General features: G+C 59.9%; 51 protein-coding genes and 1 tRNA gene (2 of these 52 cut by a window edge). 37 read left to right on the top strand and 15 right to left on the bottom strand.

The genetic code is table 11. The features are described 5' to 3' along the window. From smc to CS903_RS06355, 6 genes are all read left to right on the top strand, one after another. Positions 1-2,013, top strand: the 3' portion of a protein-coding gene (smc, locus tag CS903_RS06330) for a chromosome segregation protein SMC (RefSeq protein ID WP_099332713.1). The gene continues 1,767 nt to the left of window position 1, outside the view; only the last 2,013 of its 3,780 coding nucleotides appear in the window; the start codon falls outside the window, past its left edge; it ends in the stop codon at positions 2,011-2,013. A gap of 79 nt (positions 2,014-2,092) precedes the next feature. Further along, positions 2,093-2,980, top strand: a complete 888-nt coding sequence (locus CS903_RS06335; protein WP_099332714.1) for a hypothetical protein — start codon at positions 2,093-2,095, stop codon at positions 2,978-2,980. Positions 2,981-2,989: 9 nt separating this feature from the next. After that, on the top strand, positions 2,990-4,168 hold the full coding sequence (gene ftsY / locus CS903_RS06340) for a signal recognition particle-docking protein FtsY (protein ID WP_099332715.1): 1,179 nt from the start codon (positions 2,990-2,992) through the stop codon (positions 4,166-4,168). Positions 4,169-4,259: 91 nt separating this feature from the next. Next, the gene (gene ffh, locus CS903_RS06345) at positions 4,260-5,870 is read left to right on the top strand and encodes a signal recognition particle protein (protein WP_099332716.1); all 1,611 of its coding nucleotides are present in this window, start codon (positions 4,260-4,262) and stop codon (positions 5,868-5,870) included. 35 nt (positions 5,871-5,905) lie between these two features. Continuing rightward, positions 5,906-7,057: an amidohydrolase family protein gene (locus CS903_RS06350; RefSeq protein WP_099332717.1), complete on the top strand. Its 1,152-nt coding sequence runs from the start codon at positions 5,906-5,908 to the stop codon at positions 7,055-7,057. Next, a complete protein-coding gene (locus CS903_RS06355; RefSeq protein WP_207203773.1) occupies positions 7,044-8,714 on the top strand; it encodes an MFS transporter in 1,671 nt (556 codons plus the stop codon). Before CS903_RS06350 ends, CS903_RS06355 begins: the two co-directional genes overlap by 14 nt. 68 nt (positions 8,715-8,782) lie before the next feature. On the opposite strand, the gene CS903_RS06360 is transcribed toward CS903_RS06355, so the two are convergent. Beyond that, positions 8,783-9,739, bottom strand: a complete 957-nt coding sequence (locus tag CS903_RS06360; protein WP_164996701.1) for an inositol monophosphatase family protein — start codon at positions 9,737-9,739, stop codon at positions 8,783-8,785. A 267-nt stretch (positions 9,740-10,006) separates the two neighbouring features. Between CS903_RS06360 and rpsP the strand changes: the two genes are divergently transcribed. From rpsP to CS903_RS06420, 12 genes are all read left to right on the top strand, one after another. Next, positions 10,007-10,459: a 30S ribosomal protein S16 gene (gene rpsP / locus CS903_RS06365; protein ID WP_099332719.1), complete on the top strand. Its 453-nt coding sequence runs from the start codon at positions 10,007-10,009 to the stop codon at positions 10,457-10,459. Beyond that, positions 10,459-10,704 (top strand): RNA-binding protein, encoded by a 246-nt coding sequence (locus tag CS903_RS06370; protein ID WP_099332720.1) that lies wholly within the window; start codon positions 10,459-10,461, stop codon positions 10,702-10,704. Before rpsP ends, CS903_RS06370 begins: the two co-directional genes overlap by 1 nt. A 95-nt stretch (positions 10,705-10,799) precedes the next feature. Continuing rightward, positions 10,800-11,342, top strand: coding sequence for a ribosome maturation factor RimM (gene rimM / locus CS903_RS06375; RefSeq protein ID WP_099332721.1), 543 nt, complete (start codon positions 10,800-10,802; stop codon positions 11,340-11,342). Positions 11,343-11,355: 13 nt separating this feature from the next. Beyond that, on the top strand, positions 11,356-12,663 hold the full coding sequence (gene trmD / locus CS903_RS06380) for a tRNA (guanosine(37)-N1)-methyltransferase TrmD (RefSeq protein ID WP_099332722.1): 1,308 nt from the start codon (positions 11,356-11,358) through the stop codon (positions 12,661-12,663). A gap of 168 nt (positions 12,664-12,831) precedes the next feature. Beyond that, complete coding sequence (rplS, locus tag CS903_RS06385) at positions 12,832-13,188, top strand: 50S ribosomal protein L19 (protein WP_099332723.1); 357 nt, start codon at positions 12,832-12,834, stop codon at positions 13,186-13,188. 71 nt (positions 13,189-13,259) lie between these two features. Continuing rightward, entirely contained in the window at positions 13,260-14,183 is a 924-nt protein-coding gene (gene lepB, locus CS903_RS06390; protein ID WP_099332724.1) for a signal peptidase I, read from the top strand. Next, positions 14,180-14,878, top strand: a complete 699-nt coding sequence (locus CS903_RS06395; RefSeq protein WP_242491780.1) for a ribonuclease HII — start codon at positions 14,180-14,182, stop codon at positions 14,876-14,878. The genes lepB and CS903_RS06395 overlap by 4 nt, the downstream gene beginning before the upstream one ends. A gap of 32 nt (positions 14,879-14,910) precedes the next feature. Next, positions 14,911-15,216, top strand: coding sequence for a DUF2469 domain-containing protein (locus CS903_RS06400; protein WP_099332725.1), 306 nt, complete (start codon positions 14,911-14,913; stop codon positions 15,214-15,216). A 98-nt stretch (positions 15,217-15,314) separates the two neighbouring features. Further along, positions 15,315-15,686: a YraN family protein gene (locus CS903_RS06405; RefSeq protein ID WP_207203774.1), complete on the top strand. Its 372-nt coding sequence runs from the start codon at positions 15,315-15,317 to the stop codon at positions 15,684-15,686. Continuing rightward, positions 15,683-17,290 (top strand): YifB family Mg chelatase-like AAA ATPase, encoded by a 1,608-nt coding sequence (locus CS903_RS06410; protein WP_164996702.1) that lies wholly within the window; start codon positions 15,683-15,685, stop codon positions 17,288-17,290. Before CS903_RS06405 ends, CS903_RS06410 begins: the two co-directional genes overlap by 4 nt. Then, positions 17,287-18,543, top strand: a complete 1,257-nt coding sequence (dprA, locus tag CS903_RS06415) for a DNA-processing protein DprA (RefSeq protein WP_099332727.1) — start codon at positions 17,287-17,289, stop codon at positions 18,541-18,543. The genes CS903_RS06410 and dprA overlap by 4 nt, the downstream gene beginning before the upstream one ends. A gap of 45 nt (positions 18,544-18,588) precedes the next feature. Then, positions 18,589-19,518 carry a tyrosine-type recombinase/integrase gene (locus CS903_RS06420; protein WP_099332728.1) on the top strand — a complete coding sequence of 310 codons (930 nt, stop codon included), beginning with the start codon at positions 18,589-18,591 and terminating at the stop codon, positions 19,516-19,518. Positions 19,519-19,530: 12 nt separating this feature from the next. Here CS903_RS06420 and CS903_RS06425 read toward each other — a convergent pair whose 3' ends face one another. Continuing rightward, entirely contained in the window at positions 19,531-20,031 is a 501-nt protein-coding gene (locus tag CS903_RS06425; RefSeq protein WP_164996703.1) for a M23 family metallopeptidase, read from the bottom strand. A 389-nt stretch (positions 20,032-20,420) separates the two neighbouring features. Between CS903_RS06425 and rpsB the strand changes: the two genes are divergently transcribed. From rpsB to def, 13 genes are all read left to right on the top strand, one after another. Next, positions 20,421-21,266, top strand: a complete 846-nt coding sequence (gene rpsB / locus CS903_RS06430; RefSeq protein ID WP_099332730.1) for a 30S ribosomal protein S2 — start codon at positions 20,421-20,423, stop codon at positions 21,264-21,266. A 30-nt stretch (positions 21,267-21,296) separates the two neighbouring features. Further along, entirely contained in the window at positions 21,297-22,130 is an 834-nt protein-coding gene (gene tsf / locus CS903_RS06435; protein ID WP_099332731.1) for a translation elongation factor Ts, read from the top strand. 174 nt (positions 22,131-22,304) lie between these two features. Next, complete coding sequence (gene pyrH / locus CS903_RS06440; RefSeq protein ID WP_207203775.1) at positions 22,305-23,039, top strand: UMP kinase; 735 nt, start codon at positions 22,305-22,307, stop codon at positions 23,037-23,039. A gap of 4 nt (positions 23,040-23,043) precedes the next feature. Then, positions 23,044-23,601: a ribosome recycling factor gene (frr, locus tag CS903_RS06445; RefSeq protein ID WP_099332733.1), complete on the top strand. Its 558-nt coding sequence runs from the start codon at positions 23,044-23,046 to the stop codon at positions 23,599-23,601. 51 nt (positions 23,602-23,652) lie between these two features. Then, the gene (locus tag CS903_RS06450) at positions 23,653-24,543 is read left to right on the top strand and encodes a phosphatidate cytidylyltransferase (protein ID WP_099332734.1); all 891 of its coding nucleotides are present in this window, start codon (positions 23,653-23,655) and stop codon (positions 24,541-24,543) included. Positions 24,544-24,548: 5 nt separating this feature from the next. After that, positions 24,549-25,772: a dual-specificity RNA methyltransferase RlmN gene (gene rlmN / locus CS903_RS06455; protein WP_207203776.1), complete on the top strand. Its 1,224-nt coding sequence runs from the start codon at positions 24,549-24,551 to the stop codon at positions 25,770-25,772. Beyond that, positions 25,772-26,326 (top strand): DivIVA domain-containing protein, encoded by a 555-nt coding sequence (locus tag CS903_RS06460; protein ID WP_099332736.1) that lies wholly within the window; start codon positions 25,772-25,774, stop codon positions 26,324-26,326. The genes rlmN and CS903_RS06460 overlap by 1 nt, the downstream gene beginning before the upstream one ends. Continuing rightward, positions 26,323-27,579 (top strand): 1-deoxy-D-xylulose-5-phosphate reductoisomerase, encoded by a 1,257-nt coding sequence (gene dxr / locus CS903_RS06465; protein ID WP_099332737.1) that lies wholly within the window; start codon positions 26,323-26,325, stop codon positions 27,577-27,579. The genes CS903_RS06460 and dxr overlap by 4 nt, the downstream gene beginning before the upstream one ends. A gap of 3 nt (positions 27,580-27,582) precedes the next feature. After that, positions 27,583-28,833, top strand: a complete 1,251-nt coding sequence (locus tag CS903_RS06470; RefSeq protein ID WP_242491781.1) for a M50 family metallopeptidase — start codon at positions 27,583-27,585, stop codon at positions 28,831-28,833. 52 nt (positions 28,834-28,885) lie between these two features. After that, complete coding sequence (ispG, locus tag CS903_RS06475) at positions 28,886-30,013, top strand: flavodoxin-dependent (E)-4-hydroxy-3-methylbut-2-enyl-diphosphate synthase (RefSeq protein ID WP_099332738.1); 1,128 nt, start codon at positions 28,886-28,888, stop codon at positions 30,011-30,013. Then, positions 30,006-30,542 carry a hypothetical protein gene (locus CS903_RS06480; RefSeq protein WP_129587614.1) on the top strand — a complete coding sequence of 179 codons (537 nt, stop codon included), beginning with the start codon at positions 30,006-30,008 and terminating at the stop codon, positions 30,540-30,542. Before ispG ends, CS903_RS06480 begins: the two co-directional genes overlap by 8 nt. 7 nt (positions 30,543-30,549) lie before the next feature. Continuing rightward, positions 30,550-32,388, top strand: coding sequence for a proline--tRNA ligase (locus CS903_RS06485; RefSeq protein WP_099332740.1), 1,839 nt, complete (start codon positions 30,550-30,552; stop codon positions 32,386-32,388). A gap of 5 nt (positions 32,389-32,393) precedes the next feature. Then, positions 32,394-32,885: a peptide deformylase gene (gene def / locus CS903_RS06490; RefSeq protein WP_099332741.1), complete on the top strand. Its 492-nt coding sequence runs from the start codon at positions 32,394-32,396 to the stop codon at positions 32,883-32,885. Positions 32,886-32,961: 76 nt separating this feature from the next. Here def and wecB read toward each other — a convergent pair whose 3' ends face one another. Further along, positions 32,962-34,083 (bottom strand): non-hydrolyzing UDP-N-acetylglucosamine 2-epimerase, encoded by a 1,122-nt coding sequence (wecB, locus tag CS903_RS06495; RefSeq protein WP_099332742.1) that lies wholly within the window; start codon positions 34,081-34,083, stop codon positions 32,962-32,964. Positions 34,084-34,344: 261 nt separating this feature from the next. Here wecB and CS903_RS06500 point away from each other — a divergent pair, with 261 nt between their 5' ends. Both CS903_RS06500 and CS903_RS06505 read left to right on the top strand, forming a co-directional pair. Further along, positions 34,345-34,845 (top strand): DUF3145 domain-containing protein, encoded by a 501-nt coding sequence (locus tag CS903_RS06500; protein ID WP_099332743.1) that lies wholly within the window; start codon positions 34,345-34,347, stop codon positions 34,843-34,845. A gap of 2 nt (positions 34,846-34,847) precedes the next feature. Then, a complete protein-coding gene (locus CS903_RS06505; RefSeq protein ID WP_099332744.1) occupies positions 34,848-35,222 on the top strand; it encodes an acyl carrier protein in 375 nt (124 codons plus the stop codon). Between the two features lie 11 nt (positions 35,223-35,233). Here CS903_RS06505 and CS903_RS06510 read toward each other — a convergent pair whose 3' ends face one another. The 6 genes from CS903_RS06510 to CS903_RS06535 form a co-directional block, all read right to left on the bottom strand. Beyond that, complete coding sequence (locus CS903_RS06510; protein WP_099332745.1) at positions 35,234-36,052, bottom strand: aldolase/citrate lyase family protein; 819 nt, start codon at positions 36,050-36,052, stop codon at positions 35,234-35,236. Then, positions 36,037-36,822: a 2-oxo-hept-4-ene-1,7-dioate hydratase gene (gene hpaH, locus CS903_RS06515; RefSeq protein ID WP_099332746.1), complete on the bottom strand. Its 786-nt coding sequence runs from the start codon at positions 36,820-36,822 to the stop codon at positions 36,037-36,039. The genes CS903_RS06510 and hpaH overlap by 16 nt, the downstream gene beginning before the upstream one ends. A 70-nt stretch (positions 36,823-36,892) precedes the next feature. Further along, positions 36,893-38,041, bottom strand: coding sequence for a 3,4-dihydroxyphenylacetate 2,3-dioxygenase (hpaD, locus tag CS903_RS06520; protein WP_099332747.1), 1,149 nt, complete (start codon positions 38,039-38,041; stop codon positions 36,893-36,895). A 97-nt stretch (positions 38,042-38,138) separates the two neighbouring features. Then, positions 38,139-39,653, bottom strand: a complete 1,515-nt coding sequence (gene hpaE, locus CS903_RS06525; RefSeq protein WP_242491782.1) for a 5-carboxymethyl-2-hydroxymuconate semialdehyde dehydrogenase — start codon at positions 39,651-39,653, stop codon at positions 38,139-38,141. Between the two features lie 11 nt (positions 39,654-39,664). Next, positions 39,665-40,432, bottom strand: coding sequence for a GntR family transcriptional regulator (locus CS903_RS06530; RefSeq protein ID WP_099332748.1), 768 nt, complete (start codon positions 40,430-40,432; stop codon positions 39,665-39,667). Beyond that, on the bottom strand, positions 40,417-41,871 hold the full coding sequence (locus tag CS903_RS06535; RefSeq protein ID WP_099332749.1) for a fumarylacetoacetate hydrolase family protein: 1,455 nt from the start codon (positions 41,869-41,871) through the stop codon (positions 40,417-40,419). The genes CS903_RS06530 and CS903_RS06535 overlap by 16 nt, the downstream gene beginning before the upstream one ends. A 186-nt stretch (positions 41,872-42,057) precedes the next feature. On the opposite strand from CS903_RS06535, the gene CS903_RS06540 reads away from it, so the two are divergent. After that, a complete protein-coding gene (locus CS903_RS06540; RefSeq protein ID WP_099332750.1) occupies positions 42,058-43,464 on the top strand; it encodes an MFS transporter in 1,407 nt (468 codons plus the stop codon). A gap of 71 nt (positions 43,465-43,535) precedes the next feature. On the opposite strand, the gene CS903_RS06545 is transcribed toward CS903_RS06540, so the two are convergent. Continuing rightward, entirely contained in the window at positions 43,536-45,005 is a 1,470-nt protein-coding gene (locus tag CS903_RS06545; protein WP_099332751.1) for an NAD-dependent succinate-semialdehyde dehydrogenase, read from the bottom strand. A gap of 320 nt (positions 45,006-45,325) precedes the next feature. Here CS903_RS06545 and CS903_RS06550 point away from each other — a divergent pair, with 320 nt between their 5' ends. Further along, entirely contained in the window at positions 45,326-47,218 is a 1,893-nt protein-coding gene (locus CS903_RS06550; RefSeq protein WP_099332752.1) for an FAD-dependent monooxygenase, read from the top strand. A 104-nt stretch (positions 47,219-47,322) separates the two neighbouring features. Here the strand turns inward: CS903_RS06550 and aceE are convergent, their stop codons facing one another. Next, the gene (gene aceE / locus CS903_RS06555; RefSeq protein WP_503089911.1) at positions 47,323-50,067 is read right to left on the bottom strand and encodes a pyruvate dehydrogenase (acetyl-transferring), homodimeric type; all 2,745 of its coding nucleotides are present in this window, start codon (positions 50,065-50,067) and stop codon (positions 47,323-47,325) included. 332 nt (positions 50,068-50,399) lie between these two features. Here aceE and CS903_RS06560 point away from each other — a divergent pair, with 332 nt between their 5' ends. Next, positions 50,400-50,801 carry a DUF3052 domain-containing protein gene (locus CS903_RS06560; protein WP_099332753.1) on the top strand — a complete coding sequence of 134 codons (402 nt, stop codon included), beginning with the start codon at positions 50,400-50,402 and terminating at the stop codon, positions 50,799-50,801. Between the two features lie 125 nt (positions 50,802-50,926). Further along, positions 50,927-51,003: transfer RNA gene (locus CS903_RS06565), tRNA-Val, on the top strand. Positions 51,004-51,286: 283 nt separating this feature from the next. Here the strand turns inward: CS903_RS06565 and CS903_RS06570 are convergent. The 4 genes from CS903_RS06570 to CS903_RS06585 form a co-directional block, all read right to left on the bottom strand. Continuing rightward, the gene (locus CS903_RS06570; RefSeq protein ID WP_099332754.1) at positions 51,287-52,096 is read right to left on the bottom strand and encodes an abortive infection family protein; all 810 of its coding nucleotides are present in this window, start codon (positions 52,094-52,096) and stop codon (positions 51,287-51,289) included. 384 nt (positions 52,097-52,480) lie between these two features. Next, the gene (locus tag CS903_RS06575) at positions 52,481-56,578 is read right to left on the bottom strand and encodes an Eco57I restriction-modification methylase domain-containing protein (protein WP_099332755.1); all 4,098 of its coding nucleotides are present in this window, start codon (positions 56,576-56,578) and stop codon (positions 52,481-52,483) included. A 5-nt stretch (positions 56,579-56,583) separates the two neighbouring features. Next, positions 56,584-57,513, bottom strand: a complete 930-nt coding sequence (locus tag CS903_RS06580) for a restriction endonuclease subunit M (RefSeq protein ID WP_099332756.1) — start codon at positions 57,511-57,513, stop codon at positions 56,584-56,586. Continuing rightward, positions 57,497-57,671: the 3' portion of a helix-turn-helix domain-containing protein gene (locus CS903_RS06585; protein ID WP_099332757.1), read on the bottom strand. Its footprint extends 53 nt past the window's final position; 175 of the gene's 228 nt are visible here — the last part of the coding sequence; the start codon falls outside the window, past its right edge; the stop codon is at positions 57,497-57,499. Before CS903_RS06585 ends, CS903_RS06580 begins: the two co-directional genes overlap by 17 nt.

A 57,671-nucleotide genomic window follows, 5' to 3' on the forward strand; every position in this document is an offset into this window, starting at 1 on the left:
AACCTGTCATCGACTCCTGAGGGATGGATCGAAATCGGCGCAGAGTTGGGAGTCGTTCCCGCCTACTCGGTGGTGGCTGCCGAGGGGCCCGGGAACACTCTCGGTCCACTTCTGGTGGATACCTGGGTTGCTCCAAGCATTGGTGCGGCCCAGGAGTTCCACCGGCTGCTAGGGCCTTGGTCGGCAACTGAACAGGCTGACCGGGTGGAGCGCATTATCGTCGCCACCAGCTCCGGAACCGTGGTCGGGTCAAACTTCCTCAGGCTGCGAGGACAGCAGGTTACCTCCCGTCTTTCACTTCGAGCGGACCTTGAAGAAACCAGGGTCGCCGAGGACTCTGCACGGGAGCGACTCCAGGCTAGCGCCGCCAAGGTTCGGGTGGCTCGTGAGGCGATGCAGGCGGCGATAAAGTCCAAGAATGCGGCTCTGACTGAGCTACGGGCCGCAGATGCGGAACGTGCCAAGGTAGCCCAGGAGCAGGCGCGTCTCAATGCCCTCGCCCATGCCGCAGAGGTTGATGTAGAGCGGGTGCGCCGACAGGTCGGAGAGGCTGAGGCCCGAATGGAGGCTGCGAAGGCTGCTGAAGCCAAGGCCGCCGCCCTCGTTCCAGAGCAGGCTCCCTCGGAGGACGAGGTTGATCTTGAGGCGGTTGCACGGGCCATTGATGAGGCTCGCGAGGCACTGCAGCAGGCCTGGGAGGTAGAGAACCAGGCGCGACTGGATGCCCACATCGCACGGGAACGTTCCGCAGCGTCGGACCGTCAGTCCAGGGCATTTGCAACCCAGGCGCAAACCCTTCGGGAAGATCGTGAGCGTCAGGTGGCTCGGGAGATGGCAGCCAAGGGGGCTGTTGCAGGGTTCCAAGTCATCATGTCTCGGGCCCGGGCAGGAGCAGCACGCGCAGAAGAGGCGGCCGGAACTGCACTCAGCCTGCGTACCGCCGCCCGTGATCGCCACCATGAGCTAACCGAGGAACTCGGAGGGATTGCCGAGCAGATTCGGCAGTTAGAACGCGATCAGGTAGCGGCGAATGAAACCCTGCTGCAGACGGAAGTGGCCGTTGCGGGACAACGATCCCTGGTCAATCAACTTGAAGAAAAGGCCAGGGTTCTGACTGAAGACTACGGGCAGATCCTCAAGCTTCGCGTGCCGATGTTGCTCGAAAAGTACGGGAGTGCGCATGCTGGAACTGAAGCGACCGCTGACGCCGAGGACGGTGAAGGGAACCTTCTGTCGAGCGAGCCGACCTCTTCCAGTTCGCTCGCTGCCGATGAGGTTATCTCCCACTACGGTCCCCACCTACCGTGGAATCCTCAGCCTCCCTCGGAGGCATCCGATGTGGATGAGGGAGAAACGGCACCGTTTACCCGGGAGCATGCAGAAGCTGAGAGGTCGCGAGCAGAACGCAGTCTTGCCCGTCTGGGGATCGTCAACCCGCTCGCTATCGAAGAGTATGAGGCCGCCTCGGCGCGCTACACATTCCTGGAGAACCAGGTTGAAGACCTGAACCGCTCAAAGTCTGACCTCCTCGCCCTCGTTCGTGAGATCGACACCCAGGTACGAGAGTCATTTGCTTCGGCGTTTGCTGACACCGCGAAAATGTTTGAGCGGACCTTCTCGAAGCTTTTTCCGGGTGGCACCGGACGTTTGGAGCTGACTGAACCTGATGATCCGCTAACCACGGGAGTTGAAATCTACGCCCGTCCCTCCGGAAAAAGAGTCACCCGACTCTCCCTCCTGAGCGGCGGGGAACGTTCACTGGCTGCGCTGGCCTACCTGATAGCCATCTTTGAAGCCCGTCCCTCCCCGTTTTACGTCCTCGACGAGATTGAGGCCGCCCTCGATGACATCAACCTGTCGCGGGTGCTCTCCCTGCTCGAGGATCTCCGAAAGGAAAGCCAACTACTGATCATCACCCACCAGAAGCGAACCATGGAGTTCGCCGACGCCCTCTACGGGGTGACCATGAAAGACGGAGTTACTGCGGTAATGTCACACCGGATGGCCAGCTGAAAACCACCGGCAACAAGATAGGCTGGCCCCTAGCCGAAACTGTCGGACAGGAGGGCGCAGCCTTGAAGGAACTGACATCGTGAGCGCAAAACTAGCTCTCTACCTGGCCATTGGTGTGCTGATTCTTCTGGCCGTGACGGTCATTGCTGTAGCGGCATTGGTTCGCCGCCCCCGTCGAGAGTGGCAGGTAGCAGTTCGGGGCCAAGCCCAGGACGTTCGCGCAGTCGGTATCTCCTCTTGGCACGGCAAACCTGTCAAGCCCCGCAGGGTCTCCCTGGATGAGATGTGGGCGACCACCTCGGTGCCCCAAAGTGCCTATGTTGGCGCGCCAAAGATCCCTGACCGGCAAGCCGTCCTGGATGCACTTTCACCGGCTCCGTCCCACGTGATTGCCCAGTACACCGACTCATTTGCCCGCAGCTCTGTTTTGACGCCCCGCCCGGCTCCTGCACCGCAACCGATGGTGGGAGAGGGCGATCCCTTCTATGAACCCGCCGTGATCACCGGGGAAATTTCGCTGTTTAACGCTGCGCTACCCCAGGAAACATACGACGATCAGGGCGACTGGGAAGCTAGGGCGGAGGCCAGCAGGATTCCGTTCAAAGAGGTGGCTCAAGGCTGGCTAGCAAATGCGAGAACCGCATCCGCAGGTGCCGGAGCCTGGCTTGCAGCAGCAGCCGCGCAACTCAGGGAAAAGTTCGCCACGACTGAGGACGAGGCCTCCGAGAACCAGGGAGAGGACGTAATCGTCGAGGTGTCCGAGGACGAGGTGCTCCCTGAAGCCGATGTTCCCGTCGGGGACGAGGCGCCGCTGGACGATCACCCTGTGCCCCCTCCGCCACCCCCGAGCGTTGATGACCTGGAACGGTGGGTCAACCACCTGGGTGAGTCAAACGAAACTTCAGAACACGAAGAAGGCCAGCCCCACTGGCGCAGCCCTTCAGATCCCGCCGAAACCGGCCTTTAGGAAAAATTGATGGAAGCCCTAGCTCAGTTCTTCTCCACCCCCGTTGGGCTGCTCGTTGCAGCTGTCATTCTCATCGCCATCGTGGCGGTCATCGCCCTCGCTGTTAGGTCCAAGCCAAAGCGGCCGAAGGAAACAGTCGAACAGGTTGAGCAGGCCCCCACCTCTCCTCCACCTGAACCTGTCGAGACGGAAACCGTTGTCGAAGAGGTCGAAGAGGTCGAAGAGGTCGTCCCCGAGCTCGAAAAGCCCGAGGCGGTGCGAAGCCGGATGCAGCGCCTTCGCGCCCGCATGGCTTCATCCGGAGGGATCGGAGCCGCGCTGCTCGCTGTCTTTGCACGGGGTGAACTCAGCGCATCTGACTGGGAAGAGATTGAGGACACCCTTCTCATGGCCGATGTGGGCCTGGGTCCGACGGATGAGATCATGGAGCGCCTGCGCCAGGAAGCTCGTATCCGAGGGGGTTTGGATAGCGGATCAGCCCGTGAGGTTCTGCACGATGAACTTCTCAACCTTGTCGGCCCCGATATGGATCGATCGCTCAACCTCAACCCGATGACAACCACCCGGGGCGAAATCGGTCCCGCTGCCGTCCTCGTCGTGGGTGTGAATGGTACCGGGAAGACAACAACCGTGGGCAAGATGGCCCGCCTGCTTCGGGCCGAGGATAAAAAGGTTGTCCTGGGTGCAGCAGATACCTTCCGTGCAGCAGCCAGTGAACAGCTTGAGACCTGGGGTGCACGTGTCGGGGTCCCGGTTGTCTCCACCGATCGTGACGGGGGAGATCCGGCTTCGGTTGCCTTCGACGCGGTGAAGGTTGCCATTGAGACCGAATCGGACGTGGTGATTGTCGATACTGCTGGCCGCCTGCAGACCAAGTCCGCCCTCATGGATGAACTGGGCAAGATTCGTCGGGTGATGGAGAAGCAGGTTCCGGTAGCCGAGGTCCTTCTGGTTCTCGATGCAACAACGGGACAGAACGGAATGAAGCAGGCCCAGGTCTTTGCTGAAGCCGTGGGAATCACCGGCATCGTCCTCACCAAGCTCGATGGTTCAGCCAAGGGCGGGATCGTCATCGCGGTTCAGAAGGAACTCGGGGTTCCCGTCAAGCTGGTGGGTCTCGGGGAAGGACCGGATGACCTGGCTCCGTTTGACCCCACGGGGTTTGTGGATGCCATTGTTGGACAGTGACTTCTACTCCCGGCCAAGCTGGCTGGGATAATGTCACTTATTGTGCGTAAAGTCGCGTGGTACCGCCACCCGACCGACGAAGGGTTTACCTGTGTTTGACAGTCTTTCAGATCGCCTTAGCGACTCTTTCAAGAAGCTGCGTGGCAAGGGGGTTCTGTCCGAGGCCGATGTGGATGCAACCCTCGGCGACATTCGCCGTGCACTCCTCGATGCCGACGTCGCCCTCCCCGTGGTTCGAGAGTTCATCGGAAATGTGCGAGAAAAGGCCTACGGGGCCACCCGTTCCAAGGGCCTTAACCCCGGTCAACAGGTCGTCCGGGTCGTTCATGACGAACTCATTGAGATCCTGGGTGGTGAAACCCGGGAGCTGACATTCGCACAGCGCGGACCGACGGTGTTCATGCTGGCGGGCCTTCAGGGTGCGGGTAAGACCACGCTGGCCGGAAAGCTTGGCAAGTGGCTACGTGAAGAAGGTAAGCGCGTTCTGCTGGTGGCGTCCGACCTCCAGCGTCCCAATGCTGTTCAACAGTTGCAGATAGTCGGAGAGCGGGCCGGTGTTGACGTTTGGGCCCCCGAACCGGGGAACGGCGTGGGCAACCCGATCATCGTTGCTCGAAGTGGACTGTCTGAAGCCGTAATGAACGGCTACGACGTTGTCATAGTTGATACCGCCGGTCGTCTCGGCGTTGACGAAGAGATGATGCAGCAGGCCCGTGACATTCGCGATGCCGTGAAGCCCCATGAGACGATGTTCGTCCTCGACGCCATGGTCGGTCAGGATGCGGTTCACACGGCCACCGCCTTCCGTGAGGGAGTGGGATTCACGGGCGTCGTGATGTCGAAGATGGACGGCGACGCACGTGGTGGTGCAGCCCTGTCAGTTCGCGGCGTGACCGGGGCGCCGATTCTTTTCGCCTCAACGGGTGAGAACCTTGATGACTTTGAGCGCTTCCACGCCGAGCGTATGGCGGGCCGAATCCTCGATATGGGTGACATTCTCACCCTGATCGAGCAGGCTGAAAAGAAGATTGACCAGGAAGCCGCCGAGGAGATGGCTTCGAAGGCTCTCTCCGGAGAACTGACGCTCGCAGACTTTTTGAAGCAACTCCAGCAGGTGCGCAAGCTCGGCTCGATGAAGAAGGTTCTCGGCATGATGCCGGGTATGGGGCAGGTTCGTGATCAGCTGGCAAACTTTGATGAGCGAGAGGTCGATCGGGTTGAGGCCATCGTCCACTCAATGACTCCGGCTGAACGCAACGACATCAAGATACTCAACGGATCACGCCGCAACCGAATTGCCAAGGGCGCCGGAGTCACCGTCGCAGAGGTTAACGGGCTCGTGAAACGATTCGAAGCTGCTAAGCAGATGATGCAGTCGATGGGACCGGGCGGTATGCCCAACCTCGGTGCGATGCAGGGACGCCCGGGGCGTGCCGCGGGCCGAGCAAAACAGAAAGAGCAAGCTCGAGTCGCTCAGGCCCAGCGGGCTCGGGTCCAAAAGAAGGCCCGGTCGGGTAACCCGGCCAAGCGACGCCAGCAGGAACTTGAGGCCCTGTTGCCGAAGGAGCAGCGTGGAGGAAAGGCGGCACCCCGGGGTTCTGCGTTCGGAGTGGGCGCGCCGGAGCAGGATCCGGCCAAGTTGCGTGAGTCGATGGACTCGCTACCAGATGATTTGAAAAGGATGCTCGGAAAGGGCTTCTAGGAGCGTGGTTTCGTTCCCTACGGACAGGGGGAGCAGTGCAAGGGACAGGCGAGCTGGACTCTAGCGGTGAGCTGCGAGGGTGGATCCTCTGGCGTGAAGCCGAGGGGGAGGAGCCGCGGTTTCGTCCGGGAGTACTGCGCTTTCGCGACGGGGTCATAGTTGGTTTCGAAACACTCAAGCAGACTGGGGGCCTCGAGAACTACGTTGTTCCAGGCTTCGTAGACCTACACTCCCACCTGGCCATCGGCGCTAGACCACTGACCTCCAGCGAGATCAAAGAACAGGCTTGGGCTGAGATTAGGGCCGGAGTCCTGGCGGTTCGTGAACCAGGCTCACCCGTGCGAGTGGACCCAGCCGACCTGCCTTTCGGTCGTCCCATTGTTGTTTCCGCGGGACGGCACATTGCTGTTGAGAAGAGGTACGGGCGCGGTCTCGCCGTTGAGCTTCCTCAGGGATCGGGAGATCTTGCTGCAGAAGTTCTTCGGCAGGCAACCTCTGGTGACGGCTGGGTCAAACTGGTGGGGGACTGGATCGACCGCTCTGCGGGCGAGGAATCAGACCTCAGGCCCCTGTGGTCACGAGAGCAGCTGATCAATGCCGTTGCCGTCGCTCACAGGCAGGGTGTGCGCGTCGCCGTTCACGCATTTGGTTCAGAGGTGGTGGATGACCTGCTCGAGGCCGGAGTCGACTCCATCGAGCATGGCACCGGGATGAGTCGTGCCCAGATGGACCGTGCCCGGCAACAGGGGGTGGTGGTGGTTCCGACTCTGCTCCAGGTTCTGAAGTTTCCTGAGTTCGCTTCGGCCGCTACGCGCTATCCGTGCTATGCGAAGACCATGACTCAGTTGTACTCGCGAAGGAGGGCGTGGTTCTCAGAGCTTCTTGCCAGCGGGGTGACGCTGCTACCGGGTTCTGATGCAGGGGGATACCAGACCCACGGATCCCTCATCCGAGAGATGCAGCTCATGGTTGAGTGGGGGATGCCTCCCCACGAGGTCCTTAATGCTGCCACCTGGCGGGCCCGTGACTTCCTTGGCCTCTCATCCTTGACGAGAGGATCGCCCGTGGACGCGGTAGTCTTCGACGAGGATCCGCGGACTTCTCCTGCTATCTGGGAGCAACCGAAAGTAGTGGTGGCCCGGGGACATTCAATTTTTACGATCAGGGAGCAGAATGACTTCAACTAACAGCGTGGAAGAAGCAGCAAAGCCCACGCGCAAGGAGTGGCTGGCCCTAGGTGTGCTTTCGGTCGGACTCGGGCTCATCGTCCTCGATGGGACCATTGTTGGTGTTGCACTTCCGATCATCATCCAAGACCTCAAGATGGACATCACGGATGCCCAGTGGGTCAATAGTCTTTACGCGGTGCTCCTCGGTGCACTTCTGCTTTCCTCAGGCAGTCTCTCTGACCGCTGGGGCAGGAAAAAGTCCTTCCTGATCGGCATTGTTATCTTCGTTGCCGGTAGTGTCCTCGCAGCTATGTCTGGCTCGGCGGGTGCCCTGATCGGCTCGCGAGTCGTCCAGGCAATCGGTGCTGCGATGATCATGCCGTCGGCACTATCGACCGTGAACGCTATCTTCCGTGGCAAGTATCGCGCGGCAGCATTCGGTGTCTGGGGCGCGGTGATCTCAGGTGCTGCGGCGGTGGGTCCCCTCGCCGGTGGCGCTCTCACCCAGTATGCCTCGTGGCACTGGATCTTCCTGGTGAACGTTCCCATCGGCGCCCTCCTTGTTATTGCCGCCTTCCTGGTTGTGCCAGAGACCAAAGGCAAGGTCACGGGTAAGGGTGTCGATGTCGACGGAGCTCTTCTTAGCGCCATTGGGTTCGGAGCCCTGGTTTTCGCAATCATTGAGGGACCGGACCTTGGTTGGTGGAAACCAGAATCAGAGATGCGTCTAGCCGGAATCACCTGGCCTACCACGGCACCGATCTCTCCGGTTCCCATTGCATTCGTGATCGCGATTGCCGCACTGACTGCATTTGGGTTCTGGGAGGTACACCGTAAGAAGATTGGCCGCTCGGCGATTCTTGACCTCAGTCTCTTTAAGCTGCCGACTTTCACCTGGGGCAACATCACCGCGGCGACTGTCGCTGCCGGAGAGTTCGCACTGATCTTCGTTCTACCCCTCTACCTGGTTAACGCCCTCGGCCTGGACGTCATGGGAGCAGGCCTGGTGTTTGCTGCCATGGCGGTCGGTGCATTCATGTCGGGTGCGGCTGCGCGCCACGTCGCCGCCAAGTTCGGTTCTCCAGGAACCGTTGTCATCGGCCTGGGACTTGAACTTATTGGCGTGGCTGCGCTGGCATTTATCGTTGATGGCACCGAGTCACCCTGGCTGATCGCAGTGCCACTGGTCGTTTACGGTCTTGGCCTGGGCCTTGCGTCAGCTCAACTCACGGGCACCGTTCTTCGGGATGTTCCGGTTGAGATTTCAGGGCAGGGATCTGCAACTCAGAGTACGGTTCGTCAGCTCGGTTCGGCACTGGGAACCGCAATCTCGGGTGCGGCACTATCCGTGTCCCTAATGATCTTTATGCCTCACGCCCTAGACAAGGTGGGTTTTTCTGCAGAAGAAGCGGACAAGATCGCAGAGGCAACAAGGCAGAGCGCGGGTTCGACCATCTCTATGCTCCGTGCCCAGGGCGCACATAGTGAACTGGGTGCTAAGACGGATGAGGCCGTCAAAGCTCTTTCACAGGCCTTCGCCAATGCCACCTCAGCCTCAATGGCCATTGCGGCCGTCTTCCTCGGCCTCGGTCTGATCGGCGCGATTCGCCTGCTCAAGGCTTCGGCCGTCGGCGGTGAGGAACTAGCAGCGGATAAGGCGGCGGTCTCCGAGTAGGTGACGGAGGTTCAAAGCCGAGGGGGCCCGGGGAATTTTTCCCGGGCCCCCTCCTCTTTAACCAGTTCTTATCGGTTATCTCGGCGGAGAAGCGCGGCCTCGACCTCTCGCAGAATCCTCTTAGCGGTCACTGCATCCAGGTTCCCCACAGATGCCACCACAGCTGGGCGCAACCCGTCGGGAAGATCGGTATCAACGGGCAGGTTCAGAACGTGGCCACCGGCAACACGGACCAGGTGGATCCCCGCTGCGACATCCCAGGGTTTGAACGAAATAGCCATTGAGACCCCGATCCAACCCGCGGCTACCATCGCCAAGTCGAGGGCGCCGGCCCCGGGTCTGCGCAGGGTGCCGTAGGTCGACATCAGCTCTACCTCGTGGGCGCGAACCATGTCGGGGTTGAGGTCGAGGCTGAAGACACCCGGGTAGTAGGAAGCGATCAGGGCCGCAGCCTCTGTGCTGGGACCAACCGAGCGCAGGGGGACACGCTCCCCGGTGTGCTCGTTGAGGTGCCAGACCTCGGTGTCGTCCCCGACGAAAACCTCGTAGGTGAAGGGAGCGGAAACCGCACCGGCCACCATCTTGCCGTCAAGTTCGACCCCGATGGAGGTGGCGAAGTAGGTGAGACCAGAAGCGAAGTTGGCGGTGCCGTCAATAGGGTCGACAATCCAGCGCACCCGGTCGCCGAGGTCTGCCACCACTTCTCGGACCTGTTCGCTAATGGCGACCGCTGAGGCAAGAGGTGCCTCGGGAAGGTTCTGCATCAGACTGAAGTCGATCTGCTCACCCATTTCTTCCCCAAGAACGCGCGAACCGGGGGTGATTTCTTCGAGTAGTTCGCGAATGGCGCCTTCGACCCGCTGGTCGTGGACTGTTACAGGGTCGTGGATGTCGACTTTGAGGTCGACTTCGGGAGAGGATCGCGCAACCCGCCGCAGGTAGGGGGCGACTGCAAGAGTGGCTGCGGTTGCGACCTCGGCTAGTGCAGTGGGGATTGAAACTGGCTTACTGTTGTTCTCAGTCATACTGCTATTGTCGCGCATTGAGTTCCCGCTTCGTTAGGTGGCTTCCAACCTGGGGTGGAATTACCGGTGCTCGGTGAGCAACTACACGTTCACAAGCACCCCTAATGGGGACGTTTGTGTTGGGAATCAGAGCGTGGCGTGGCAAAATAAGTGACTGTACTCGAATGCGTGTGCCCTCTCTGCACGTACTTCGCGTTCTTGGGTGACACTTCGTTGGCCCCACCAGCGGAAGTGAAGCTCACCGTATTTACAAGGAGAACCACTAAAGTGGCTGTTCGTATTCGTTTGAAGCGCATGGGCGCAACCCATGATCCGAAGTACCGTGTTGTCGTTGTTGATTCGCGTAAGAAGCGTGACGGCCGTGTGATCGAAGAACTCGGTTTCTACGATCCCGTACCCAACCCTTCGATTATTCGCATCGATTCTGAGCGTGCCGTTTACTGGCTCGGTGTGGGCGCACAGCCTTCCGACTCAGCACGTCGCCTGCTCAGCCTGAATGGTGACCTGGCACGCGCCAACGGCAAGGAAAATGTCGTTAGCCGTATCAAGGTTGCCGAGGTCGACAAGGCCGCTGAAGTTCAGGAGGCCATCACGGCTGCTGAGGATCGTGCGCAGAAGACCAAGGCAAAGCACGCTGAGGCCAAGGCTGCTGCCGCAGCAGAGGCCGCAGTCGAAGAGGCTGACTCCAAGGTCGAAGCCGCCGAAGAGGCAGCTGAGTAATGAACGCTCTGGCAGATGCACTCGAGCACCTCGTTTCAGGGATCGTTGATCACCCTGAAGATGTCAGGGTGGATAGCCGTAACCAGCGTCGCGGCCAGCTCCTAGAGGTTCGGGTTCACCCGGATGATCTGGGCCGTGTCATTGGACGTAACGGACGTACCGCGCGCTCGCTGCGCAAGGTTGTCTCTGCGCTCAAGGGCAAGGATTTCGTGCGGGTTGATGTTGTTGAGACTGATCGCCGTTAGCTGACTGATCGCAGCTTTTTCTAGTGGGTCTGGCCCTTGGCTGGACCCACTAGTCTTTTAACCCAGTGCGTTGGTAAACCTGAGTGAGGGACCCCATGTTGAACACACCATCAGAAGAACTGCTCCTAGCCGGGATCATCGGGGCTGCCCGGGGCCTCCGCGGTGAGGTGAGCGTCCTCGTCCATACCGACCGTCCGGAAGAGGTGTTCCAGCCCGGTTCGGTCCTGACATCCTCCTCTGACGCGGTTCCTGAGTTGGAGGTGTCCAGGGTGCGGGAACACAATGGCCGCCTGCTGCTGGAGTTTGTGGGGGTTGATTCCCGCGAGCAAGCCGAGGTTCTTCGTGGAACTGAGCTCCTCGTAGAGGGCGAGGACGAGGATGATGCCTGGTATGCCCGCGATCTCGAGGGGCTGGTTGTCACAGATATCGACGGAAATGAGCTGGGTGTTGTATCGGGTCTGGTGCCCTCCCCGGCTCATGACCTCCTTCTGGTGCGCAGCGAGGGAACTGAAGTTATGGTGCCTTTCGTAGAGGCAATCGTTCCGCAGGTTCTTCCTGAGGAGGGGCGTGTCGTTGTCGATGCCCCGAGCGGGTTGTTCCCTGACCGCACTGTGGTTGGCGAAGAAGACACCGAGTAGGACGGGCTCCGAAGTGCGTTTCGACATCATCTCGACCTTTCCCGAGTTCTTTGCGGCTCTCGACCTCTCCCTTGTGGGGAAGGCTCAGAAGGCCGGAGTTGTGGATATCAGGGTGCATAACCTGAGGGACTGGGCTGAAGGGAAGCACCTCGCGGTTGATGACACTCCAACCGGCGGGGGTGCGGGCATGGTGATGCGCCCGGATGTCTGGGGTCGGGCGCTCGATACGGTTCTTGAGGAAGGGGCCGTCCTTGCTATCCCCACTCCCAGCGGGAAGCCCTTGACGCAGCGCGATCTGGAGGCGCTGGTGCAGGTCCCACAGATCGTGGTTGCCTGCGGCAGATACGAGGGGATTGATGCCCGGGTGGCCGAGCACTACGGAGCTGAGGGGATCCGGGTCTTTGAGTACTCCCTGGGTGACTACGTCCTGAATGGGGGGGAGGTGGCTGCAGTCGCCCTCGTTGAGGGAGTCTCCCGGTTGGTTGACGGAATGGTGGGTAATCCGGAGTCCCTGGTCGAAGAGTCCCACTCCGTTGAGGGTCTTCTTGAGTACCCCGTCTACACTCAGCCGCGCGAGTGGCGGGGAATCGAGACCCCCGCGGTTCTTTTCAGTGGGGACCACGCTCGGATTCGGCGTTGGCGACGCGATCGTGCCCTGGCGAGGACAGCCGACCGACGCCCCGACATGATCAACGCTCTAGTGGAGGGCGGAAAGATTCTTGAACGGGCTGATGTCGAGGTACTGACGAGTCGGGGTGTGGACGTTCGGACCGGGCGCTGGGACTACAGCTTCTCGGTGGCGGAAGAGTCTGATCTCAGTGAGGTTGCGGCTCTGGCTGCCCGCACCTTCCCGCTGGCGTGCCCGCCCACGGCCACGGAGACGGAGATTCGGGAGCACATTGACACCCACCTGACGGAGAATGCCTTCCGGGAACTAACCCGGGGCGGTGCGAGCATCACAACCGTGCGATCCGGTCCAGAGTTGGTAGTTGTCGCCTATGCCCTGTGTGAGCCAAATGCGCCCGATGACATTGCTTCACTGTCTCCTGGAGCCTGCTACGTCTCGAAGATCTATACGGACCCCGAGTTCCATGGATCGGGTGTATCTGGAGCTCTGATGGAGTTCGCGCTTGCCGATGCCGTCTCCCGCTGGGGAAGCACCGCGGTGCTACTTGGAACCAACCAGAGCAACCGACGTGCGATTCGCTTCTATAGGCGCCACGGTTTCAAGAAGTGCGGACGAAGGACCTTTGAGGTCGGGAAACGCATTCACAGGGACTTCGTCTACGTGCGAGATCTCACGGTGGATCCTCCTCGATAAGCCCCTGAACTGCTTGGAGCAGGGGGGCAAACTGTGGCAGACTGTTGCACCGAGATTGTTGGTGTCACCTGCCGCAGGGGGCCGCCGGAAACAGCTCGATCAATGACTACGGACCCCGGTCCGGCTATTCGTTACCTCGGCCTGCGGCGGTGGTGACTAGGAGCAGCAATGCAGAAGCTTGATTTCCTCGACGCGGAGTCGATGAAGAAGTCCGTCCCGACGTTCCGCCCCGGCGACAACGTCAAGGTTCACGTCAACGTTATTGAAGGTAACCGTTCACGTGTGCAGATCTTCCAGGGCATCGTAATTGGTCGCCAGGGTCACGGTCTGAAAGAGACCTTCACCGTCCGCAAGATTTCCTTCGGTGTCGGTGTTGAGCGTACCTTCCCGATTCACGCACCGACGATTGAAGAGATCGAAGTTGTCTCCCGTGGCGATGTTCGCCGCGCCAAGCTCTACTACCTGCGCGATCGCGTTGGCAAGGCAGCTCGCGTCAAGGAGAAGCGCATCAACGTTTCCAAGTAGGTTCGCCTGTGGCCGCATTTGCGGCACTTGGTTAATGGCCCAGTCACCCCCTAGCGGTAGACTGGGCCATTATGCATCCGGATGAAGCGCACCAGCCCTCAGATCCCCAAGGGGATGAACCCGAGGTGACTTCAGCGGCATCCGCGGACATGCTTCCCCCCTCATTCGCGGTACCCGACAGCCGTGGGGGCCAGCCAACCGGACGTCCCACCTACCAGGGCGCGCAGAAGACGTCCCGGCCGCCAACTCGACGCTCTCCCCACCCGGCGCGGGCGTCGGAGAGGGCAGCGCGGTCAGAGGGGCGGAACCGCAGCCTGGGTTGGCGAGTCGGAAGAGTCGCACTTGAGTTCTTAGCTGTGTTCGGCATTGCCGCCATCATCGCCCTGGGACTGCGTGCCTTCGTCGTCCAGGTCTACAAGATCCCCTCAGAGTCGATGTTGGACACTCTTTCGGTGGGATCTCGCATCGCAGTCAATAACGTTCCCGGCCTCGGCAAAGACATCGAACGCGGTGACGTGGTGGTGTTCCGAGATAGCGAGGGGTGGTTGGAGCCCGTTGATGAAACTAACCAGAACTTCCTCAACACCGTAGCTGGCCTGTTCGGGTTTGCGCCGCAGGGGTCCCAGCAGATTGTCGTCAAGCGCGTCATTGGGGTCGGGGGTGACACGGTGACCTGCTGTGATGAGCAGGGTCGGATCTCAGTCAACGGCATTCCGATTGATGAAACCTACCTGGCAGCGGGGGCAGTCCCTTCCACGGCAGAGTTCAGCGTGCAGATCCCCGACGGAACCTACTGGGTGATGGGGGACAACCGCCAGGACTCGGCTGACTCGGCATACCACTATGAAAATGGGGACTCGGCGTTCATCCCCGAGGCATCCGTGATTGGCCGTGCCCAGTGGGTAATTTGGCCGCTGTCCGATTGGTCCTACCTGGGAAACCGTGATGTTTTCAGCCAGGTGTCAGCACCCTCGGATCAGACTGGCCAGTCGTGATTTCCTTTCCGGACGGCTCAGTTGATCGCGCACTTCTTGACTCCTGGGGTTCGTTAGCCGGGGTTGACGAGGTCGGCCGGGGGGCTATCGCTGGACCCCTTGCGGTTGGTGTCGTCGTCGTTGATGCGGGCTGTGGAGATGCGCCCGGGGGTATTACAGACTCAAAAGCCCTGAGCGCTCTTACCCGGGAGGGACTGGTGCGTCCCATACAGCTCTGGGCCCGAGCCTCCGCGGTTGGATGGGCCAGCCCCACGGAGATATCTCGCCTGGGAGTGACAGCTGCGCTCAGGACCGCATCACTCAGGGCGTTCGCGCTCATCGAGGTTCAGCTCGCCCGCGGCGCTTTTCCACCCCTGGGTGCCGTGCTTCTCGATGGTAAGCATGACTATCTTTCCGCACCCGCCCCGGGTCTCTTTGATGAGGGTATTCCAGGGCTGCGTGATCCCTGGTCGCGAACCGGTGGTGGACCGGCCGTTGCGACCCTCGTTAAAGCTGATATGCACAGTCAGGTGGTGGCAGCCGCATCGATCATCGCGAAGGTGGCAAGGGATCGCTACATGGTAGAGATTCGCGACCCTGGATATGGCTGGGCCTCCAACAAGGGGTATGGCTCCAAGGTTCACCTGGAGGCTCTCAAGCGCCGGGGAGCTTCCTCAAGGCACCGGTTGGGTTGGAAGCTTCCGGGAGTGAACTAACCTAGGGGTTCTGAAGGCGAGGAAGGGACACCATGAACCGAGATGACATCGAGAGCTACGAGAATGCTTCGGAGCTGGGGTTGTTCAAGGAGTACCGGGACGTCGTAGCGCTGTTCAACTACGTGGTAGAGACGGATCGTCGCTTCTACCTCTGCAATGCGGTTGAGCTTCAGGCTCGCCCCGTCGGCAACGATATTTTCTTCGAGCTGACGCTCACCGACGCCTGGGTTTGGGATATCTATCGGCCGACCAGATTCGTGAAGTCGGTGCGGGTCGTGACATTCAAGGATGTCAACATAGAAGAGCTCACCAAGCCCGATATGGATATTCCTTCGTAGCTCGAAACTGAGCTTCCACAGGGCTGCCCAGGCGGTTCAATCCACAGGTCTCCACGATCTCCGTAGAGCCGATTTGGTTCGAGACCGATGCTGAGACCGTGAACATAACAACGGATAGCCCCCGGAAGATCGGCAAGGTTGGCGAGGACGCTGCGGCGGACTTCCTCGAGAGTCAGGGCCACGTCATCTTGGCGCGGAACTGGCGCAGCGGGCGCAACGGCGAGTTGGACCTGGTAACCAAGGACGGTAACACCACCGTCTTTGTTGAAGTAAAAACAAGGCGCCGGGGAAGCCACTTCCTCCCGGTTGAAGCAGTCACCGAAGACAAGCTGGCCAAGATGCGTCGGGTCGGGTTGTCCTGGGCCTACCGCGAAGGGTGGCAGGGAGACTACCGCTTCGACATCATCGGCGTGCTGTTGGATCAGAGCAACACCCCCGCATTCGACTGGCTGAAAGATGTGGGTCAGTGACGTCCCTGGCCCGAACCTATACGGTTGCGCTTGCCGGACTGCTCGGCACCGTCGTCGAGGTGCAAACCCACATTGGTCCGGGCATCGTCGGGACGACTCTCGTCGGCCTGCCCGATGCCTCCCTCAGGGAAGCCAAAGAACGGGTGCGTGCAGCCCTCTTCTCCTGCGCTGTTCCGACGCTCAACAAGCGAGTCACCATCAACCTCTCGCCGGCTGATCTACCTAAAGCTGGCTCCGGGTTTGATCTGGGTATCGCGATTTCCGTTCTGGTAGCCCGAGGTGAGCTGCCAAACTTGGCGGTAACCGAAACGGTTTTTGCCGCCGAGCTGGGCCTCGACGGCTCCTTGCAGCCGGTTCCCGGAGCCCTACCCATCGCGCTTGCGGCCCGCGAAGCCGGTTTCAGCCGCCTCGTAGTCTCTCCGGAAATGATGGGGGAGGCGCGGTTGGTTGAGGGGATAGAGGTGGTGGGCGGGGCTCATCTGGCCGATATTCTCACGGTCTTTCGTCAGCGGGGACACTCCCTGGTTGACTCCCTGGAGGGTTGGGAGATCGTTCAGGGCCTCACTGACCAGCGAATGCAGCTCGAAGCTGACACGCTCCCGCACCAGAGCCGGGGCGGAATGCTGATCCAGGGTGAGGTCCCCGAGATGGATGTTGCAGATGTTCGAGGTCAACCTGAAGCGGTTCAGGCTCTTGGGATCGCGGCAGCCGGAGGACACCACATGCTTATGCTCGGGCCACCGGGTGTTGGTAAGACAATGCTCGCTACCCGGCTTCAGGCTGTCCTCCCTGACCTGTCAAAGTTTGAGTCGGTCCAGGTCACGGCGCTTCGATCACTCGTGGGAGGAAGCGCTCCGGTCGATCATCTGGCTGTCCGACCTCCCCTTGAACAGCCCCATCACTCTGCTTCCCTCGTTTCTTTGATAGGCGGGGGTAGTCCGGTTCGGCCAGGCTCAGTCTCTCTGGCTCATGCCGGGGTACTCGTCCTCGACGAAGCGCCGGAGTTCCAGGTCCGCGTGCTTGATGCCCTGCGGCAGCCACTTGAGAGCGGAATGATCGCGGTCCACAGGGCTCAGCAGCGCGTTGAGTTCCCCGCTCGGTTCCAAATGGTGATGACTGCCAATCCCTGTCCCTGCGGAGGAGCAATACGAAGTGGGGACGAAAGGTGCCGCTGCAGTTACGCACAGAGAGATCGCTACTGGGCGCGCATCTCTGGACCGCTTCTGGATCGCCTGGATATCCGGTTGCATATTAGTCGCCCCCACCACAGTGCTCTCACCCGTGACCAGACTCCAACCAGCGCGGAGCTTCGCGAACGAACCACAGAAGCTCGAAGGCGAGCTGCGTTCCGATGGCGAAATGAGGCCTGGAGCGTCAACGCGGAGGTCCCGGGTCGGTTCCTTCGGGACCACACACAGTTGGCACCCGCAGATGCCAACGCGGTGCAAAAGGCGATCGAGTCCGGCCAGATCTCCCTTCGGGGCGCGGACCGCATTCTGCGTCTGGCCTGGTCTGTTGCCGACTGGGAGGGACATGAGACCCCAAGTACAGAGGACATGGCACGTGCCATTGAGCTGAGAGGCCAAGAGGAGAGAATCAGATGAAATATGACGATGCAAACTGGGTGGCGGCAGCGTGGTCGAACCTCGCTGAACCAGGGGACATCTGGGCCGGAACCCTGAGGCGAAACCTCGGTGATGCCGGAGCTCTTCACTGGGCTGCCGAACCCTACGGTAGCCCTCCGGAAGGGGTCCCCGGGCCCGCGGGACAAACGGGGGCGGGGGCCGCTGCGGGATGGCGGGCAGCTCACCGTCGTTGGCAACCACGTTTTGAGGACCTCAATGTCGAACGTGATCTGGCTCAGCTAGAGAAAATGGGGGGACGCCTCGTCACCCCCGGGGATACCGAATGGCCCACCCCTCTCAATGACCTCGAGGATCGCGCACCGGCAGCTCTTTGGGTCAGGGGTGGGAAGCTGGTGAGCTCAACGGAGGAACCGGCGGTCTCCATAGTTGGCGCGAGGGCCGCATCCGCATACGGAATGCGCGTGGCCTCTGAAATGGCGTTCGATCTGGCTGAGGCCGGGTTGACGGTCGTCTCCGGAGGAGCCTACGGGATCGACGCTGCGGCCCACCGAGGGGCCCTCGATGCGGCGGTTGATCGCCGTGCCCGCTCCGTTGAGAACGGCCTGTCCTCCGGCGGTGGACCACCGACTGTAGCGGTGATTTGCGGGGGACTCGGAAGCCTCTATCCCCCTGGAAATGAGAGCCTTTTCGAACGAGTTCTTGCCGAAGGTGGGGCCATTGTTGCGGAAGTACCACCACGATTCCGTCCTGCTCGCTGGCGTTTTCTCGAGCGCAACCGCCTGATAGCCGCATGGGGTGACATCACCGTGGTTCCCGAGGCCGGTCTGCGGTCCGGGGCCCTTGCTACAGCTAATCGCGCCGTTGAACTTGGCCGAGATGTAGCCGCCATCCCCGGCCCGGTAACCTCCTCTGCCTCCACCGGCCCACACTCCCTGATTAAAGAGGGGGCCGCCCTGGTCGAGTCAGCTCGAGATGTCATTGAGATCATGGTGGGGGTTGGGGCGGCAGGGCATTTGGACGAGGGGGAGCGAAAGCCGCTGGTTTCACGAAACCCCTATGCCCCCACCAGCCAGATCGATGGCAAACTGGCGACTCTTGACCCGGTGGCTCGCAGAGTTTACGAAGCCCTTCCGGCAGTCAGTGCCACTTCGGTGGCCCGGGTCGTGAGGGCGGCTGGACTCTCCGCCGAGGAGGTCGGAGGTGCGCTCCTCTCCCTCAACCTTGCGAACCTGGCGCATCGTGAGGGGGAAAAGTGGGCACGGGCGTCATAACCGGGAAGCTCGGCTGCCCAGGTTGGAGGTGAGTAACATCGGAGAATGACTCAACAAACCGTTGGTGAAGTGGTGGAGCAGTGGGAGCGACTCCTGAGAATGCGACTGGGACGCAGTGACAACACGGTGCGCGCCTATCGCGCAGACATTCGCCAGCTGCTTGAGTTCTGCTCAGTGCCCCTCGATGCGCCAGCCGTGGAACTGGCAGGGGGCCTCACCACCCGGAATCTTCGTGCCTGGCTGGCCGGGCGAACCATCACCAACCACGCTCGTTCGACGGTGGCACGCAATGCAGCTGCGGTGCGAGCCTTCACCGGGTACCTACTCGCCGAGGGAGTGCTTCCCACCGACCCGGCATCTGTGCTTGAGGTCGCCAAACCCGATTCCAGGCTTCCCACGGTCCTGACTCAACACGAAGTTGAAGAGTTACTCGAGAGGGCTCGCCAAGGAGCGGAGGAGGGGGACGGTGGTGCCGAAGCCATCCGAGACTGGGCTGCCGTGGAGTTGCTCTACTCCGCAGCTCTGCGTGTCGCAGAGCTGGTGGGCCTCAATCTTGACGATATTGATTTCGCAGCCCACACCGTCCGTGTCCATGGGAAAGGAAACAGGCAGCGCGTAGCCCCGTTCGGAGTGCCGGCGTCCCGGGCACTCAAAGCATGGGTTGCGGTGCGCCAGGAACTGGTGGGTCCCAACTCTCCTGCCGACGCGCTGTTCCTTGGTAAGCGGGGAGGGCGCCTCGACGTAAGAATCGTTCGAGGAAGCCTCCATAAACTGTCGGCGCGGGCACAGGTTCGTGATGTTGCCCCGCACGACCTACGGCATTCCTCTGCCACCCACCTTCTTGAAGAGGGGGCTGACCTGCGGTTTGTCCAGGACTATCTGGGACACTCTTCACTTCAGACCACACAGCGCTACACCCACGTAGACTCTCGACGTTTGCGTGAGGTCTTCCTGCGCAGCCATCCTCGTGCCTAAAAGACTGACTGGTCAGTCCACCGGCTTCAAGACAGAAGGGCCGAACAGAAGTCGAGTGGGGTCGACATACTCATTCTTTCCAAAGCGGGCTCCCCAGTGCAGAGTCCCGGGGGAATGCCCATCCTCGACGGTCGCAATCGGGTCCCCGCGCCGAACGGACTGGCCGGTTTGGACCAGGGGAACAACGGGCTCATAGGTAGAGCGCAAACCATCATCATGGAGAATAGAAACAGACTGACGATCAAAGACAAGGCCCGCATGTACGACCGTGCCGCTTGCGGGAGCCGCCACAACCGAACCAACAGGTGCGGCAATATCAACGCCCCGGTGGCCCCGCAGCCAGGGCAGCTCGGGTGGGTCAAAGGCGCGGTTGACGGGAACGGCATTACCTGTAGGCCAGGACCAAGCCGAAGCTGACCCCTCGAGATCCAACCGGTCGACTCCCGGGAGGAGCAGCGCGGAGAGGGCTACCAGACTTGCAAGGGGAATCAAGCTTCCGGTTGCTGCGTGCAAACTGACCGCCTCCAATCTTCTAGTCCATCCCATCTTCTTGGACTGGGAGTCCCACCGGTGGGGCGGCCCTGCCACCCGGGGGATTGCGCCGTAGAAACGGCCCTGTGGGTCACTTTTATGGGTCGGGACTCACACGGTGGGGGTGATGCCCAAGCGTCTTCTTGCCCTAGACTTGTCGAGCACCTGTTCGCAGGTGACTTCGCGTGTCATTTTCCGTCTGTGCAGGTGGTCCAAACCTGTGGCAACGGGACGCGGGGGCGATGGTCCTAAGGCGCTCTCGGTCATGGCACCAGGCTTTGCATCATGACTTACCAGTCATGACTGCAGACATAACCAAAACCAGGGCCTCCGGGCCCGCAAGATGTTGCTTCGGCAACGAAAGGACGAACATGGCTGTTGTAACCATGCGTCAACTGCTCGAGAGTGGTGTGCACTTCGGTCACCAGACCCGTCGCTGGAACCCCAAGATGGAGCCCTACATCCTCACGGAGCGTAACGGTATCTACATCATCGACCTCCAGCAGACCCTCAAGGCAATCGACTCGGCTTACGAATTTGTCAAGGAGACCGTCACCCGCGGTGGCACAATCCTCTTTGTTGGCACCAAGAAGCAGGCCCAGGAAGCAGTTGCAGAGCAGGCTTCGCGCGTTGGTATGCCCTACGTTAACCACCGTTGGCTCGGCGGCATGCTCACCAACTTCCAGACTGTTTCCAAGCGTCTCGCACGTTTGAAGGAACTCGAGCAGGTCGACTTCGATGACGTCGCTTCCTCGGGCTTCACCAAGAAGGAACTTCTGATGAAGCGCCGCGAGCGTGACAAGCTCTCCCGAACCCTGGGCGGCATCCGTGACATGGGCAAGGTTCCCTCGGCTATCTGGGTCGTTGACACCCCCAAGGATCACCTTGCAGTTGCTGAGGCAGCCAAGCTGAACATCCCCGTCATCGCCATCCTTGACACGAACTCTGACCCGGATGAGGTCGAGTACGGGATCCCGGGTAATGACGATGCCATTCGCTCCGTCTCCATCCTGACCCGCGTCATCGCTGACGGCGTTGCAGAGGGTCTGCTGGCTCGCTCGGCCCCCAAGAAGGATGACTCGGCAGCAGCGGACGCAGCTGAGCCTCTGGCTGAGTGGGAGCGCGAGCTCCTCGAGAAGTCGGCAACCGAGGAGGCTGCGGTCGCAGTTGAAGCCGAGGTTGCTGAGGTCGCAGCTGACGCTGCCGACCAGGCCTGAGCAGAATCTACCGACAGGAGAAACCTAGGAATGGCAAAGTACACACTTGCTGACGTGAAGGCTCTGCGCGAGGCAACTGGCGCCGGCATGATGGACGTCAAGAACGCCCTCGTCGAAGCCGAAGGTAACTTCGATGAGGCAATGAAGATTATCCGCATGAAGGGCCTCAAGTCCCTTTCAAAGCGTGAGGGTCGTGAAGCCTCCGCTGGCCTTATCGTCGCATCTGTCTCGGACGACAACAGGGTCGGCATCATGGTTGAGGTCAACTCTGAGACCGACTTCGTTGCCAAGAACGACAAGTTCATTGGCTTTGCAAACGAGGTCCTGGCAGCTGCAGTAGCATCGAAGGCCGCTGACCTCGAGGCGCTGATGGCAGCACCTTCGGGTGAAGAGACCGTCCAGGACCTGGTTGACGCCATGGGTGCGCAGATCGGTGAGAAGGTTGTTGTGAGCCGTGTGGCTCGAGTTGAGGGCGACTACGTCGGCCTTTACCTGCACCAGACCAGCGCTGACCTCCCGGCCCAGATCGGTGTCCTCGTGGCCACGGATGAGAAGGGTGAGAAGGTTGCGCGCGACATTGCGATGCACATCGCCGTGTTCAAGCCCCGCTGGCTCCACAAGGACGTCATCCCCTCGGAGGTCATTGACACCGAGCGTGAAACCCTGACGGCAATTACCCTCAACGAGGGCAAGCCGGAGCACATCGTTCCGAAGATCGTTGAGGGTCGCCTCTCAGCGTTCTACAAGGAGAACACGCTCCTCGAGCAGGACTACGCCAAGGATCCTTCTGTTTCCGTTGGAAAGGTACTGGACAGTGAGGGCTCGACAGTTTCCGAGTTCGTTCGCTTCCAGGTTGGCGCCTAGTAGGAACTAGTGGTTTGGGCTCCCGTCCTCGTCAGAGGGTGGGAGCCCTCCCTTAACCGGAACTTTGTAAAGCCCGGTTCACATAGTGACGGGGTTCGCATCGCGTCGGTATGGCGACCGACAGGGCTGTCTGTCGCCTAAACTTCTGCTCGTATGCCTATGGAAGGAGCCAGGATGGCCAGCAAACGACGTAGGGTTCTGCTCAAGCTCTCGGGAGAAGTGTTCGGGGGCGGGAAGGTCGGCCTTGACCCCGAGGTGATCCGCCAGGTTGCAGAGCAGATTGTCGCAGCTGTGAGCGCGGGTGTCCAGGTTTCAGTTGTCGTTGGCGGCGGTAACTTCTATCGTGGAGCTGAGCTTTCCGAGTACGGGCTTGATCGTGCGCGTGCCGACTACATGGGCATGCTGGGAACCGTCATGAACGCCCTTGCACTTCAAGACTTCCTGGACAAGGCGGGGGCAGCAACCCGCGTCCAGACGGCCATCACGATGACGCAGGTTGCCGAACCGTACATTCCCCTCAGAGCTATTCGGCACATGGAGAAGGGTCGTGTCGTAGTCTTTGGGGCTGGTTCAGGAATGCCCTTTTTCTCGACGGATACCGTTGCTGCGCAGCGCGCCCTCGAAACCCACTGCGATGAGCTGCTGGTGGCAAAGAACGGCGTTGATGGCGTCTACACCGCGGACCCCAAGCTGGACCCAAACGCACAACTTTTGCAGACGCTCACATACGATGACGCATTGAAGGGTCAGCTTCGTGTCGTCGATGCAGCCGCATTCGCCCTCTGTCAAGAGAATGGACTCTCAATGCGAGTCTTTGGCATGAATGAGCCGGGCAACATCACGCGGGCCCTCATGGGTGAGACAATCGGAACATTGGTGACCACCACTATCAACCAGGATGGGAAGTAAGACAGTGATTGACGAAATTCTCTTGGATACCGAAGACCGGATGGGTAAGGCCGTCGAAGCCACGCAGAACGATTTTGCGAGCATCCGGACCGGCCGCGCTAACCCGGCCATGTTCACCTCGCTCATGGTTGACTATTACGGTGCACCGACGCCCCTCCAGCAGCTTGCGACGATCAACATCCCCGAGGCGCGTACCGTCCTCATTTCCCCGTTTGACCGCAATGCTGTCAACGAGATCATTCACGCTATTCGTGAGTCCGATCTCGGGGTGAATCCGAATGATGACGGCAAGGTTATTCGTGTCATTCTCCCGGCTCTCACAGAAGACCGCCGTAAGGAGTACGTCAAGCAGGCCAAGACTCGCGCAGAAGAGGGACGTATCGCCGTCCGTGCCATTAGGCGTAAATCGAAGGACCAGATCGAGACGTTGAAGAAGGACGGCGAGATTGGTGAGGACGAGGCCGAGCGTGCTGAGAAGGCACTCGAGGCCACCACAAAGGAGTATGTCGACATGGTCGACGCCGCACTGGCATCGAAGGAAGCGGAACTTCTGACCGTCTAGGTCACGCCAACCCACGACAATCTGTGATCGACCAGTAGAAACTCCCGAGGAATGAGCCAGAAAAACCAGTCCGTGTTGGCCCGGGTCTTCAACCCGGGTCCCACACCTGACACCACCCCCCTTCCAGCTACAGGGCGGGCGGGACGAAATCTGCCGGCTGCTGTCACATCCGGACTGATTCTCCTCACAACGGTTGCCCTGGCTCTTTTCTTTGCCCGAAATCTCTTCTTGGTTTTCGTTGGAATCCTCATAGTTCTTGCCACGTGGGAGATTGCGGGGGCCCTGGCTCGTAAGCAGCTGAATGTGGTCCTCATCCCGGTTTACCTGGGTGGGATCGCAATGTTTGTGGCGGGTTCCCTGGGGTCCGAGGAATGGGTCATGTACTCCATGTACCTGACCATTCTGGTGGCCACGGCCTGGAGGATCTTCGCGGTGGATATGCCAGGTCGTCCGATCATGGATGTGATGGCAACGATCTTCACCATTGTCTACATCCCGTTCATGGCTTCCTTTGTCGGCCTGATGTCTCAGCGGACTGATTCTCCGTGGCCCCTGGTGTTCTTTGTCGTTGTGGTGGTTTGCAACGATCTTGGAGGCTGGATGGCCGGTGTCATGTTTGGCAAGCACCCGATGGCTCCAAAGCTATCTCCGAAGAAGTCCTGGGAGGGTTTTGCCGGGTCGGTCATCATGTGTGGTGCGGCCGGCTGGGTGGCCACACTGGTGATGGGGATTGAATGGTGGTGGCTGTTCGTGTTCGCCGTGGCGGGCGCGGTACTGGGTACCCTTGGCGACCTTACAGAGTCACTGATCAAGCGTGACGTAGGTCTGAAAGATATGTCTTCTATCATGCCCGGGCACGGGGGTATTATGGATCGCCTTGATTCGCTGCTCTTCGCGGCTCCGGCATTTTTCCTGATTTACTCCCTAGCCCTAGGTTGGTAGAAGAAGTGATTGAGCAACCCGGCAGGCGCAGAGAGGTACGCCCCACGGACCAGCCCCCCGAAGGTGCGGTTAGCCCCGATGCAAGACCGGTCCTTAGCTTCACAGCCAAACGGCGTGGGAAGCCACCGGTTCACCTGGCTGACCTGGATATGGCAAAGCGTAAGGAGTGGGCCAAGGACCTGGGGATTCCCGCGTTTCGCGCCGACCAGATGTCCCGCCACTACTTCTCACACAACCTGGCCGATCCAGCAGAGATGTCCGATCTTCCCGAAGCTGTTCGAGAGGGCGCGGCCAAGACCATGCTGCCGTCTCTTGTTACAGAAGCCAGCCGTCAGATTGCTGACGGGGGTGAAACAATCAAGACCCTGTGGCGCCTTTATGACGGTGTCCTCGTCGAGAGTGTGCTGATGGCATATCCGGATCGCGTCACCCTGTGTATTTCTTCGCAGGCCGGCTGCGGCATGGCATGTCCTTTCTGCGCAACCGGCCAGATGGGACTAACCCGAAATCTCTCTACCGCAGAGATCGTCGAGCAGGTGCGACTTGCCCGAGTTGAGTGCGAGTCAGGAAGTCTTCCCGGGGGGCCTCGAAACCTCACCAACGTTGTTTTCATGGGGATGGGTGAACCCCTGGCCAACATCCGTGCTGTTACGGAGACGCTTCACCGTCTGCTCGATCCCTCTCCTCAGGGGTTCGGTATGTCTGCGCGCAATGTCACCGTGTCCACAGTCGGCCTCGTTCCTGGAATCAGCAAACTGAAGACCCTGGGAATGCCGGTGACCCTGGCAGTTTCCCTGCATGCTCCCGATGATGACCTGCGGGACGAGCTCATTCCGATTAACTCCCGCTGGAAGGTGGGTGAGCTGCTTGATGCCGCACGCGCCTACTTCGTTAAGACCGGCCGTCGGGTCTCCATCGAGTACGCCCTCATCCAGGATATGAACGATCAGCCGTGGCGCGCCGCACTCCTGGCGGATGAGTTAAATAAGCGGGGACACGGATGGGCACACGTAAATCCGATCCCGCTCAACCCCACGCCAAACTCGATCTGGACTGCCTCGACGAGGGCGGCACAGAATGAGTTCGTACGCATCTTGCGTGACAATGGCATCCGGACAACGGTTCGCGATACTCGCGGTGCGGATATTGACGGCGCCTGCGGGCAACTTGCGACAAACTGGGCGCAGAAGAACGCCGAGAAGGCGACCGCCACAACCAAGGAGGACTGATGAGTGACCTGTTTCCCATGGTGAAGGGACTGTCTCGCGGCTACAACCCGGAGCAGGTGGATGCGTTTTTTGCAGAGTCCCGGACCGCCTATGAGGGCGGAGTCCCCGCAGACACATTCTCGGCGGAGCAGATCTACACCGCGGCTTTCGACCTGGTTCGCGGCGGCTACGACCCCAAGCCGGTTGATGCCGCTTTGAACCGGCTTGAGGCTGCCTTCATCCAGCGAGACCGGTCCAATTTCGTTGCCGAACACGGTGAGAACAAGTGGTTTGAGAAGATCGCCGATGATGCGACCGTCCTCTACCCCCGCCTACTTAGGCCGCAGGGGGACCGTTTCCTGCACCCCGAGGGACGTGCGCGGGGCTACTCAGCAGTCGAGGTCGATGCATTTCTCGATCGTATTGCAGCGTTCTTTGACGACCGCGACAACGTCACTGAGGCAGCGATAAGGACGGTCACCTTCAAGTCAGCGCGCGGTGAAGCCGCTTATAACGAGGCTCAGGTTGATGCATTTCTAGGGGCTGCTACCCGGGTCTTGATGGCGGTCTCGTGACCGCAGTTTCACCGATTCAGGTCACCATCCTGGGATCGACAGGCTCAATTGGGACGCAGGCTCTAGAGGTTGTTGATAGGCATGCTGATCGGTTCGAGGTCGTTGGTCTCGCTGCGGGGGGTTCTAACCTGGCGCTGCTCTCGGAGCAGGTGATTAGGTTTCGTCCCTCCGTGGTTGCGGTGGCTCGGCAGCTGAGTGCCGCGGAACTGACCGACTCGAACACGGAGGCCTCCCTGCTGGCGGTGGCGTGCCACAGGACCGGATCAGAGCTGATCTCCGGAACTGCAGCGACGGAGGAGGTCGCGGGGCGTTTCCCCGGAACTACCGTCCTCAACGGGGTCACCGGAGGGGTGGGTCTCGCCTCCACGTTAGAGGCGCTGCGGGCCGGGAGCCGTCTTGCCCTCGCTAACAAGGAGTCCCTGGTCGTCGGTGGTTCACTGGTCAATGCGGCCATCCAGTACCCGGGCCAGATCGTTCCCGTTGACTCCGAGCACTCCGCCCTTGCCCAAGCCCTCCTTAGTGGAGTCCACGAGAAGGGCATGGTCTCACCTGTCATCACGGGCCGCAGTGAACTGCACTCGTTGGTTTTGACCGCTTCCGGCGGTCCATTTCGGGGAAAGAAGCGTGCGGAGCTGGAGAATGTGACGGCCAGTGAAGCGCTGGCACATCCGACCTGGGCCATGGGGCCGGTCGTGACCGTGAACTCCTCAACCCTGATGAACAAGGGTCTGGAGTTGATTGAGGCCGCGCTGCTCTTTGATGTGGCACCACAGCAGATCACGCCGGTGGTCCACCCCCAGTCGATCATTCACTCCATGGTGACCTGGCAGGATGGCTCAACCATTGCTCAGGCCTCCTACCCGGATATGCGTCTTCCGATCGCTCTCGGTTTGGACTGGCATACCCATATGAAGGACATTGGTCGGCCTCTCGAATGGGAGAGCCCGACTGCGTGGACCTTCGAACCGGTGGACAACGCGACCTTCCCCGCATTGGGACTGGCTCGCGACGCACTGCTTGCGTCGGCTACGCACCCCAGTGTTCTGAACGCTGCAAACGAGGTGGCGGTTGACGCATTTCTTCGGGGAATGACGCCGTGGACAGCAATTGTTGACACGGTTGAGGAAGTTCTTTCTGAACACACCGGAGTTACGGACCCAACATTCGAGGACGTGCTCGGAACCCAGGAGTGGGCTTTCGCGCGATCCTCCGAGCTGCTTGGATTGGATCAACTTCGAACCAGTCTGGATTAGCGCGTGTTCCTTCTTGGTCTTTTCATCCTTGTCGCAGGACTGCTGATCTCCGTTGCTCTTCACGAACTCGGGCACATGCTTCCTGCGAAGAAGTTTGGCGCCCTGGTCCCGGAGTACTGGATCGGGTTTGGTCCGACGCTGTGGAAGACCAAGAAGAAGGGGACGACCTACGGGCTGAAGGCGCTCCCGCTCGGGGGATTCGTACGGATTCTCGGAATGTTTTACCCCGATGGAAAGGGACCCAAGGTCAAGCGTGACGGGCGTGAGACCCTGGCTGAGATGGCACGCCAGCAGTCCCGTCTGGAGCTGGATGAAGCCGCTGCTGAGGGAATGCGGGGCGTGCCGTTCTATGCCCTATCAACACCAAAGAAGCTGATCATTATGCTCGGTGGGCCGGTCATGAACCTGCTCATTGCGGTGCTCCTGGTTGCCATTGTGACGCTTGGAATCGGCTGGAACGCCCCCTCGACCACCATTGCTGAAGTGCCGACTTCCGAGGGGGCAGGGGAGTCCGCGGCGATGGCAGCCGGGATCGAACCCGGGGACACCATCACTTCGTGGAATGGGAAACCCATCTCCTCATGGCAGGGTCTCACCGAGCAAATTCAGGCGACCTCGCAACCGGTTGAGGTCGTAGTTGAGCGTGACGGACAGCTTCTGACGCTGACGGCTGAGCCCACGATCGCGGAGGACGGGTCACGCTACCTCGGTGTTGTCAGCGCCGTTGAGCGCCAGAGGGGCACAGTCGGCGATGTGGCTTCAACGATCTGGATGCAGACGAAGCTCACCGGGCAGGCGGTGGTTGCACTCCCGGTCAGTCTCTACGAGTTGACGACCTCGTTCTTCACGGGTGAGGAGAGGGACCAAAGCGGAGTACTCTCCATCGTCGGAGTCGCGCGTCTGGCCGGGGAGATTACCGGGACGCCCTCAACTACAGGTGGCGAGGGCGGACTTCCCTCCGGGGTCTCGTTCCTGGATCGCGCAGGATTGATGTTGTCGCTGCTCGGCGCCCTGAACATGGCCCTGTTCATCTTCAACCTGATTCCGCTTCCACCCCTTGACGGAGGCCATGTGGTTGGGGCGCTGTGGGGCGGGTTGCGAAACACCTTCGCGAAGTTGCGGGGCAAACCGAAGCCCCTACCGGCCGATACGGCGCGCATGGTGCCGGTTTCCTATGTCGTTTTCGCGGTTCTTATGGTGATGACGCTCATCCTGGTCGTCGCTGATCTCGTGAAGCCAATTACGTTCGTGTAACCAGTTGTCTAACAGGTGGGATAATGCAGTTGTGAGTCAAGTTTCGCTAGGTATGCCCAAGGTCAAAGACACGCCCTTCCCCCGGAAGAAGACGCGTCTAATCAACGTCGGATCCGTCCCGGTAGGTGGTGGCAGCCCAATTTCGGTGCAGTCAATGACCACTACTAAGACGTACGACATCGGCGCCACGCTGCAGCAGATTGCTGAGCTGACCGCCGCCGGATGCGACATCGTACGGGTGGCCTGTCCCACTGACAAGGATGCAGAGGCTCTGCCGATCATTGCCCGGCAGTCAACGATTCCAGTAATCGCCGATATCCACTTTCAGCCCCGGTACGTCTTCCAGGCCATCGAGGCCGGTTGTGCTGCGGTGCGCGTCAACCCGGGAAACATCCGTAGGTTTGACGACCAGGTCGGAGAGATCGTGAAGGCGGCAGCCGACCACGGCACGTCGCTGCGCATCGGAGTGAATGCGGGTTCACTCGATCGACGCATGTACGCCAAGTACGGCGGGGTGACTCCCGAGGCACTGGTTGAGTCGGCTGTCTGGGAAGCATCCCTGTTTGAAGAGCACGGCTTCCACGACTTCAAGATCTCGGTTAAGCACAATGACCCGGTCACGATGATCAGGGCCTATGAACTTCTCTCCGAGGCGGGGGACTGGCCCCTTCACCTGGGGGTGACTGAAGCCGGCCCAGCCTTCCAGGGGACCATCAAGTCTGCCACCGCTTTCGGAGCCCTCCTTCGTGAGGGCATCGGCGACACCATTCGTGTTTCGCTTTCTGCGCCACCCGTGGAAGAGGTCAAAGTGGGACTGCAGATCCTGCAGTCGATGGGTCTGCGTGAGCGTACCCTGGAGATCGTTTCATGCCCTTCCTGTGGTAGAGCCCAGGTTGATGTCTACACCCTCGCCGAAGAGGTTACTGAAGGACTGAAGGACCTCACGGTTCCCCTGCGCGTCGCTGTGATGGGTTGTGTAGTGAACGGTCCGGGTGAAGCTCGAGAAGCTGATCTCGGTGTGGCCTCGGGTAACGGCAAGGGTCAGATCTTTATCAAGGGCAAGGTCGTCGAGACGGTTCCCGAGGACCAGATTGTTGAAACGCTGATTCGCCACGCCAACGCGCTCGCGGAGGAAATGGGGCTTGAAGCCGGAGAGGGAGAGGTCGAGGTCATTGCGTAATCTGACCAGGTCACTTCTTATGACCGGGGTGGCAGTTGGCGCTGTCACCTACTTCGGGTTTCCTGCGCGTCTTGGACTCACTAAGTCCCAAACGCAGGTGTCGATGCCCGGGGACCTAGAACTGCCCACTGCGCAGATTCAGGGTGATCGTGCGCTGGTTGTCGAGGTCGAACCGGCAGTTATCTGGCCAGCTGTCCTCGAACTGAAAGAGACCTACGAGAAGCTGCTTGGAACGCGCCTTGAGGTCGTGTACCGGGAGGCCCCGGCCCTGATCGTCTGGCAGACAGTACCGCCGGTTCGAGTCGAAGAGAAGGACATGGACCTGTTCACCGCCTCGATTGCGGTTGCTTTGCGACCTGCGGGCGGAGCCACTTTGATCCAGGTCCGCGAGCGGTATCTGGTCCATGAGCCCAGGTTTGGGCGCGCGGCCGCCAAGCTGGCACTAACTGCAAGCGCCGGCATCGTCGGCCTCAAGCTACGTAGCATCCGGCGCACCGTAACGGACGCTTCGCCCTCGCAGGACAAGTAGGAGTCACATGCTCACAACAATGCAGCAGCTGTTCGTAAAGACGCTGCGAGAGGATCCGGCTGAGGCCGAGCTAGAGAGCCATAAGCTGCTGGTTCGCGCTGGGTACATCCGCCGCGTCGCACCCGGTATCTACACCTGGCTTCCGCTGGGCCTGAAGGTTCTGCGTAAAGTCGAGACCGTGATACGTGAGGAGATGGCTCGCGCTGGTGCCCAGGAGGTCCTTTTCTCTGGACTGCTCCCAGCTGAGCCCTACAAGCTCACGAACCGGTGGGAAGAGTACGGGCCCAACCTTTTCCGTCTGAAGGATCGCCGAGGTAACGACTACTTGCTGGCACCGACCCATGAGGAGATGTTCACCCTCCTAGTCAAAGAGATGGTTTCCTCCTACAAGGAGTTACCGCTAACGCTCTACCAGATTCAGACCAAGTTCCGTGACGAAGCCCGGGCCCGCGGTGGCCTCCTGCGCGGTCGCGAGTTCTCGATGAAGGATGCCTACAGCTTCGACCTCACTGATGATCAACTCAATGATTCCTACCAGGCCCAGCGGGATGCGTATGAGCGCATCTTTACTCGTCTGGGACTGCCCTACGTGATAGTTTCTGCGATGTCCGGGGCAATGGGCGGATCGAAGTCAGAAGAGTTCCTCATGCCCAGCCCGGTCGGAGAGGATACCTTTGTGACCTCTCCGGGCGGCTATGTTGCGAACTCAGAGGCAGTCACGACGCCCTCGCCTGAACCTCTACCAACTGAGGGACTTCCAGAGGCCATCCTCGTTGACACGCCAGGGGCGGACACAATCGAAACCCTGGTTGAGGCCGTCAACGCGGCGGCTCCGCGTGAGGATCGTCCGTGGCAGGCAGCAGACACCCTGAAGAATGTTGTCTTCGCAGTGACTGACGGTAATGGTAACCGCGAAGTGATCGTTGTGGGAGTGCCCGGTGACCGTGAGGTTGATACCGCGCGGCTCGAGGCATCTCTGGCTCCACTTGAGGTCGAGGTTGCTACCGAGGAGGACTTCAAGAAACACCCCGAGCTGGTGGCCGGCTACATCGGCCCCGAAGCTATCGGTCCGAACTCACCGGCGAGAGTGGTTGCTGAGGACGGCAGTGTGACGGGTTCGGTGAGGTACCTGGTTGACCCCCGTATCGCAGTGGGAACGGTGTGGATCTCGGGCGCAAACAGCGTTGATCAGCATGTGATTGGCCTGGTTCGCGGGCGCGATTTCGAGGTCGATGGCTACATTGAAGCCTCTGATGTTCGTGAGGGCGATCCGGCTCCCGATGGTTCCGGTCCCCTTAGTCTCCACCGTGGCATCGAGATCGGACACATCTTCCAGCTGGGGCGCAAGTACGCGGAAGCTCTCGGTTTGAAGGTCCTGGATGAGAATGGTAAGGCACGTACTGTCACCATGGGCTCCTACGGGATTGGTGTCTCACGCGCCCTAGCTTCGCTGGCACAGGTGACCCACGACGACAAGGGGCTGGCATGGCCGGCTTCCGTGGCTCCGTTCGATGTTCAGGTCATCGTTGCCGGCAAGGGCGAAGAGCTGGAGACAGCTGCCGTTACCCTCGCTGAAGATCTTGACGCCTCGGGTCTCGACGTCCTCCTGGATGATCGACGTCAGGCCTCCGCCGGGGTCAAGTTCGCCGATGCGGAGCTCCTGGGGGTCCCCCTGGCGGTTGTGGTTGGTCGAGGGATCAAGAACGGAGTGGTTGAGATTCGGGAACGTCGCTCAGGAGAGCGAACCGAAGTCAAGGTTGAGGACGCATTCATCTCACTCACCGAGGCACACAATAGGCTTATCGCATCTGACAGTGTGGCTCTCGGGAACCTGGAAGGGAACTAGACCGGATGGCTATTAGAGATATTCGCATCATTGGTGATCCAATCCTGCGCACGCCGACCGAGTGGATTACGGATATTGATGAGCGGGTAAAGTCCCTGGTCGAGGACCTGCTTGAGACCGTTGACATGGACGGCCGGGCCGGGCTGGCCGCAACCCAGATTGGGGTGGGCCTTCGCGCCTTCTCCTGGAACATCGATGGGGACATCGGGTACGTCCTTAACCCCAAACTGGTAGAGGTCTCGACCGAGGAGTACCAGGACGGGGATGAGGGGTGCCTTTCGGTTCCCGGCCTGTGGTTCCCGACGGAACGCGCCTGGTACGCGCGGGTTGAGGGCGTTGATCTTGACGGGAAGCCGGTTGTTGTTGAGGGCGAAGAGCTGATGGCCCGTGCTCTCCAGCATGAAACCGACCACCTTGACGGGATGCTCTATATCGACCGCCTTGATCGTGCCACCAGGCGCAAGGCTCTGAAGGCTATCCGGGAGTCGAACTTCTAGTTTGATCTGGCAGAGTTCGGGGCCCGCAGGTTGATTACCTGCGGGCCCCAAATTCTAGGTGCTGGCCGCTGTGCTGCTACTTGGCAGTAGCCAGAATGTCAGCCATCTGGCGACTTGCGGTGCCATCACCGTAGGGGTTTACGGCGTGCGCCATCGCATCGTAGGACTCAGCGTCGTGAAGCAGGGTCTGAGCGGCCTCATAAATGGCCTGCTCGTTGGTGCCGACCAGGCGCGCGGTGCCCGCGGTGACGCCCTCCATACGTTCGGTGACATTGCGCATGACGAGGACGGGTTTGCCCAGTGAAGGGGCCTCCTCTTGGATTCCCCCCGAGTCGGTGAGTACGAAGTAGGAGCGTTCCATGAGCCAGATCAACCTGGGGTAGTCGAGGGGGGCAATCAGGTGGATGTTGGGCTGTCCTGACAGGTACTTCTCAACCGGCTTCTGAACATTGGGGTTGAGGTGAACCGGGTAGATGAACTCGACGTTGGGATTATCGGTTGCGAGCCTGGAAATGGCTGCACACATCTGCTGGAAGCCATCACCGAATGACTCGCGGCGGTGACCGGTCACCAGGACGATTCGCCTGCTCCAGTCCAGGGTGGGAAGCAGGTCTTCCAGGGGATTTCCGCCCTGGTCCTTGAGGATATCGACCGCCCAGAAGAGAGCATCAATGACGGTGTTGCCAACCATGTGAATCTTGGAGGCATCGACGCCCTCAGCGAGGAGGTTATCGCTGGCCTGGGGTGTGGGGGTGAAATGGAAGTCTGTGAGGCGGGTCGCAAGAAGGCGGTTACCTTCCTCTGGGAAGGGGGAGAAGAGGTCGCCGCTGCGAAGTCCAGCTTCGAGGTGTCCCACTTTGATCTTCTTGTAGAAGGCACCCAGTGCCCCAACAAGAACGCTGGTCGTGTCACCCTGGACCAGGACGACATCGGGGGAAACCTGATCGAGAACTGGCTCAAGTCCGACCAGAATCGACGATGTCACCCCGAAGAGACTCTGGTTGGGCTTCATAACCTCGAGGTCGAAGTCCGGCTTGATGGAGAAGAAATCGAGAACCTGGTACAGCATCTCCCGGTGTTGCCCGGTCACACAGACCGAGACCTCAAACTCTTCGGGGCGCCCCTTCAGTTCGCGAATCATCGGTGCCATCTTGATTGCTTCGGGGCGGGTTCCGAAGACAAAAAGAACCTTCTTCACTTCTTCTCCTTCTGTGTGTCCCAGTGGACCACTATGCCTCGAGTCTAAACCGCTGAGTGGGCAAAAGCCGCTTCCGAGCCCGGGTGATGGTGCCTTGCATCAGTTGGCTGAACCGCACCCCAGGGGAGCCGCTTCAAGGATGAGGGTGATAACTCGGACCTTGGCGTTGCGGGGCAGATCAGGCTAATCTTGGACCATCGCCATCCTGGTTGATGCAAGGACGTTGGGGAAGACGAACCTTGTCACTAACGGGAGGTAGCGATGCTAGGAACAACGACCCGCGGTGTGCTTTTCGTACACTCGGTTCCCCCAGCGCTTGGGCCGCACGTAGAGTGGGCGGCCGCTTCGGCCCTGGGGCGTGAAGTGCGCCTAGAATGGACAGCCCAGCCGGCTGCTCCTGGGATGATGCGCGCCGAACTGTCCTGGGTGGGTGAGGTTGGCACCGGCGCTCGCCTCGCCTCTGCACTGAGGGGGTGGGAGCACCTTCGCTACGAAGTCACAGAGGAAGCCACTCGGGATTCAGATGGCTCGCGTTGGTCCCATACCCCGGAGCTTGGTATCTTCCACCACCAGATGGACTCTGCGGGGAACGTCGTGGTCTCTGAGAACCAGGTCCGAGCAGCTATCGAGTCAGCCCACAACTACGAGGACCTGAGGGACGCCCTCGACCTCGCCCTCGGCCAGGCCTGGGATGATGAGCTGGAACCGTTCCGTTACGCGGGTGCCGGTGCCCCCGTCCGCTGGCTTCACCGCGTGAGCTAGCCATGTCGACAATCGGCGATCAGTTTGGTGCTCTGGCAGCACTGTTCGGTGGGGACGGGGAAGCCTCACCGAGCAGTGCGCCCCAGCAGGTAGAAGTTGTCGAGGATGAGTCCGTCGAGGCTGCCGAGGGCGAATCCTCGGTAAGCGGTGAGGCCACCTTCGCCTCCACGCTCATCGCCACCATCTGCGAGTTGAATGGCATGTCGGCTGAGGACTTCGACTTTGATGCCAGCCTGGCGGATGAACTTGACATTCAGGGCCTGCCGCTCTGGGCACTCGTCGCAGAACTAGAGCGCTTTGCGGGCGCCAAGTTCCCCGACCCGGTGGTAGAGGCGTGGAGAACCCCTAGAGATATCCTCAGCTCCGAGCAGGACTGACAGCCGAGCCCCTAGTACTGAGCTGGTTTTGCTTCGCCCTCCGCGGGGCTGCCAAACCGCTTGGCGAGCGCTTCACTTCCACGTGCCACCAGGGAGACGTCGGCGCCCACCAGTAGAAAGTCGACGCCCGCCTCGAGGTAGGACTGGGCCACCTGGGGGTCGAAAGCGTTGATACCAACAGGTTTGCCCGCAGCGTGAGCCGCGGCGATCACCGAGTGTGCGGCTGCAACAACGTCGGGATGCGACTGCTGACCGAGCAAGCCCATTGAGGCTGCCAGGTCTGAAGGGCCAATGAAGACGGCGTCGACGCCCTCGACAGCGAGGATCTCAGCAACATTGTCGACCGCTTCCATCGACTCGATCTGAATCGTCACACTGACGTGAGTGGAGGCCTCTTGCAGATACCCCGGGATACGTCCCCAGCGTCCCGACCGCGCCAAGGCGCTCCCAACCCCGCGGATACCACGCGGCGGGTAGGAGGCGGCAGTAACAGCAGCTTCGGCCTCGGCGGCAGAGGAAATCATCGGGACCACGATATTTTGCGAACCAAGATCCAGAATCTGCTTGATCAAGACCGGGTCGGCGGCAGGAACCCTGATCGCCGCCGTAATCGGGTAGGCGGCAATGGCCTGCAACTGGACCTGCATGTCCATCAGGCTGAGGGGGGAGTGCTCGGCATCCAAGAGGAGCCAGTCCAGTCCTGAACCAGCACAGATCTCAGCCATGACCGGGGAGCCGGAGCAGAGCCACATGCCCGCCAGTGCGCTCCCCCCAGCCCTACGGCGGTGAGCCAGGTGCTGGGCGAAGGTTGGCTTTAGAGGAAGCGACATGAGATGGTCCCCAGGTCTCCGTAGTCGGCCAGGACGGTGTCGCCACGCTCGACCCACATCGGTCGGGTAAAGGACCCCGCCAGGATCAGATCACCAGCCTTGAGGTAGTCGCCGTGGGCAGCCAGTTTGTCTGCCAGCCAAGCCACGCCCGTGGCCGGATGGTTGAGGACGGCGGCGGCAACGCCGGACTCCTCAATGATCTGATTGCGATAGAGCAGAGCAGAGACCCAACGCAGGTCGACGCCGTCGGGTTTCGTGGGGTTGCCGCCGTAGACCATGGCGCCCATGGCCGCGTTGTCGCTGATGGTGTCAACGATGGTGCGGCCCTGCATTTCGATGCGGGAGGAGAGGATCTCCAGGGCAGGAATGACGTACTCGGTCGCCCGCATGACGTCGAAGATGGTGGTGGAGGGACCGCGCAGGTCCTCTTTGAGGAGGAAGGCCAACTCAACTTCGATGCGTACGTTAGAGAAGCGGTCGAAGGGGATTTCCGCTCCGTTTTCGTAGACCATGTCGTCAAAGATGGCGCCGTAGTCGGGTTCAGTGATGCCGGTGGCGACCTGCATCACCTTGGAGGTGAGGCCGATCTTGCGGCCGACCAGGGTACGCCCCTTGGCTAGGCTGCGCTCCACCCAGCGTCCCTGGACCCGGTAGGAGTCCTCTACTTCCATCCCTGGGTAGCGCGCGGTGAGAAGCGGAATCATGGTGCGCGACTCCTCGGCCTCAGCCAACTCATCTGCAATGGAGGTAACTTGGTCTTCGCTCAGCACGGGGGCATCCTTCCTAAGTTTCAAATGAAGGTGGTGGGGACGACGCTGTCCCCACCACCTGTACTACTGGTTAGAGCTGGTTACCCAGCTTGAACTCGCCGAGCTTCCACTCCGGCATGCTTTCGTCGTCGTCAACTCGAGTGTAGGAGAAGCCGTCGGCGCCGATGGTTGCTTCCAACTCCGATTCATCGGTGCGGGAAACAAGGGGAACCAGGTTGTCGTCGAGGTCGAGGACGCGTGAGGCATCCCGGTACCAGGAGGGGACCACCGGGGTGCCCCACCAGTCGCGACGCTGGTTGTCGTGGACGTCCCAGGAGACCTTGGGGTTGTCGGGATCGCCCGTGTAGTAGTCCTGGGTGTAGATCTCAACGCGGTGCCCATCGGGGTCACGCAGGTAGAGGTAGAAGGCGTTGGAAACGCCGTGACGGCCCGGGCCGCGCTCAATGCGGTCAGACTGGCGCAGCGCTCCCAGTTTGTCGCAGATGGCGAGGATGTTGTGCTTCTCGTGAGTCGCGAAGGCAATGTGGTGCATGCGGGGTCCGTCGCCACCGGTCATTGCGGTGTCGTGCACGGTCGGCTTGCGGCGCACCCAGGCGGCGTAGACGGTGCCGTCCTCGTCAACAATCTCTTCGGTAACACCGAAGCCGAGGTCCTCCATGTAACCGATGGCGCGAGGTACGTTCGGGGTGACCTGGTTGAAGTGGTCGAGGCGGACCAGCGCGCCCGGCGTGTAGAGCTGGTAGTCCCAGGCGAGACGCTTCTGGTGGTCAACGTCGTAGAAGAACTCGTAGGGGAAGCCGAGGGGATCCTGGACCCGCAGGATCTCACCCATGCCGGGAACGGTGCCCGCGGGAACACGCTTGACCTTGCAGCCCATCTCCCTGTAGAACTCCTCGGCCAGCTCCAGGTCCTTGGGGGAGCGGACGCGGTAGCCGAAGGCGCGAACAGCGGGTACGTCACCCTTGCGCAGAATCAGGTTGTGGTGGATGAACTCTTCCAGGGAACGCAGGTAGATCTCGTTCTCGTTTTCCTCTGTCACAACGAGGCCGAGGACGTCCGCGTAGAACTTGCGGGAGGCTTCGAGGTCGGAAACGACGATGTCCATGTAGGCGGCGCGCAGGACGTCCGGCGCGGGAACGGAAGGGGTGGGGACGGGGCTGGAGCCGAGGATGACTTCGGGGTCGAGGTAGGGGACTTCTGTCTTGTTGTCGTCTGCCATGAGAGCGCCTTTGCTTTCTAACGCGTCATCCGTTGACGCGGGTGGGATTTTGGTGGGGTGTGGGACGGGCTAAGGGCACCCGCCCCACAGGGGTGAGTTACTGCTTGCCGAAAGTAGGGTTGTGGACTTTACCCAGGTTGATCTGCACCGACTGCTGATCAGTGTAGAAATCAATGGAGCGGTAGCCGCCCTCGTGGCCAAGTCCCGAAGCCTTGACGCCACCGAAGGGGGTGCGTAGGTCACGAACGTTGTTGGAGTTGAGCCACACCATGCCGGCCTCGACGTTCTGAGCGAAGTTGTGGGCCCGCTTCAGATCATTGGTCCAGATGTAGGCCGCCAGACCGTACTTGGTGTTGTTGGCCAGGGCTAGGCCTTCTTCGTCAGTGTCGAAGGGGGTGATTGCGACGACCGGGCCGAAGATCTCCTCCTGGAAGATGCGAGCGTCAGGTGCCACGTCAGCGAAGACGGTTGGGGCAACAAAGTTACCGGTGGGGAAGTCCTTGGGACGACCGCCGCCTGCGACCAGGCGTCCTTCTTCCTTACCGATTTCGACGTAGCTCATAACCTTGTCGTAGTGCTCGGGGTGGACGAGGGCGCCGACCTCGGTGTTCGGATCAGAGGGAAGGCCGACTTTGATGCGGCTTGCCTGAGCGGCGTACTTCTCGACGAACTCGTCGTAGATATCGCGCTGAACCAGGATGCGGGAGCCAGCGGTGCAACGCTCACCGTTCAGGGAGAAGACCCCGAAGATGGTCGCGTCTACCGCGTCATCCACGTTGGCATCCGCGAAGACTACGGCGGGGGACTTGCCGCCGAGCTCCATGGAGAGGCCCTTCAGGAAGGGTGCGGAGTTGGCGAAGATCAGGCTGCCCGTCGAGCTCTCCCCGGTGAAGGAGATGAGGGGAACGTCCGGGTGCTTGACCAGGGAGTCACCGGCAGTTTCGCCCAGTCCGTTGACCAGGTTGAAGACACCGGCGGGAACTCCGGCCTCGGCAAAGATGTTGCCCCACAGGGATGCGGACAGGGGGGTGAACTCCGCGGGCTTCAGGACCACGGTGTTACCGGTGGCGAGGGCGGGAGCCAGCTTCCAGGACTCCAGCATGAAGGGGGTGTTCCACGGGGTAATCAGGCCGGCGACGCCGATCGGCTTGCGGTTGACGTAGTTCATTTGGCGCCCCGGCACCTTGAACGCGTCATCGACCTGGGCGACGACGAGGTCGGCGAAGAAGCGGAAGTTTTCGGCGGCTCGACGTGCCTGCCCCAGAGCCTGGGTGATTGGCAGACCCGAGTCGTAGGACTCGAGTTCGGCAAGGCGCTCGTCCTCGGCCTCAATCAGATCCGCAACCCTGTGCAGGATGCGGGAGCGTTCGCGGGGAAGCATCTTGGGCCAGGGGCCGGTCTCAAATGCCTTCTTGGCGGCTGCAACTGCGCGTTCCACGTCGGCCTTGTCGCCGGAAGCGGCCTGAATGTAGGTCTCGTTAGTGACCGGGTTTAGGACGTCAAAAGTCTCTCCGCTGAGGGAGGGGACGTAGTTTCCATCAATGTAATGAAGAATCTGCTCCGGCAGGTTGGCCGGCGCAGGGGCCGCTGCCATGTTCTCTTGGTCGGTCACTTGGCCTCCTGTTAGATGGGAGAGGGCGCCGGGGTCTCGGCGTCCTCATGTTCGCGAATCAAGTAGGCATCCATCGTGGCTGTGCGGTGCGTGCGCACGGCATTTTCGATAGCCGCTGACGGTGCCCCATTTTCAATGAGTTCCAGAATGACGGAGTGCTCCCGCACGGACTCCTTTGCCCGGTTGGGAACGAAGGCGAAGGTGGATTCCCGGAGGTTTCCGAGCATCGCCCATTCCGCGTGAACCAGATCCGTCAGCCTGTCGTTTGGACAACCCAGCAGCAGGGCGGCGTGGAACTCCTGGTTCAAGACTGTGAACAGCCTGGCGTTGAACTCGTCCAGGGTGTCGCGCATCAGGTCGTTGACCCGTCGCGCCTTTTCGATTTGGTTTCTGGTTAGGTTGGGCGCGCTCAGAGCCGTGGCTGCGCCTTCGATGATGGCCAGTGTTTCCATGGAATGGGCGTACTGGGTGTCGTCGTACATTTTGACGCAGGCACCAACATTGCGTTCGAAGGTGACTAGCCCGTCGGCTTCGAGACGACGAATGGCTTCCCGGACCGGAACAACACTCATGTCCAGTTCGCCCGCAATCGAGGCGAGGACGAGTCGGTAGCCGGGTCCGTACTGGTGGCTAAGGATGCGTTCCTTGATCCAGAGGTAGGCGGTTTCGGCCTTCGAGATCGAGTCCTTGGGCTTGGGACGAGCGGCTTTAGGCCGCTTCTTCGTCCCGGAGGTCGCCTTCTTCTTGCGTGGCTTGCCGGGTTCTAGTTCTGCTTCCATTGGCGGTACCGTTCCTTCCACTCATCGTTCATGGGGAACAGGCCTTCAATGGGGAAACCGGCTGCGACCTGTTCTGCCACCCAGGCGTCTGATTCTTCCGCTTTCTGGGCCTCTTCGACGACAGTGACCACCAGGTCACTGGGAATGACAATGACGCCATCGCGGTCACCCACGATGATGTCGCCAGGAACCACGGTGGTTCCGCCGCAGGCGACGGTGCCCCCGACCTCCCAGGGGAAGTGTTTGCGGCCGAGGACGGCGGGGTGCGCGCCCCTGGTGTAAACCGGGATATCGACATCTGCCACAGCGGTGTAGTCGCGGACGCCACCGTCGGTGACGATTCCTGCGGCGCCGAGTGCCTTAGCGCGCAGGGCAAGAATGTCACCCAGCGTTCCGGACCCGGCCTCACCGCGGGCTTCAATCACCATGACATCACCGGGGGTGAGGGCGTCGAAAGCGCGCTTTTGCGCGTTGTGTCCGCCCCCGTACTTCTTGAAGAGGTCCTCACGGTTCGGGAGGAAACGTAGCGTTTTGGCGACCCCGACCATCTTCGTTTCCGGGTGCATGGCTGCAACGCCGTCGATGGTGACGTTGTTGAGGCCCATCTTGCGCAACTGGGCGCTGATGGCTGCAGTTGGAAGTTCGATGAGGGCGGCTTTCAGTGCCTCGGTGAGGACGGGCTCAGGGGGGGTGCCCCACGCTTCGGCAACCTGCAGACTGTCGGTGGCCGGGACGTCGCCGAGTGCGGGGTCGAAGGCGTGTTCGCCCTGGGTCACCGTGGTGGCAAGGCGCCCGCTGCTCTGTCCATTGCCGCTGACCTCGACCTCGACGGTGTCGCCGGGAACAACCACGCTGGAACCGGCTGGAGTCCCGGTGAGGATAATGTCGCCGGGCTGCAAGGTGAAGTGCTGGGAGAGGTCGGCGACCAGGCGGGGGAGGGAGAAGAACATGCCGGCGCTGGAGTCCTGCTGGGCGACCTCACCGTTGACCCAGGTGGTGACGGAGATGTCAGCAGGATCTAGATCTGTGGCGGGGATGAAGTCTGGGCCGACCGGAGTGTAGCCGTCGCCACCCTTGGAGCGAACGTTGGAACCCTTGTCTGCCTTGCGCATGTCGTAGATGCCGAAGTCGTTGGCGGCGCTGACCCAACCGACGTGGCTCCAGGCTGCGTCCTCGGAGACCCAGCGCGTAGGGGTGCCGATGACCAGGGCGATCTCACCCTCGAAGGCTAGTAGCTCGGCACCTTTGGGGCGCTCGATCGTCTCCCCGGAACCAGCGAGGGAGGAAAGGGGCTTGAAGAAGTAGGAAGGGGTCTTCGGCTTGCGACCACGCTGGGCCGCGCGGGAGTCGTAAGAAAGGTGGACGGCAATGATCTTGCCCGGCTGCAGCGGAAACCCTGCAGGGAAAGCGAATGAATCGGTTGCGGCGTTCTTAGTCATTGGAATCCTCCGTTGGCTCCTAAACCTTGAACCTCCTGCCAGGCGGGTGGCGTGGTTAGCAGGAGATTTCTAAGAGAATCTGAAAATCTCTTGTGTGATATTCAAAATGGTATACGATCTGTTTTCAAGGGGCAAGCCCAATGATGTAACAGCCCCTGATCCAACTCGACAAGGGAGTTACGAGTAATGAGTGCAACTAACTACAAGATTGGGGAAGGGCCGAAGACTCTCAAGCCGCCCAGTCTCCGCTCCGTCTTTAATGAAAATCCCGAGCAGGGGCGCGTTATTGCCGCAACCGTCATCGGCACCTCGCTCGAATGGTATGACTTTTTCGTATACGCTTCGGCAGCCGGTTTGGTCTTCGGCAAACTGTTCTTTGAACCGGCTGGTCCCAGCGCAGCAATGTTGCTGTCCTTCGCGACCGTCGGTGTTTCCTTCCTCTTCCGCCCGTTTGGCGCGGTGATCGCCGGACACCTTGGCGATAAGTACGGGAGACGATTTGTCCTCGTCATGACGCTCTGGCTCATGGGTGCCGCAACGGCCCTGATCGGCCTCCTTCCCACCTACGAGGCGATCGGCATTGCCGCGCCCATCATCCTGGTCCTCCTCCGTGTTGTGCAGGGTATTTCTGCAGGTGGCGAGTGGGGCGGCGCAGTCCTCATGGCCGTTGAGCATGCCGCCCCGGGTCGACGCGGCCTGCTCGGAGCGCCTCCCCAGATTGGGGTTCCCCTTGGGCTCCTTCTCGCCTCGGCAGTCATGGCCATCACGGCTTGGATCGCGCCGGGGGATGCATTCCTTTCCTGGGGTTGGCGTATCCCGTTCCTGATCTCCATCCTTCTCGTCTTCGTTGGCTACTGGGTCCGCAAGTCCGTTGAGGAAAGCCCCGTCTTCAAGGAGATCTCAGAGCGCAAGGAAGAGACCAAGACGCCCCTGAAGGAACTCCTGAAGAACTTCCTCCCCCTCGTCATCGTCGCGGCACTGGTTTTTGCGGGCAACAACGCAGTTGGCTACATGACCACCGGTGGCTTCATCCAGGCTTACGCAGCCAACCCCGAAGGCCCCCTCGGCCTACCTCGTGCAGAGATCCTCTGGGCAGTCGCAGGTGGTGCTGTTGTCTGGCTCGTTTCGACCCTGATAGCGGGTTGGGTCTCCGACTTCATCGGAAGGAAAAACACCTACTTCATCGGCTGGGGACTGCAGCTCCTAGGTGTGCTCGCGCTGTTCCCAATCATCAACCTCGGGAGCGCCTGGTGGCTCCTCCTCGGCCTCGCCTTCCTCAGCATCGGCCTTGGCTTCACCTACGGTCCCCAGGCTGCCTTCTATGCTGAGCTGTACCCGGCTTCGGTGCGGTTCTCGGGTGTCTCGATCTCCTACGCACTCGGTGCGGTTCTCGGCGGTGCCTTCTCCCCGCTGATTGCCCAAGCCCTTATGCAGCAGACAGGCACCTGGACCGCGATCGTCATCTACCTGGCGGGGATGACCCTGATCGGGTTCCTGGCCACGGCCGCCCTACGGGATCGCTCCTCGATCCCCCTCGGCCCCTCACATGAGGCTGAGCAGGCTCAGAGCCCCCTGATCTGGCACAAGGGCTAGTCCCTAACCGGTCTCCACGCAGAAGATCCCGGGTCCATTCGGACCCGGGATCTTCTCTCTGCCCTGTTCGATTACGAAGCGAAGGGGTTCGCGGTCAGGGTGTACTTGGTCTGCAGGTACTCCTCAATGCCTTCAGGCCCGCCCTCGCGCCCCAGCCCCGACATCTTCCAACCCCCAAAGGGAGCGGCTGCGTTGGAAACCAGTCCGGTGTTGAGCCCCATCATGCCGGTCTGCATCGTCTCTACCAGGCGTTGGGCTCGCGCAAGGTCCTGGGTGAAGACGTAGGAGACCAGCCCGTACTCGGTGGCATTCGCCAGGTGAACGGCCTCATCCTCAGTATCAAAGGGAACGACAGCCAGGACCGGGCCAAAGATTTCTTCACGCAGGATGTCGCTTCCCGGTGCGATATCGGTGAGGACGGTGGGCTCCAGGAAACTGCCCGGCCCGGGAATAGCCACGCCCCCAATCTTCAGTTCAGCGCCACGGGCGGTCGCGTCCGCAACCAGGGCCAGGGTCTTCTCAACCGCGCGATGGTCGATGAGTGGGCCAATGGTGACCCCCTCTTCGGTACCACGTCCGACATGCATCTCCTTGACCCGGGCAGTGACACGCTCGGTGAACTCTCCAACCAGGGGCCGAGCCACAATGAAGCGGTTAGCGGCGGTGCAGGCTTGACCAATATTGCGGAACTTAGCCTGCAGGGCGCCCTCGACAGCCGCGTCAAGATCAGCGTCCTCAAACACCACGAACGGGGCGTTACCACCGAGTTCCATGGAGGTGCGCAGGACTCCGTTTGCGGCCTGGCGCATGAGCTGTTGACCGACGGCGGTGGAACCTGTGAAGGACAGTTTGCGAAGCGCCGGATGGTCGATGATGGCGGCGGAAACATCGACCGAGTGTGAGGTGTTGATGACGTTGACGACCCCGGCGGGCAACCCGGCCTCCTCAAGAACCTGCGCCAGATAGAGGGTGGTGAGGGGAGTGAGGGCAGCGGGCTTGATGACCACGGTGCACCCTGCTGCGATGGCTGGGGCAATCTTTCGGGTTGCCATGGCGAGCGGGAAGTTCCACGGCGTGATCAGGAAGGCCGGTCCAACCGGGTGCTTGCTGACGATCATGCGACCGGTGCCCTCGGGGTTGGAGCCGTAGCGACCCGAGACGCGTACTGCTTCCTCGCTGAACCAGCGCAGGAACTCCGCGCCGTAGGTGACTTCACCCTGGGCTTCGGAAAGCGGCTTGCCCATTTCGATTGTCATCAGCAGGGCAAACTGGTCGCGGCGTTCGATGACGAGGTCGAAGGCGCGACGCAGGATTTCGGCGCGGCTCCTTGGTGATGTCATCGACCAGGCCGGGAAGGCTTGGTCGGCTGCTTCAATGGCAGCGAGGCCATCTTCGACAGACGCGCTGGCGACTTCCTTGAGGACCTCACCGGTGGCTGGATCGTGGACTTTGAGCGTCGAGCCATCCGACGCCGCCCTCCATTCACCGTTGATGAGCAGACCGCCATTGATCTGTCCCAGAAGTTCACTCTCATTGATCATTTCGCAAGTCTCCTTGGCTTGGGGAGGGCTGCGGAAGCGCAGCTTTTCTTAGATGGGATCGACACTGATCACAGGCTGCCGGGTGAGGCACTGCCAGGGCAGAACGCACTGGGAGTCACCGGCACAAGCACCCTTAGTGTTAATGGAATCGTATACGATAAATCGGGTTGAAACAATGATAAAAAGCAGAAGAGACGGCGGGATTGGTAATTTTGGTCGTCAAATCCCTTGTCGGGTACAAGAAGATCGTATACGATTATTCGGGGATGGTGCACTGGCGCACCTGCACCCTTGAGGAGACAACTTAAAGAGGAGTTGGCATGCTGTTCCACCACCACGGTTACGTCAGCGAAGACCCGCGAACTAAACCCAAGACCGCCAAGCATGCGCGCAGCGCAGATCTTCCGGACAACATCGACGTTCTCATCGTTGGTGGGGGACCTGCCGGCATGATCTTGGCCGCCCAGCTTTCGATGTTCCCGACCATTGAGACGCGCCTGATCGAACGTCGTCCCTCCCGGCTCATTCTCGGTCACGCTGACGGCATCCAGGCCCGCTCCGTTGAGACGTTCCAGGCCTTCGACTTCGCCGAACCCATCATCCAGGAGGCCTACCACCTCACCCAGATGAACATCTGGGGACCGGATGAGAAGAACCCGGAAGAGATCGTTCGTACCGCTATCACCCTTGATGACGAGACGGGAATCAGCGAGTTCCCCCACCTCATCGTCAACCAGGCGCGCGTCCTCGACTACTTCGCAAAGTTCGCTGAGAACTCACCTTCGCGCCTCACCCCTGACTGGGGTTGGGAGCTGACCGACCTCGTCATCGGCGACGAGGGTGACTACCCGGTCCAGGTCACCTTGAAGGGGACCGCCGACTTCAACCGTGACGTCGAAAAGACCGTCCACTGCAAGTATGTCGTTGGGACCGACGGAGCCCGTTCGCTGGTGCGTAAGCGCATCGGACGCGAACTGAAGGGAGCACAGGCCAACCACGCCTGGGCGGTCATGGACATCCTCTACAACACCGACTTCCCTGACATACGCACCAAGTGCGCGATCCAGTCCAAGGCCGGTTCGATCCTCCTCATTCCCCGAGAAGGCGGCTACCTGGTTCGCCTCTACGTTGACCTTGGTGAGACTGCAGAGGGCGACGGCGGTCGTGTTCGTGACACCACCGTCGAGGATGCCATCGATCGTGCCAACGCGATCCTGCACCCCTACAAGATCGACGTTAAGCATGTGGCCTGGTCCTCGGTTTACGAGGTCGGACACCGCGTCACCGACAAGTTCGATGACGTTCCCGAGGGGGAAGACCGCATGCCGCGAGTCTTCATCGCCGGGGATGCCTGCCATACCCACAGCGCCAAGGCTGGCCAGGGCATGAACGTCTCCATGCAGGACACCTTCAACCTGGGTTGGAAACTCGGTTACGTCCTCACCGGGCTTGGACAGGACTCCCTTCTCAGCACCTACTCGGCAGAGCGTCAGGAGATTGCCCAGAACCTGATTGACTTCGATCGGGAATGGTCGACCATGATGGCCAAGAAACCGGAGGAGTTCGAGGACAAGGACGAACTGGCAGAGTTCTACATCTCCACCCAAGAGTTCCCGATGGGCTTCATGACCCAGTACAAGACTTCGGCCCTCACGGTCGAACCAACCTTCCAGGATCTGGCTCAGCAGTATCCGGTGGGGAAGCGGTTCCGCTCCGCCGAGACGGTGCGGGTCGCCGACGGTAACAAGGTCCACCTCGGCCACCTTCACAAAGCGGACGGTCGCTTCCGGATCTATGCCTTCGCGGATCGAAACGGCCTCGCAGATGACTCGATTACCGCGCAGTGGTCGACGTGGCTTGGTAACGACCCGACCTCACCGCTGGTCCGTTTCACCCCGGTAGTGGAGGATCGCTCGGCAGTCTTCGACGTCAAGGTCATTTACCAGGACAACTACGCTGACATCAACGTTCACAAGGTGCCTGCCGTGTTCCGTCCCGAGGTCGGCCCGTACCAGATTGAAGACCTCAACAACGTCTTTGGTGGGGGACTGGGGACCGATATCTTCGCAGAGCGGGACATCAACCGCGACGAGGGCGTTGTCATCGTCGTTCGCCCCGACCAGTACGTCGCGGCTGTGCTGCCCATGTCGGACACCCGGGCCCTAGCGGACTACTTCGCAGGCTTCATGGTCGAGGCCGCTGCCGCAGAGTAGGAACGACTTTAGGTCAGGCAAAAGGTTCGGGCCCAGACACCTTCAACAGTGTCTGGGCCCGAACCTTAAGGTTTGGTTGCCCCCGCGCGGGCAACCGGAAGAACCTAGTTCTCTAGCTTCGGTGCTGCGTCAATCTTGTAGTCGAACAGCTTGTACTTGTCGATGGCTTGCTGCAGGACCGAGTGGTCCAACTTGCCGTCGTAGACCAGGCCCTGCAGGACGCGGACTGCCGTTGACTCAGCGTCAACATGGAAGTAGCGACGTGCCGCGCGACGGGTATCGGAAATACCGAAACCATCGGTACCAAGGGTCAGGTAGCGACCTGGGATCCAGGGGCGGATCTGGTCGTGAACCATCGAGGTCCAGTCGGAGGTTGCCACGAACGGACCTTCGGAACCCGCAAGCTTCTGGGAGACATAGGGGTGGCGGTACTCTTCATTCGGGTGGAGGAAGTTGTGCTCATCAGCGGCAACTCCGTCCCGACGCAGTTCGTTCCAGGAGGTCACAGACCATACAGCCGCATCGACGCCCCAGTCATCTGCCAGGAGTTGACGGGCCTCGCGAGCCCACGGAACACCCACGCCCGAGGCCAGGATCTGGGCCTTCAGGCCACCGCTGTTGGTGTGGTCATCAACCTTGTAGATACCGCGTAGAACGCCCTCGACATCCAGGTTCTCCGGTTCAGCGGGCTGAACGATGGGCTCGTTGTAGACCGTGATGTAGTAGAGAATGTTGGGATCGCGGGGATCATCCTTGCCAAACATACGCTGGATGCCATCCTTGAAGATGTACTTCATTTCGTATGCGTAGGCGGGGTCATAGGAGACGAAGCCGTCATTGGTCGAAGCGAGAAGTTGCGAGTGCCCATCGAGGTGCTGCAAGCCCTCACCAGTTAGAGTGGTGCGACCGGCGGTTGCCCCGATGACGAAGCCTTTTGCCAGCATGTCTGCGGCAGCCCAGAACTGATCGCCCGTCCTCTGGAACCCGAACATCGAGTAGAAGATGTACACCGGCAGCAGCGGGATGTTGTGCGTGGTGTAGGCGGTACCGGCCACCTGGAGCGCAGCGGCAGAGCCAGCCTCGGTAATACCGGTGTGCAGAATCTGCCCCTCGGTCGACTCCTTGTACGACAGCATCATGTCTGCGTCAACGGAGGTGTAGTTCTGGCCGTGGGTGTTGAAGATCTTCGCCGACGGGAAGATGGAATCCAGACCGAAGGTCCGAGCCTCATCCGGGATGATCGGCACAACGTACTTGCCGACTTCCTTGTCTCGCATCAGGTCCTTGAGAGCACGGACAAACGCCATGGTCGAGGCGACCTTCTGGCTGCCCGAACCCTTAGCCAGGGACTTGAACGGCTTCTCAGGAATCGTCTCCCACTTGGGGTTGTTCGGAAGACGCTCGGGCAGGTAGCCGCCCAGCGCCTCACGCCGTTCCTTCATGTAGAGCAGGGCCGGGTCGTCATCGGCCGGACGGTAGTAGGGCGGGATGCCCGGGTTCTTGTCGAGCTCTTCATCAGAGATCGGAATCTGCAGGCGGTCACGCAGCAACTTGGCGTCGTCAGCCGACAGTTTCTTCATCTGGTGGGTTGCGTTGCGGCCTGCGAAGGACGGCCCGAGGGCATAACCCTTAATTGTGTGAGCCAGGATGACCGTGGGCTGTCCGGTGTGCTCCATGGCTGCCTTGTAGGCGGCAAAGAGCTTGCGGTAGTCGTGGCCGCCGCGACGCAGATCCCAGATCTGGTCATCGGTCCAGTTCTCAACCATCGCCTTGGTGCGGGGGTCGCGACCGAAGAAGTGCTCACGCACGTAGGCGCCATCATTAGCGCGGAACGTCTGGTAGTCACCATCCAGGGTCTGGTTCATGATGTTGACGAGGGCGTGGTCCTTGTCTGCGGCGAGCAGCTGGTCCCAGCCCCGACCCCAGATAACCTTGATGACGTTCCAGCCGGCACCCTTGAAGAATGCTTCCAGTTCCTGGATGATCTGGCCGTTACCGCGAACCGGTCCGTCAAGGCGCTGCAGGTTGCAGTTGACGACGAAGGTGAGGTTATCGAGACCCTGGACCGCAGCCATCTGAAGAAGGCCACGTGACTCTGGCTCATCCATCTCACCGTCACCGATGAAGGCCCAGGTGTGCTGCTGGCTGGTGTCTTTCAGACCGCGTAGGTGCAAGTACTTGTCAACCCATGCCTGGTAGATGGCGGCGGCCGGTCCGAGACCTAGGGAAACCGTGGGGTACTCCCAGAACCAGTCCATCTGGCGGGGGTGGGGGTACGAGGGGAGACCGTGGTCAGTTGAGGCCTGCTGGCGGAATCCGTCGAGGTCGTCCTCATCGAGACGTCCTTCCACGAAGGCGCGGGCGTAGTTTCCAGGGGAAGCGTGGCCCTGGAAGAAGACGTGGTCGCCGCCGCCCGGGTGGTGCTTACCGCGGAAGAAGTGGTTGAAACCGACCTCGTAGAGAGTCGCAACCGAAGCATAAGAAGAGATGTGACCGCCGACGCCAACCCCCGGACGCTGAGCTCGAGTCACCATGGCCGCTGCGTTCCAGCGGATCCACATGCGGTATCGCTTCTCCATTGCCTCATCACCGGGGAAGTAGGGCTCCTGCTCCACCGGGATCGAGTTAATGTAGGGCGTCGTGGTCTCAAGCGGGATCGAGACGTCACGACGGCGCGCCTCATCGAGCATATGTAGAAGCAAGTAGCGTGCGCGCGGCGCACCCTTCTCAGCAATAAGGCCCTCGAGCGAGTCGATCCATTCCTGTGTTTCATCAGGATCGTTGTCGGGTACTTGACTGAGCATTCCGTTTACAACGGGCCTATTCAGGGGACTCAACGTAAACCACATCCTTGAAGTCATTTTTCACCCATTAGTGATGGGTGGACATGACTTTATTGTCTCTCAGAAGGGACGGTGTTGGCGACCCATCTGGGACCTTTGGGTGATGAACTTCGACTCACAGTGTGCAACTGGAGCCCCGTGGGGAGAGGCGAGGCAGGGAGAATGACCTCAAACGGGACCGTGGCCCATGATCTCTTGTGCCAGACGCAACTTAGGTTCCATTGGGTCGCCGGTCCCTTACTATCCCTCTGAGTGTCCCAATAGAATAGGGTTTCGTATACTGGCCGGGCTCGACCGCGGTCGGCAGTTTTGTTTCCATTCGGAAGGTGGTTTGTCAGGTGGGCGATGGCCTCGGGTTCACTCCCGGTCAGGTGGTTCAAGAGTTCTACTATGACGAGGACGTGGACGACGACTTACGCGCAGCCGTAGAGAAGGCAGTTGGTGGCTCAATCGTCGACTGGGATTACCAGGACATGGTGGATGGCGTCATCATCTGGTGGCGTGAGGAAGACTCGTTTGAAGAGGACCTCACCGATGTCCTAATGGACGCCAGCGCAAACCTTGATGACTCGGGTGGCACCATCTACGTGCTGACACCGAAACCAGGTCGCGACTCTTCAGTTCCGATCGATCAGGTTGCCGAGGCCGCGAAGACGGCTGGCCTCAAACCAACCACGTCGACATCAGTAGCCCAGGATTGGGCGGGAATGCGCTTGGTGGCGCGTCCTCGGACCCGTTAGATCATTTCTGGTTGACGTAGATCACGTGGTTTTGGTCGAATCTGATTTCGGCGTAAGACTGTTTTATGCGTATGCTGTACGGGTTGCTTGAGAGTTTCCCTCCCGGTGGAGCCTCAAGTGGCTTAGGGCCTATAGCTCAGTTGGCTAGAGCGCCACGTTTACACCGTGGATGTCGGGGGTTCGAGTCCCTCTGGGCCCACCACTTGGACACCTCTTTGGATACAAAGGGGTGTCTTTTGGTTTTCTGTGACGCTGGGGCTGGTTTTGCGTGTAGTTCTGCGGTTCTGCGGCGTCCGCACAACTTCTCTGCATGTCTTAATTGGCGCTTCTAGGTGGCCACACGGTCTCAACGAGTTCCCGGTTCGAATGTGGCGAGACGTCCTGCTGGTTCGGTTGCACCCGGGGTGGGTGCAGGAGCGGTGGGAAACGCGCGGCGTCAAAAGGTATAGGCAAACGTCAAAAGGTTCGGGCCATCGTCAAATCGTTCACTTTTTCGCTATATGTCCCCTTTCTAGATGCGTGGCCCACAGGTAGTCCACGAGCGCAAGGGAAACCCCGGCAGCAAGGCGCGCATGCCGCTCGGACAACCCCATGTAAGAAGCTGATTTTCCATGGCCGATCCCGTAACTGTTGCGTAGTTCTGCTAGATGTCTCGCGACGCTTGCCAGGCTGCCAAGTAAGGCTTTGACCGCGTTTACATCGGGGACATCATTCTTGACTTCCCGAGGGTTGATTGAGAGGACTGTCTGGGTCCTATCTACCAGTTTCGGCACGTCGTCGTGCTTTTCGTATTCGACACCGTTGCGTTCTAGGATCGTCTTACAACAGGACTCGATGAGCTCTTTGGCGATGCCAATCGACGCAGTTGGGTGCGTACTAGCTTTCTCCCATAACAGGGTCCGCTGCTCATCGAGGTAATCGCTAGTGAAGCCTTTACTTTTGAGGCGTTCTCCTATGCCGTCATCGCTAAACTGTGCAGATATTTCGGCTAGAATCGCATAGCAACGTGCGGCTAGCTTGGTCGACGTGTCATCTGCATTTTCACTCCGCACACTCTCCCATTCCTTCATGAGCGCATGAAGAAGCTTTGCCGAATCAACACGGTCGGCGGACTCCATGAAGGCTTGGAGAGATTTGCCTTTGGAGAGTCCGTAGTGCTCGATCAGCCTGATCCCGACAATCGAGTATGTGAATCGATCGAAATCGTCGTTGCGAAAGTCTAGGACGTAACCACCTTCGTTCAGCAAGTCCATGAACGGCCGATATTCGCCGTATTTCAGTGGGTTCGTCGTCACTACATGTCTCCCTAGGTCTTTTGTCGGACGAGTTCTATCACAATAGAAATGTCGTAATTAGGAATGGGACGTACGACCCAGGACTGCTAATAGGGACCCACCCGCTAAGCCAGTTCCCTCCACCGGACCTCGGTAGCGGTCTGCGTTGTTGTTCGCCCAGAGTTAACCGTCATCCTCGCGCACGTACCCCAAAACTCTGGTGAGAATCTCCCTTCTCTGCCTTCCCATAATGGGTTCTTCTCTTACAAGATGCCCATGCACCTAGGGCAATGCCGCGGGTAAGACATCATGTCGCGACGGTCGGTGGATAAGCTCGATTGCCACGCGCGAGACAAATTCTCAGCAGAGTGAAGCGATCGAACGTAGATCCGTACGCGCTCACGACTAGCTCATGTTCTTGATTGATGCCTTGATATGCTCTTGCTCAGCCGTCGTCAGGCCGTAGAGATCAAAAAGCTGTTGGTCGACATCCGCTAGGTCCGCATTCCAGTCGATTCGAGAGTCGTCAGAAAAATCCACGAGAGGGACGAATCTGTAGGTCTGCTTCGTGCCGTGCTGGCTAGCCTTCGCTTGTGAATGGAGGAACCTTGCAAACCTGGTCTTAAGGTATGCAGCCAGGTGGTTGGCGGTATCTTCGGTCAAACTCATATCTGCGCCAACAACCAGGTACGTCTCAGTGCATATCTCCCCGGGTTGCCCCAACAGAGTATTCTGGTTGTCGTCATTTAGCTCGGTGCCTATGTTGTTGGATTCAGGCACAAAGACTTTCCATTCGTCAATCCATCCTCTGTGTGAAGCGACTTCATCTCGTTCGACGTAGCCAATCTTTCCTGCTCGTCCGAAACACCGAACGGCATCGCGTAAGCCCTTCGCGCTGCTCCTGAAGCGCGCATCCTTGATGAAGAATGTTCGGAAGCCGAAAGCCTTGGCCGCCGAGACATGAGACTCGAGGGTGCCCCGGTCAGACATGTTCAACACCTTTTCGACAATGCCTACGCCACGCGTGTCTCGAAGGAATACGCCGAGCCCAAAGGCGTTGAGTGGTCGCGTCGCAACGTTGGCCGTGCCAGTGCCAACCCGGCTTGTGACTTCCGTTCCACCCTCGTCTAAGGCGTTATAGCTTGTATCACGAACGAAGTAACAAATGCCACCACGATTGTTGGTGCCGGGGAATACAGCCTCCGGGCTGAGAAAATCGTGTAAAGCGCTAATGTGACCGTCATCCAGCATGGTTTCTCGGAACTCCGCCAACTCTTTCCCTTTTCCGCCCGTGTACCACCGGGCCGGAATAACAAAAGAAGAGACTCGGGGATCTAGTGCCGATGCAATGCCAACGAACTTCTGGTAAATAGGGCGTGCACTCGAGCCAGCGCCACCGTCGTCTTGGTGGTACGGCGGGTTTCCTACTACTGCACCGAATTTCACGTGTGCGGCCTCCTCGTCCGGGATGCTTTGTTGGGCGTTGGTCCAGTTTTCAAGGTAGCTTGCGGCTCCGACATATTTGTCTTCGCCATCTTCGCTCTGTATACCGAGCAGGTCGTAGCTGTTGTACGCTTCTGCGATGTTCTCGGTCTTCAAGCCTAGGATTTCGTAGAACCGCCTCGTGAATTCGTAGGCAATGCTCGAGGTGGGAATCGAGTAGATCGAGTCGCGCACCAGGTTCGCGTCCAGGCCCATTTCCCCGGCTAGCCGTTTGTAGGCTGCAACAGCGAACTCGCCCGACTTACTGGCGATGTCGAGGAGCTTCTCGCCGTTTAGCAGTGACTGTTTCAGTTGTTCAGCGGGTAGGGCTGCGATCATCTCATCGCACAGCCATTCCGGTGTTCGGACTTCCGAATCGGAGATCCGACTGAACTTTCCAAGTGCCCGCTGAGCTCGCTCCAAAGGTTGGAGCTCGGCATCGTTCGCGAGCGTGGAGATGTTCTGGATCTTGTAGTCGAGTCCGCTCAGTTTGAATGGGTCAAATGCGTCGAGCATTCGTCTCAGGACCGACGGTTCCAAGTCGAGGTTCCGGGCAAGACGCCCATCGCTGGCTTCGATGGCTTCCGTGATGTCGCTGAGTGAAGCGACTGGTTGCGGGTTGAGCAGCGCGAAGAACAACAATCGTTGGTAGTAAGTCTGGAGCTTTTTCTGAAGCACCATAGTGTTGCCGTCGGTTGGGTCTTCGCTTGGGTCCGGCTTGTCCTCGGGTTTGGATTTGCCGTCGTCGTCTTCAGCGGAGCTGTCACCGGTGTCGAGGTCATCGCCCTCGCCTTTTGCGGGTTCAACTTCTAGCCCGAGACGACTGCCGATTTCCGCTTGCCGTTCGATCGTGGCCAAGATCTCTGCGTCGGCTAGGAGAGCGAGATCTATGGGAATGTCCCTTGCTTCGTCTTCGATGCTCCGTTTGTTGTTGTATTCCGCGACGGCTTCGAGGATGTCGCTTGGCTCGACTTGGTGAATGCGCCCGGCGTTCAGCGTGATTATTGGGGAAATTCTCAGTTCGTCTGCGATGCGTTCCTTGAGTCGAGTGTTGCCGTTCTTTTCGGTGTTCGCGTTGTAGATGAGGGATTTGCGTTCCTGCATGCGAAACATGCGGCTCGGGTCGAAATCAACCAGTAGGGTCTGTGGCTTGAGATTCTCGCGAATGGTAGAGCCGTCGGCAGCTTCGAGTTCCCTGGTGTATTGGTTTTGGAGCCGGAATATGGCCTGGTCGTACTCCTGGGGCGATGCGGTGCCTTTCAGGAACAGCATTGTGTCCCACTGTTCGACCGTTGACCCGGTGAGCATCCGGTTGACCGTGAGCGTAATCGTCTTCTGGTCTTCTTCTTCGGCCTTCCTTATGGCGGCCTTGACGTCCTCTGGGGTTTTGTAGGAGGTTCCGCCGTCTACACCTGAAATGTTGATGATCTTGTAGTCACTGAGGTTAAGAAACTCGTCCCGGTTGGACTCGATGAGTCTTTCCATGGCGTCACATGACGCACAGAAGGGGAGCACGACGACTAGGTGGCGGCACATGTCGCCTTCTTTGATTTTGTCGTAGTTCAGGAAGCCGAGAACTGAATCGTCCGCTTTGCTTCCGTCGATCACGCGTAGGAGGTCGAGAACCTCGGCTTCATGTTCGAACTGCTTATAGGCTCCTTTGTCGTCCTTGGTAATGGACTTTGGCTTCAGGAGTGCTGAGAGTCCGTAGGCGGTGCCGCTGGCGCGCAAAGCTTCCATTTTCTTGCGGGACGATTCGTTGGGGTTGAAGGCGAAACGGACCATTTCTGGGAACCCGAAGTAGGGGTTGTCCCATTCGTTCTGTTCGTGAGCTACATCTGTCAGATTGTGCTGGTCCCAGCGTTGCTGGTCGGCGACGATGTCTGTGAACTGGACGAACGATACGATGTCCTCCGGTTCGAACTCTTCGCCCATGAGGATGCGGTAGGGAGTTCCCGACAGATGTAGGCGCACCCTCGCGTTCAGCGCTTTTTGGATTTCCGAGTCCGCATCCTGGAGGTCGATGTCCTTATCGTGTTTACTCGCTTTTGCGAGCAACCTTTCGTTGGCCTTCGCATCTTTCTTACTGAGCACCCTGCCGTACTCCTCGGCTCTCGCTCCGAAGTGGGTTTCGTCAACGATGAGGAGGTCAGCGGTCCGTTCGAAGAGCTGTCGATGCTTATCCTTGACCGCTTTGCCTTGGAGGTCTTGCAACGTCAGGAAGACCACAGCGGTGCCACCGTTGCCCGTGGTGTCTTCAATAGCGGACGTGTTGCGGAGGAGTGCGTCGGAGTCGAGGAAGTGGTAGCCCTCAAAATTACCGGCAACCTCGACCGTCTTCTTCCACTCGGACCGGACGTCAGCTTTGGCGGACACGATGACCACTAGCTTTGAGTCGATGGCCTTCGCGCAGCAGAGCGACGTGAATGATTTACCGAACCGCATCACCGCATACATGAGGAGGTTACGGCGCCCCCTCGCAACCGCAACCTTGAACGCATCTACGGCATCAGCCTGATTCGGACGTAAATCCCAGATGGGACCACGCACGTAAGTCTGTGTTTCGGGCAGCTTGGTCGTAGCGTCGTAGAACGTGTACTTGCCAGGACTCTCTTCGTACGCTGCTCGAATTGATTCGATGGCTGCTGCGACGTCGTCACGTGTAGCGTCTTGGAAAAACTCGCGGCTCAGGTACGGTAGATGCCTCTCGTGCGCTGCAGATTCAGTGAGTCTGGGGCGGCCTCTGTCGTACTCAATGTAGTGGTGGACCGAGTGATCCCGGAAGTACACGTCGTCGTTTATGGAGGCGGAGCCGCGAAAGACCTCATCGAGGTTTTCGAAGTGCTCTAGGTTTTCAAACACCTTGCGCCACTCAGCCAGGCGTACCGGGACTGGTCTGTAGGTGTCGCCCACTTTCAGGTAGTTGGGGACGGTGTTCGTGGCGAACGCGTATATGTGAGGCTTAACGCGTCCGACGATAATGCGGTCGAGGACAGACTGGTTCTCAATCTTGGAAGTCATTACTGCTAGTTCCCGTCAGCCAGTGCGGCGAATGTGGTTGTTTTCTTACCCCGCCAGTCTCGAATGCGGCACAGGGCCGCTTTCTTATCTTCCGCGGGCGTGTCGAAGAGTGTAGGGAGTAATTCTGGCGAGGATGGCTCGTGGAATGGGGGTGCTTGTGTGAATGCGTCCATTTGCCAAAGGTTCCAAGAGATGACCCGGGCAACCCTGCGCAGTTCGTCCCGGCTGGGTTCCCGCCTCAGGGCCGCGCGCGCGTAGTCGGTGTAACTGGCTAGGATGTTCTCCCTGGCTAATAGAAGGCTGTCGCCTTGAAGCTCGAAGCCATAAATGCTCTGAACCGCCCGAAGGGACCAATTCAGCCATTCCTCTTCGGACGTGGTGTTTTCTTGGACGACACGCATCTTGCGGTCCAGCAGACCTATGCGTCTCTCAAGTTTGATGGGAGCACCGGTTGTGGCATCGTAGCGGCTTACCAAGTAGGGGGCCTCCCCGCAGGCGACCTCCATCCGCCGCTCGTCCACGTAGCGCTTCCACGAGCGCGGCCCGGCGTCCTCGAAATCGATGAGGTCCCGGTTAGTGCGCCATCCGTTCTTTGTGGGCCTGTTGAACACATTGGGACGACCAAACCACGCTTCGTCCACTAAGTTGTTTTGTTCGTTGCAAAGCCACGACGGTGTGAACACTTCCGCCCGCTCTTTGGTTCGCCCAAGCTGGTGGTGTTCAACCTTCTCGACGCGCGGTTGGAGTATCCCCGCGTTTTCGCCCGTGATTGCATCGACCGTGATCTCGTCTTCGGCGCCGAACCCGCTACCGCGCGATGCGTGGTCTTCGGTTGCCCAGACAATGTTTCGGCCGGTGGTGTTGTCTCGCAACAAGAGTTTGAGCAGCGTTGGATCCCTCTCCAGAAGGGCTTGTTCATCAACGTCGACCAGCATCTGCGGTACCTTCCTTGGCCAGTTCGCAAATGTCGCCGATTTGGCAGTCGAGAGCGACGCATATACGGATCAGAGTGTCTGTGGTGACGGTTCCGCCCTTTCCGAGTTTCGCCATCGTTGATGGGGATACACCTGCCTTGGCTTGGAGCTGGGTCTTG

The organism is Actinomyces minihominis, from assembly GCF_900187855.1.
Classification (GTDB): Bacteria; Actinomycetota; Actinomycetes; order Actinomycetales; family Actinomycetaceae; genus Scrofimicrobium; species Scrofimicrobium minihominis.

Bases quoted from the DNA above. Each gene is read 5' to 3' on its own strand.
- CS903_RS06535 (WP_099332749.1), bottom strand. From the start codon at position 41,871: ATGACTAAGAACGCCGCAACCGATTCATTCGCTTTCCCTGCAGGGTTT.
- aceE (WP_503089911.1), bottom strand. From the start codon at position 50,067: ATGTGGTTTACGTTGAGTCCCCTGAATAGGCCCGTTGTAAACGGAATG.
- CS903_RS06355 (WP_207203773.1), top strand. From the start codon at position 7,044: ATGACTTCAACTAACAGCGTGGAAGAAGCAGCAAAGCCCACGCGCAAG.
- CS903_RS06530 (WP_099332748.1), bottom strand. From the start codon at position 40,432: ATGGAAGCAGAACTAGAACCCGGCAAGCCACGCAAGAAGAAGGCGACC.
- CS903_RS06360 (WP_164996701.1), bottom strand. From the start codon at position 9,739: ATGACTGAGAACAACAGTAAGCCAGTTTCAATCCCCACTGCACTAGCC.
- rpsB (WP_099332730.1), top strand. From the start codon at position 20,421: ATGGCTGTTGTAACCATGCGTCAACTGCTCGAGAGTGGTGTGCACTTC.
- ispG (WP_099332738.1), top strand. From the start codon at position 28,886: ATGCCCAAGGTCAAAGACACGCCCTTCCCCCGGAAGAAGACGCGTCTA.
- CS903_RS06500 (WP_099332743.1), top strand. From the start codon at position 34,345: ATGCTAGGAACAACGACCCGCGGTGTGCTTTTCGTACACTCGGTTCCC.
- CS903_RS06460 (WP_099332736.1), top strand. From the start codon at position 25,772: ATGAGTGACCTGTTTCCCATGGTGAAGGGACTGTCTCGCGGCTACAAC.
- CS903_RS06550 (WP_099332752.1), top strand. From the start codon at position 45,326: ATGCTGTTCCACCACCACGGTTACGTCAGCGAAGACCCGCGAACTAAA.
- CS903_RS06485 (WP_099332740.1), top strand. From the start codon at position 30,550: ATGCTCACAACAATGCAGCAGCTGTTCGTAAAGACGCTGCGAGAGGAT.
- dprA (WP_099332727.1), top strand. From the start codon at position 17,287: ATGAAATATGACGATGCAAACTGGGTGGCGGCAGCGTGGTCGAACCTC.
- CS903_RS06370 (WP_099332720.1), top strand. From the start codon at position 10,459: ATGAACGCTCTGGCAGATGCACTCGAGCACCTCGTTTCAGGGATCGTT.
- CS903_RS06540 (WP_099332750.1), top strand. From the start codon at position 42,058: ATGAGTGCAACTAACTACAAGATTGGGGAAGGGCCGAAGACTCTCAAG.
- CS903_RS06420 (WP_099332728.1), top strand. From the start codon at position 18,589: ATGACTCAACAAACCGTTGGTGAAGTGGTGGAGCAGTGGGAGCGACTC.
- hpaD (WP_099332747.1), bottom strand. From the start codon at position 38,041: ATGGCAGACGACAACAAGACAGAAGTCCCCTACCTCGACCCCGAAGTC.
- lepB (WP_099332724.1), top strand. From the start codon at position 13,260: ATGCATCCGGATGAAGCGCACCAGCCCTCAGATCCCCAAGGGGATGAA.
- CS903_RS06580 (WP_099332756.1), bottom strand. From the start codon at position 57,513: ATGCTGGTCGACGTTGATGAACAAGCCCTTCTGGAGAGGGATCCAACG.
- CS903_RS06400 (WP_099332725.1), top strand. From the start codon at position 14,911: ATGAACCGAGATGACATCGAGAGCTACGAGAATGCTTCGGAGCTGGGG.
- CS903_RS06575 (WP_099332755.1), bottom strand. From the start codon at position 56,578: ATGACTTCCAAGATTGAGAACCAGTCTGTCCTCGACCGCATTATCGTC.
- rimM (WP_099332721.1), top strand. From the start codon at position 10,800: ATGTTGAACACACCATCAGAAGAACTGCTCCTAGCCGGGATCATCGGG.
- CS903_RS06450 (WP_099332734.1), top strand. From the start codon at position 23,653: ATGAGCCAGAAAAACCAGTCCGTGTTGGCCCGGGTCTTCAACCCGGGT.
- CS903_RS06505 (WP_099332744.1), top strand. From the start codon at position 34,848: ATGTCGACAATCGGCGATCAGTTTGGTGCTCTGGCAGCACTGTTCGGT.
- pyrH (WP_207203775.1), top strand. From the start codon at position 22,305: ATGGCCAGCAAACGACGTAGGGTTCTGCTCAAGCTCTCGGGAGAAGTG.
- ftsY (WP_099332715.1), top strand. From the start codon at position 2,990: ATGGAAGCCCTAGCTCAGTTCTTCTCCACCCCCGTTGGGCTGCTCGTT.
- tsf (WP_099332731.1), top strand. From the start codon at position 21,297: ATGGCAAAGTACACACTTGCTGACGTGAAGGCTCTGCGCGAGGCAACT.
- CS903_RS06545 (WP_099332751.1), bottom strand. From the start codon at position 45,005: ATGATCAATGAGAGTGAACTTCTGGGACAGATCAATGGCGGTCTGCTC.
- def (WP_099332741.1), top strand. From the start codon at position 32,394: ATGGCTATTAGAGATATTCGCATCATTGGTGATCCAATCCTGCGCACG.
- rplS (WP_099332723.1), top strand. From the start codon at position 12,832: ATGCAGAAGCTTGATTTCCTCGACGCGGAGTCGATGAAGAAGTCCGTC.
- CS903_RS06510 (WP_099332745.1), bottom strand. From the start codon at position 36,052: ATGTCGCTTCCTCTAAAGCCAACCTTCGCCCAGCACCTGGCTCACCGC.